At 68.3% G+C, this 55,527-nt stretch carries 52 protein-coding genes and 1 tRNA gene (2 of these 53 only partly in view); 27 read left to right on the top strand and 26 right to left on the bottom strand.

The genetic code is table 11. The features are described 5' to 3' along the window. From ACWPMZ_RS04095 to ACWPMZ_RS04125, 7 genes are all read right to left on the bottom strand, one after another. On the bottom strand, positions 1-103 hold the beginning of the coding sequence (locus ACWPMZ_RS04095) for a heme-dependent oxidative N-demethylase family protein (RefSeq protein WP_455702737.1). It extends 695 nt beyond the left edge of the window; only the first 103 of its 798 coding nucleotides appear in the window; its start codon is at positions 101-103; its stop codon lies off the left edge, out of view. Then, the gene (locus ACWPMZ_RS04100) at positions 100-936 is read right to left on the bottom strand and encodes an HAD-IIA family hydrolase (protein ID WP_455702738.1); all 837 of its coding nucleotides are present in this window, start codon (positions 934-936) and stop codon (positions 100-102) included. The genes ACWPMZ_RS04095 and ACWPMZ_RS04100 overlap by 4 nt, the downstream gene beginning before the upstream one ends. After that, entirely contained in the window at positions 933-2,393 is a 1,461-nt protein-coding gene (locus ACWPMZ_RS04105) for a biotin carboxyl carrier protein (protein ID WP_455702739.1), read from the bottom strand. The genes ACWPMZ_RS04100 and ACWPMZ_RS04105 overlap by 4 nt, the downstream gene beginning before the upstream one ends. Position 2,394: 1 nt before the next feature. Further along, a complete protein-coding gene (locus ACWPMZ_RS04110; RefSeq protein ID WP_455702740.1) occupies positions 2,395-2,865 on the bottom strand; it encodes an acetyl-CoA carboxylase biotin carboxyl carrier protein in 471 nt (156 codons plus the stop codon). Beyond that, entirely contained in the window at positions 2,862-3,902 is a 1,041-nt protein-coding gene (locus ACWPMZ_RS04115) for a PEP/pyruvate-binding domain-containing protein (protein WP_455702741.1), read from the bottom strand. Before ACWPMZ_RS04115 ends, ACWPMZ_RS04110 begins: the two co-directional genes overlap by 4 nt. A 4-nt stretch (positions 3,903-3,906) precedes the next feature. Continuing rightward, positions 3,907-5,760 (bottom strand): PEP-utilizing enzyme, encoded by a 1,854-nt coding sequence (locus ACWPMZ_RS04120; protein WP_455702742.1) that lies wholly within the window; start codon positions 5,758-5,760, stop codon positions 3,907-3,909. 154 nt (positions 5,761-5,914) lie between these two features. After that, positions 5,915-6,886 carry a helix-turn-helix domain-containing protein gene (locus tag ACWPMZ_RS04125; RefSeq protein ID WP_455702743.1) on the bottom strand — a complete coding sequence of 324 codons (972 nt, stop codon included), beginning with the start codon at positions 6,884-6,886 and terminating at the stop codon, positions 5,915-5,917. A 102-nt stretch (positions 6,887-6,988) separates the two neighbouring features. Between ACWPMZ_RS04125 and ACWPMZ_RS04130 the strand changes: the two genes are divergently transcribed. The 3 genes from ACWPMZ_RS04130 to ACWPMZ_RS04140 are packed head-to-tail and all read left to right on the top strand — an operon-like array spanning position 6,989 to position 10,917. After that, positions 6,989-7,966, top strand: coding sequence for an ABC transporter substrate-binding protein (locus ACWPMZ_RS04130; protein ID WP_455702744.1), 978 nt, complete (start codon positions 6,989-6,991; stop codon positions 7,964-7,966). Further along, positions 7,963-9,855, top strand: coding sequence for a nuclear transport factor 2 family protein (locus tag ACWPMZ_RS04135; RefSeq protein WP_455702745.1), 1,893 nt, complete (start codon positions 7,963-7,965; stop codon positions 9,853-9,855). The genes ACWPMZ_RS04130 and ACWPMZ_RS04135 overlap by 4 nt, the downstream gene beginning before the upstream one ends. 24 nt (positions 9,856-9,879) lie before the next feature. Continuing rightward, the gene (locus tag ACWPMZ_RS04140; RefSeq protein WP_455702746.1) at positions 9,880-10,917 is read left to right on the top strand and encodes an amidohydrolase family protein; all 1,038 of its coding nucleotides are present in this window, start codon (positions 9,880-9,882) and stop codon (positions 10,915-10,917) included. 29 nt (positions 10,918-10,946) lie between these two features. Here the strand turns inward: ACWPMZ_RS04140 and ACWPMZ_RS04145 are convergent, their stop codons facing one another. The 6 genes from ACWPMZ_RS04145 to ACWPMZ_RS04170 all read right to left on the bottom strand — a co-directional run bounded on the left by ACWPMZ_RS04145 (position 10,947) and on the right by ACWPMZ_RS04170 (position 15,808). Beyond that, positions 10,947-11,300, bottom strand: a complete 354-nt coding sequence (locus ACWPMZ_RS04145; RefSeq protein WP_455702747.1) for a hypothetical protein — start codon at positions 11,298-11,300, stop codon at positions 10,947-10,949. 78 nt (positions 11,301-11,378) lie between these two features. After that, positions 11,379-12,401: a hypothetical protein gene (locus ACWPMZ_RS04150; RefSeq protein WP_455702748.1), complete on the bottom strand. Its 1,023-nt coding sequence runs from the start codon at positions 12,399-12,401 to the stop codon at positions 11,379-11,381. Positions 12,402-12,477: 76 nt separating this feature from the next. Beyond that, positions 12,478-13,083, bottom strand: coding sequence for a phosphatase PAP2 family protein (locus ACWPMZ_RS04155; RefSeq protein ID WP_455702749.1), 606 nt, complete (start codon positions 13,081-13,083; stop codon positions 12,478-12,480). 46 nt (positions 13,084-13,129) lie between these two features. Further along, positions 13,130-13,396, bottom strand: a complete 267-nt coding sequence (locus ACWPMZ_RS04160) for a hypothetical protein (RefSeq protein ID WP_455702750.1) — start codon at positions 13,394-13,396, stop codon at positions 13,130-13,132. A gap of 8 nt (positions 13,397-13,404) precedes the next feature. Beyond that, positions 13,405-15,357 (bottom strand): acetate--CoA ligase, encoded by a 1,953-nt coding sequence (gene acs / locus ACWPMZ_RS04165; protein ID WP_455702751.1) that lies wholly within the window; start codon positions 15,355-15,357, stop codon positions 13,405-13,407. Between the two features lie 40 nt (positions 15,358-15,397). After that, a complete protein-coding gene (locus tag ACWPMZ_RS04170; protein ID WP_455702752.1) occupies positions 15,398-15,808 on the bottom strand; it encodes a MarR family winged helix-turn-helix transcriptional regulator in 411 nt (136 codons plus the stop codon). Positions 15,809-15,900: 92 nt separating this feature from the next. Between ACWPMZ_RS04170 and ACWPMZ_RS04175 the strand changes: the two genes are divergently transcribed. From ACWPMZ_RS04175 to ACWPMZ_RS04185, 3 genes are all read left to right on the top strand, one after another. Further along, entirely contained in the window at positions 15,901-16,761 is an 861-nt protein-coding gene (locus ACWPMZ_RS04175) for a p-hydroxycinnamoyl CoA hydratase/lyase (protein ID WP_455702753.1), read from the top strand. A gap of 151 nt (positions 16,762-16,912) precedes the next feature. Further along, positions 16,913-19,036, top strand: coding sequence for an acetate--CoA ligase family protein (locus ACWPMZ_RS04180; protein ID WP_455702754.1), 2,124 nt, complete (start codon positions 16,913-16,915; stop codon positions 19,034-19,036). A gap of 46 nt (positions 19,037-19,082) precedes the next feature. Further along, complete coding sequence (locus ACWPMZ_RS04185) at positions 19,083-20,006, top strand: aldo/keto reductase (protein ID WP_455702755.1); 924 nt, start codon at positions 19,083-19,085, stop codon at positions 20,004-20,006. A gap of 13 nt (positions 20,007-20,019) precedes the next feature. Here the strand turns inward: ACWPMZ_RS04185 and ACWPMZ_RS04190 are convergent, their stop codons facing one another. The 7 genes from ACWPMZ_RS04190 to tsaD form a co-directional block, all read right to left on the bottom strand. Continuing rightward, positions 20,020-20,790 carry a hypothetical protein gene (locus tag ACWPMZ_RS04190; protein WP_455702756.1) on the bottom strand — a complete coding sequence of 257 codons (771 nt, stop codon included), beginning with the start codon at positions 20,788-20,790 and terminating at the stop codon, positions 20,020-20,022. A 44-nt stretch (positions 20,791-20,834) separates the two neighbouring features. Next, entirely contained in the window at positions 20,835-21,926 is a 1,092-nt protein-coding gene (locus ACWPMZ_RS04195; RefSeq protein ID WP_455702757.1) for a serine hydrolase domain-containing protein, read from the bottom strand. A gap of 40 nt (positions 21,927-21,966) precedes the next feature. Beyond that, entirely contained in the window at positions 21,967-22,341 is a 375-nt protein-coding gene (locus tag ACWPMZ_RS04200; RefSeq protein WP_455702758.1) for a response regulator, read from the bottom strand. Positions 22,342-22,458: 117 nt separating this feature from the next. Next, positions 22,459-22,950 carry a hypothetical protein gene (locus ACWPMZ_RS04205; protein WP_455702759.1) on the bottom strand — a complete coding sequence of 164 codons (492 nt, stop codon included), beginning with the start codon at positions 22,948-22,950 and terminating at the stop codon, positions 22,459-22,461. A 9-nt stretch (positions 22,951-22,959) separates the two neighbouring features. Then, positions 22,960-24,459, bottom strand: a complete 1,500-nt coding sequence (locus ACWPMZ_RS04210) for a lipopolysaccharide biosynthesis protein (protein ID WP_455702760.1) — start codon at positions 24,457-24,459, stop codon at positions 22,960-22,962. After that, entirely contained in the window at positions 24,456-25,454 is a 999-nt protein-coding gene (locus ACWPMZ_RS04215) for an NAD(P)H-dependent glycerol-3-phosphate dehydrogenase (protein ID WP_455702761.1), read from the bottom strand. The genes ACWPMZ_RS04210 and ACWPMZ_RS04215 overlap by 4 nt, the downstream gene beginning before the upstream one ends. After that, on the bottom strand, positions 25,451-26,479 hold the full coding sequence (gene tsaD / locus ACWPMZ_RS04220; RefSeq protein ID WP_455702762.1) for a tRNA (adenosine(37)-N6)-threonylcarbamoyltransferase complex transferase subunit TsaD: 1,029 nt from the start codon (positions 26,477-26,479) through the stop codon (positions 25,451-25,453). Before tsaD ends, ACWPMZ_RS04215 begins: the two co-directional genes overlap by 4 nt. Positions 26,480-26,525: 46 nt before the next feature. Here tsaD and hemC point away from each other — a divergent pair, with 46 nt between their 5' ends. The 3 genes from hemC to ACWPMZ_RS04235 are packed head-to-tail and all read left to right on the top strand — an operon-like array spanning position 26,526 to position 29,080. Beyond that, positions 26,526-27,455, top strand: a complete 930-nt coding sequence (gene hemC / locus ACWPMZ_RS04225; RefSeq protein ID WP_455702763.1) for a hydroxymethylbilane synthase — start codon at positions 26,526-26,528, stop codon at positions 27,453-27,455. After that, positions 27,452-28,144: a uroporphyrinogen-III synthase gene (locus ACWPMZ_RS04230; protein ID WP_455702764.1), complete on the top strand. Its 693-nt coding sequence runs from the start codon at positions 27,452-27,454 to the stop codon at positions 28,142-28,144. The genes hemC and ACWPMZ_RS04230 overlap by 4 nt, the downstream gene beginning before the upstream one ends. Positions 28,145-28,186: 42 nt before the next feature. Further along, the gene (locus tag ACWPMZ_RS04235) at positions 28,187-29,080 is read left to right on the top strand and encodes a hypothetical protein (RefSeq protein WP_455702765.1); all 894 of its coding nucleotides are present in this window, start codon (positions 28,187-28,189) and stop codon (positions 29,078-29,080) included. On the opposite strand, the gene ACWPMZ_RS04240 is transcribed toward ACWPMZ_RS04235, so the two are convergent. Beyond that, complete coding sequence (locus ACWPMZ_RS04240) at positions 29,077-30,303, bottom strand: FAD-dependent monooxygenase (RefSeq protein ID WP_455702766.1); 1,227 nt, start codon at positions 30,301-30,303, stop codon at positions 29,077-29,079. The genes ACWPMZ_RS04235 and ACWPMZ_RS04240 overlap by 4 nt on opposite strands. 43 nt (positions 30,304-30,346) lie before the next feature. Between ACWPMZ_RS04240 and ACWPMZ_RS04245 the strand changes: the two genes are divergently transcribed. Then, positions 30,347-32,374: a protein-disulfide reductase DsbD family protein gene (locus tag ACWPMZ_RS04245; RefSeq protein ID WP_455702767.1), complete on the top strand. Its 2,028-nt coding sequence runs from the start codon at positions 30,347-30,349 to the stop codon at positions 32,372-32,374. 217 nt (positions 32,375-32,591) lie between these two features. On the opposite strand, the gene ACWPMZ_RS04250 is transcribed toward ACWPMZ_RS04245, so the two are convergent. Continuing rightward, complete coding sequence (locus ACWPMZ_RS04250) at positions 32,592-33,176, bottom strand: hypothetical protein (protein ID WP_455702768.1); 585 nt, start codon at positions 33,174-33,176, stop codon at positions 32,592-32,594. Between the two features lie 83 nt (positions 33,177-33,259). Next, the gene (gene uvrB / locus ACWPMZ_RS04255; RefSeq protein ID WP_455702769.1) at positions 33,260-35,446 is read right to left on the bottom strand and encodes an excinuclease ABC subunit UvrB; all 2,187 of its coding nucleotides are present in this window, start codon (positions 35,444-35,446) and stop codon (positions 33,260-33,262) included. 103 nt (positions 35,447-35,549) lie between these two features. Between uvrB and ACWPMZ_RS04260 the strand changes: the two genes are divergently transcribed. The 8 genes from ACWPMZ_RS04260 to ACWPMZ_RS04295 all read left to right on the top strand — a co-directional run bounded on the left by ACWPMZ_RS04260 (position 35,550) and on the right by ACWPMZ_RS04295 (position 42,430). After that, the gene (locus ACWPMZ_RS04260) at positions 35,550-36,089 is read left to right on the top strand and encodes a DUF3617 domain-containing protein (RefSeq protein ID WP_455702770.1); all 540 of its coding nucleotides are present in this window, start codon (positions 35,550-35,552) and stop codon (positions 36,087-36,089) included. Then, positions 36,077-36,598: a DUF3617 family protein gene (locus ACWPMZ_RS04265; protein WP_455702771.1), complete on the top strand. Its 522-nt coding sequence runs from the start codon at positions 36,077-36,079 to the stop codon at positions 36,596-36,598. Before ACWPMZ_RS04260 ends, ACWPMZ_RS04265 begins: the two co-directional genes overlap by 13 nt. A gap of 49 nt (positions 36,599-36,647) precedes the next feature. Then, positions 36,648-37,427: an esterase/lipase family protein gene (locus ACWPMZ_RS04270; RefSeq protein ID WP_455702772.1), complete on the top strand. Its 780-nt coding sequence runs from the start codon at positions 36,648-36,650 to the stop codon at positions 37,425-37,427. A gap of 66 nt (positions 37,428-37,493) precedes the next feature. After that, complete coding sequence (locus ACWPMZ_RS04275; RefSeq protein WP_455702773.1) at positions 37,494-38,924, top strand: circularly permuted type 2 ATP-grasp protein; 1,431 nt, start codon at positions 37,494-37,496, stop codon at positions 38,922-38,924. Positions 38,925-38,940: 16 nt separating this feature from the next. Further along, a complete protein-coding gene (locus ACWPMZ_RS04280; protein WP_455702774.1) occupies positions 38,941-39,885 on the top strand; it encodes an alpha-E domain-containing protein in 945 nt (314 codons plus the stop codon). Between the two features lie 4 nt (positions 39,886-39,889). Next, entirely contained in the window at positions 39,890-40,705 is an 816-nt protein-coding gene (locus ACWPMZ_RS04285; protein WP_455702775.1) for a transglutaminase family protein, read from the top strand. A 33-nt stretch (positions 40,706-40,738) separates the two neighbouring features. Beyond that, entirely contained in the window at positions 40,739-41,494 is a 756-nt protein-coding gene (locus ACWPMZ_RS04290) for a peptidase (protein ID WP_455702776.1), read from the top strand. Positions 41,495-41,683: 189 nt separating this feature from the next. After that, the gene (locus ACWPMZ_RS04295) at positions 41,684-42,430 is read left to right on the top strand and encodes a response regulator transcription factor (RefSeq protein WP_455702777.1); all 747 of its coding nucleotides are present in this window, start codon (positions 41,684-41,686) and stop codon (positions 42,428-42,430) included. 15 nt (positions 42,431-42,445) lie between these two features. Here ACWPMZ_RS04295 and ACWPMZ_RS04300 read toward each other — a convergent pair whose 3' ends face one another. Further along, entirely contained in the window at positions 42,446-43,132 is a 687-nt protein-coding gene (locus ACWPMZ_RS04300; RefSeq protein WP_455702778.1) for an extensin family protein, read from the bottom strand. Between the two features lie 183 nt (positions 43,133-43,315). On the opposite strand from ACWPMZ_RS04300, the gene ACWPMZ_RS04305 reads away from it, so the two are divergent. The 7 genes from ACWPMZ_RS04305 (at position 43,316) to ACWPMZ_RS04335 (ending at position 52,851) form a co-directional block, all read left to right on the top strand. Beyond that, the gene (locus ACWPMZ_RS04305) at positions 43,316-44,476 is read left to right on the top strand and encodes a phosphoserine transaminase (RefSeq protein WP_455702779.1); all 1,161 of its coding nucleotides are present in this window, start codon (positions 43,316-43,318) and stop codon (positions 44,474-44,476) included. Positions 44,477-44,559: 83 nt separating this feature from the next. Beyond that, positions 44,560-46,158 carry a phosphoglycerate dehydrogenase gene (gene serA / locus ACWPMZ_RS04310; RefSeq protein WP_455702780.1) on the top strand — a complete coding sequence of 533 codons (1,599 nt, stop codon included), beginning with the start codon at positions 44,560-44,562 and terminating at the stop codon, positions 46,156-46,158. A gap of 25 nt (positions 46,159-46,183) precedes the next feature. Then, positions 46,184-47,311, top strand: a complete 1,128-nt coding sequence (locus ACWPMZ_RS04315; RefSeq protein WP_455702781.1) for an ATP phosphoribosyltransferase regulatory subunit — start codon at positions 46,184-46,186, stop codon at positions 47,309-47,311. Between the two features lie 11 nt (positions 47,312-47,322). Next, positions 47,323-48,849, top strand: a complete 1,527-nt coding sequence (locus ACWPMZ_RS04320) for an MBL fold metallo-hydrolase (protein ID WP_455702782.1) — start codon at positions 47,323-47,325, stop codon at positions 48,847-48,849. A 250-nt stretch (positions 48,850-49,099) separates the two neighbouring features. After that, a complete protein-coding gene (locus ACWPMZ_RS04325; RefSeq protein WP_455702783.1) occupies positions 49,100-49,993 on the top strand; it encodes an OmpA family protein in 894 nt (297 codons plus the stop codon). A 492-nt stretch (positions 49,994-50,485) separates the two neighbouring features. Further along, positions 50,486-51,775, top strand: coding sequence for an adenylosuccinate synthase (locus tag ACWPMZ_RS04330; RefSeq protein WP_455702784.1), 1,290 nt, complete (start codon positions 50,486-50,488; stop codon positions 51,773-51,775). Between the two features lie 62 nt (positions 51,776-51,837). Further along, positions 51,838-52,851, top strand: coding sequence for a winged helix DNA-binding protein (locus ACWPMZ_RS04335; protein WP_455702785.1), 1,014 nt, complete (start codon positions 51,838-51,840; stop codon positions 52,849-52,851). Here the strand turns inward: ACWPMZ_RS04335 and ACWPMZ_RS04340 are convergent. Next, positions 52,814-53,794, bottom strand: coding sequence for an asparaginase (locus tag ACWPMZ_RS04340; RefSeq protein ID WP_455702786.1), 981 nt, complete (start codon positions 53,792-53,794; stop codon positions 52,814-52,816). The two genes, ACWPMZ_RS04335 and ACWPMZ_RS04340, sit on opposite strands and share 38 nt — an antisense overlap. A 62-nt stretch (positions 53,795-53,856) precedes the next feature. Here ACWPMZ_RS04340 and ACWPMZ_RS04345 point away from each other — a divergent pair. Beyond that, a tRNA-Val gene (locus tag ACWPMZ_RS04345) sits at positions 53,857-53,932 on the top strand. Between the two features lie 73 nt (positions 53,933-54,005). After that, positions 54,006-54,911, top strand: coding sequence for an SDR family NAD(P)-dependent oxidoreductase (locus tag ACWPMZ_RS04350; protein WP_455702787.1), 906 nt, complete (start codon positions 54,006-54,008; stop codon positions 54,909-54,911). Positions 54,912-54,958: 47 nt separating this feature from the next. On the opposite strand, the gene ACWPMZ_RS04355 is transcribed toward ACWPMZ_RS04350, so the two are convergent. Then, positions 54,959-55,527, bottom strand: partial view of an intradiol ring-cleavage dioxygenase gene (locus tag ACWPMZ_RS04355; protein WP_455702788.1) — the 3' portion only. It continues 211 nt past the right edge of the window; only the last 569 of its 780 coding nucleotides appear in the window; its start codon lies beyond the right edge, outside the window; the stop codon is at positions 54,959-54,961.

Here is a 55,527-nt window from a genome sequence, read left to right on the forward strand (position 1 = left end):
ATTCCTCGTCGCTCAGGCGGACGAGCCCCATCTTGAGCAGTCCGCCGCCGCGCGCCTTGGGCAAAAGCGCGTCGACCGAAAAGCCGAGGCGGGGTGTCGTCAATCCAGCCAGCCGCCGCCGAGCAGTTCGGCGACGCTGGAGATGACGTAATCCGGCGCCCTTTCAGGTGTTTGGGCGGCCCAGTTGGCGCGATCTGTCGTGCCGCTGGTGACGCCCACCCCGATCGCGCCGCCGCCACGGGCCATTTCGGTCTCGACCTTCGGATCGTCGCCCACCACCGCGATGTCCGCCGGTGCAAGGCCGAGCCGGGCGGCGACGAAGGCCATCGCCAACTGGCTGGGTTTGCCGGTGACCTGCGGCTCAACGCCGGTGACCCGCGCCACCGCGCCGTTGATCGCGCACGAATAGCCGAAGGCCGGGCCGTCCTTGGTGGCGAAGAAGGGCACGTCGCTGGCGGTGTAGAAGGGCGCGCCGGCCATGACCCGCCCGGCGGCGGCATGGATATCGTCCATCGTGCAGTCCGGATGCCATGCGGAGTAGACCGCATCGGCCGAGTTCGCTGCCTCGCTGCCCGGGCGGCAACAGGCGATGCCCTCCATCTCCAGCGCATCGACCACGCCGTCGGTGCCCAGCACCAGCACGCGCTCGTGGCCATTGTCGGCAAAGATCTTCGCGGCGACCGAGTTGGGCGTGAACAGCCGCTCGTCGGCGATCGGCAGGCCCACCGCGCGCAGCTTGGGCCCCTGGACGCTGGCCGGATAGGCGCTGCCGTTGGTCAGGGCGAGGAAGGGCACACCGCGCCGTTCGAGCTCGTTCAGCAGCTCCACGGCGCCGGGGATGACGGTGTAGCCGCCGAGCTTGCGGTCGCTGAGGATCAGCGTCCCGTCCAGATCGAACATGAAGCCCCGCGGCGGGGTGGCGGGTGCGGCGCTCATGCTTCCAGTTCCAGCCTGAAATCCTCTTTCTCGATGGTCAGCCCGTCGACATCGGTGCGGGCGAGCAGGCTGCGCAGCAGGTTCATTACCGGCACGCTCGTGGGGTCGTAGTGCTGTTCGGCCGGGCCCTTGGCCCGCATGGCATCGACGAGGTTGGCGGGCATGGTCGCGCGCAGCAGGAATTCCTCGTCCGACAGGTTGGCGCCGACGCGCTTTCGCAGGTCGGACAGTTCCGCCATCCCCGGCTCGGCCTGCAGTTCCTTCGTGCGCGGATTGGCCATGATGCGGTCCATCACGGCGTCGGCGATCGGCAGGTTGGGGCGGCCGAAGCGGCCGAGGGCGTAGCGGATAATCTCGTCGGGGATGACGGCGTAGCGCTCCTTGCCCGTCACGTTGAGCATGGCCTGGGTCTGCAGCATCTGCGCGAAGGGCGTCATCACGATGGGCCAGCCGAGCTCTTCGCGCACCGTGCCCATCTCGTCGATCACGCGGGCTTCGAGCTCGGGCACGCCGTGGTCGGCCAGGTGGCGGCGCATCGTGCCGACCATGCCGCCGGGGAGCTGGTGGCGCAGATAGGCCGCGTCGAAGTGCATCGGGCGCCCGGTCGGCAGGCCCTCGGCCTCGGCCAGCGCGGTGAAGTATTCGGCCACTTCGCGGGCCGCGTCTTCGTCGATCGCCACGGTGTGGCCCATGGCCTTGAGGTTGGCGATCATGCGGGTGATCGGCGGATTGCTCGTCCCGTCGGCCGCGCCGCCGCTGGCGCATTGCACCGCCGACACGCCGAGATCGGCTGCCTCGAGGCAGGTCGGTTCGGCCAGGCCGGTGGTGCAGTGGTTGTGCAGCTCGAGCGGCTTGTCGCCGATCTCGGCCAGGATCGCCGGGATCAGCGTGCGGGCCCGCGCCGCCGAGAGCAGCCCGCCCGGATCCTTGATGTAGAGCGAGCCGATGTCGGGGCTGGCCGCCATCGTGCGGGCGGCGGCGGCATAGTGCGCATCGTCGTGGATCGGACTGAGCGTGAACACCAGCGCGCCGACCACCTGCTCGCCGCCCGCGCGCTTGACCAGCCTGGCCACCTCGACGTTGCTGTCGGCGTCGTTGTTCGGGTCGGCCAGGGCGAAGCGGCGGATGCCGTTGGTCGCCAGCGTGCGGAACGCCAGCTCCATGAATTCGGGGCTGGCGGTCTCCCAGGCGATGAAGCGGAAGCCGGTGGAAAGGAACTGCAGCGGCGTGTCCTTGCAGATCGCCGCCATCCCGCGGATCCGCTCCCACGGGTCTTCCTGTTTGTAGCGGACCGCCACGCCCATGTGGGTGCTGGTGGTGAAGTCGATCGCGCGATAGCCGGCCCGCTCCATCGCCGGGGCGATGGTCAGCGTCTTGGCGGTGTCGATGCCCAGCGCGCCCCACAGGCACTGGTTTCCGTCGCGCAGCGATGTCTCGACGATCTGGAGGTCTGCCATGTCAGCCCACCTTCACGCGCAAGAGCGGTTGGCCCTGTTCGACCGCGCTTCCGTTCTCGGCCAGGATCGCCACGACGGTGCCGGAAACGCCTGCGCGGATCGGGTTCATCAGCTTCATGACCTCGATGATGGCGATGGTGGTGTCTTCCTTCACCCGGTCGCCGGGCTCGACGAAGGGCGGGTCGCCGGGGCGGGGCGAGGAGTAGAAGTTGCCGAGCAGCGGCGCCGGCACGTCGACCTCGCCCGCGCGCGCCGCGCCGGCTTCCTGCGAGAGCGGCGGGGCAGGGGCCTGCGCGGCAGCGGGCGCCGCCTGCGCTCCCTCGTCGGGCTGCTCGTCGGCAATAGGCGCCCAGCCGCGGCCGTCGCGGCGGATCCTGAGCTTGAACGTGCCCATCTCGAGCGTCAGGCTGGAAAACCTGGATTCGTCGAGCAGGCGGGCGATTTCGGCGACGTCCGCCGCGGTCAGGCTCATTTGCGCGGGCCCGAATTGAAGATGCCCAGGACGTGGCTCAGCGGATTGGCCTGCGGCGCCGCGACGGGCTTGGAGGCATCCTTCATCGCCCAGACCGTCTCCGGCCGCGACTGCAGCAGCAGCAGTTCGCCCGACTGGTCGAACGCCCATTCGATGTCCTGCGCTTTGCCGTAGTGTTTCTCCACCCGGCGGCCGATGTCGCGTAGTTTCTGCAGTTCCTCGTCGGACAGGCAGGGGCCGGTGCGCAGGTCGCCTTCGTTCGCGATCTCCATGATCCCGCCGCCCGGCGCCATGACCTGCCGTGCGAGCTTGTCCGAAATGTCGCGCACGCTGATCTCGCCGGTGATCTTGCCCATGACCCAGCGGTCGGGCGTCACCTCGCCCGAGACCACCGCGCTGCCCAGGCCCGGAGCGCCTTCGATCGTGATGACCGACTTGTCGCCGCTGGTGGGCGAACGGGTGAACATCACCCCGGCGCAGCGCGCGTCGACCATCGTCTGGACCACGACGGCCATCGCCACGCCGTGTTCGGGCAGGCCCTGCTTGCGGCGGTAGGTCATCGATTCGACCGAATAGAGGCTGCCCCAGCACTCGCGCACCCTGGCCACCATGTCCGCCGCGCTCAGAACCCACAGGAACGTGTCCTGCAGCCCGGCGAAGCTGGCGTCTTCGGCATCCTCGGTCGTCGCGCTCGAACGGACGGCCACCGCCTCGGCACCGAGCTCGGCGTGGGCCGCGAGCAGCGCCTGCTCGACGTCGGCCGGCATCGGCTCGCCCTCCACCCGGCGGCGGAGCGTTTCGCTGAGCCTGGTCGCCGCGCCCATGTCGGACGGATCGAGCGCCTCGACCTGCGGCCGGATCGGCTCACGCGCCTCGAGCGCGGCGAGGAACCGCTCGAACGCCGCGGTCGTGACCACGAAGCCCGGCGGCACCGGGATGCCCGCGCCGTCCAGCTCGCCGAGCGAGCCTCCCTTGCCGCCAACGGTCGGGCGGTCGGCGATGCCGACGTCCCGGAACCACGCCACTGCGTCGGTCATCGGATCAGGCGTCCTCCAGCACCGGCTTTTCGTCGATGCCGGCATCGTCGAGGATCGTGACCGTGCCGCGCCCACCGTCGACGCGGATGCGCTGGCCGTCCTTGATCATCGTCGTCGCCTTGCCGGTTCCGACCACGGCGGGCAGGCCGTATTCGCGCGCCACGATGGCCATGTGGCTCATGCTGCCGCCGATGTCGCTGACCGCCGCGCCGATCTTCTGGAAGATGGGGCTCCAGGTGGGATTGGTCACCTGGCAGACGAGAATGTCGCCCTGCTGGATGCGACCGATCTCGGCGACCGACCTGACGACCCGCGCGGTGCCTTCGACCACGCCCGAGCAGGCCGCGAACCCGCTCAGCTCGCGGTCGTTCTCGCTGCCGTCGTCGAGCCACTTGTCGAGGTTCTCGCGGGTGATGCCCCACAGCATATTGATCGCCGGATCGTCGATCGCATCGGGCACCGCGCCCAGCGCCGGCGGACAGGTATGCTTGTCCCATTCGGCGATCGCCGCCTTGCGCTCCGCCACGATCGGCGGCCAGTGCTTGACCCCGCGCGGCACCGTGCCGACGCCCCAAGCCAGCATGAGGTCGATGATCGCGCTCTCGACCTCGTACTGGGTCAGGTGGAAGATGTCCCCCTCGCGCCCATCGGGACCGAAGAAATCGTATTTGGCAAGAAGCCGGCCGAACTCCCTGATCTTGTTGAAGAACAGGTTGGTGTACCAGTGCTCGCAGTAGAACTTGTGCCCCTCGACATAGGGGAACACGCGGTGGGCCAGGCCGATCAGCTGGTCGTAGGTCGCGCGGTCCTCGTCGGTTTCCAGCAGCTCGCGGTAATCGGCCACCAGCTGCTCGCGCTCCTCGATCAACTGGGCGGTCGGACGCTCGATATTGGTGCCGGCCTTGATCTTCTCGATATAGCCGGGAAGCGCCGCGAACGGCAGGCTGAGATCGTCGTTCCAGCTTCGGTGATAGTGGTAGAACCCGTCGCCGCTGCTGACATTGAACCACGGGTTGCGGCTGGTCTCCAGCTCGGCGAGCCATTCCTTGCCCGCGCCGACCTTGTCCAGGTCGGCCAGCACGTCGTCGATGTTCATGTTGTCGATCAGGTGGTGATCCACGCCCAGTTCAACTGCGCGGCGCGCCAGGCGCTTCACCTCCTCGTCGGGACGGAAAATCTCCGCTTCCATGCCGGCAACCATGCGGCTGATCGCCTGGTCGGAAATCTCCGGGAAGGCCTTCTTGCAGAAATCGAAAAAGGTCATGTAGGCGCCGTAGCCCAGCAGCAGGAATTCGAAGTGGTGGTGCCACATCCGGTGGTACCCTTCGATCTGCTGCTGGTAGATCTTCAGCAGGTCGTGGCTCTTGGGGACCGCATTGCCTTCCTTGAAGGTCGCGAGCGGCTCGTAGTCCGGCAGTTCCGGGCTGGGCAGCGCCTGGGCGTCCGCGATCAGCGCCTTCATCTTGTCCTTCCACCGATCGTACAGATCGTCCCAGTGTTCGTAGTACCAGAAGGCCCGCTGCTGGAACTCGTTCACCCGCTCTGCGATCTCGTCGGGATCGGTCACCACCACGCCGCCGATATAGACGCGCCCGTTGATGATCCGGTGGTCCACGCCCTTCGCCGTCGGCAGCACGTGCATCCGGGTGTTCATCGCGCCCATCGCGACATAGGCGGCCTCGGCCGTGATCATGTCGAAATGATGCATCGGCTCGGGGAAGTGCATCGAGTTGTAGAACCAGAACTTGGCGTCGTCCTCCGGCTCGAACTGGGTGTAGTAGGGGAAGCCCGCCTGGGCAGCCTCGGTGCCCGGCACGACCTCGATTGAACTGGGAAGGGGAAACGATTTCTCGGACATGGAAGACAGCCTCTCGTTCGGGAACCCGCGCGCCGTTGTCGGCGTCTGCCGGAAACATCCTCAGTACCCGCAGCCTAGGCCAGTCGCGGCGCCTGCGCCAAGGATTCATGCGCAAGTGCAATAGGACAAAAGCGCAGGTTGTTTTGTCTGATTGTCAGCTTTGCGGGGCGTGGCCCGCGCGCCACTCGCGCGGGGTGATGCCGAACCGCTTGCGGAACAGGCGGGCGAAGTACCCAGCGTCCAGAAAGCCGCAGCGATAGGCGATCTCGGCCACCGGCAGCCCGGCGGCGCGCTGGTCGGCCAGCAGGTCGCTCGCGCGGTCGAGCCGGGCGGCGTTCAGTTCCTGCACGAAGCTGGTCCCGCTGCCCGCCAGCAGCGCCTGGAGATAGCGTTTGGAGATGCTCAGCGCATGGGCGACCGATTCCGGCGAAAGCTCGGGATCGGCGAAATCGCTTTCGATCCGCCGCAGGATCTGCCGGGCGAGCTGGCCCCGATGGCGGGTCCCGCCCGCCGCATCGGGGAAGCCGGTCGCGAGGCCCAGCAGGTGGCCGACCTGCTCGGCGATCAGGGGGCGGGGCAGGGGTGCGCGGTCGAGGTCGGTCAGCATGGTGTCGAGCAGCGCGCCGAGCGGGGCGCCCCAGCCTTCGTGTGCGGGCAGCGGGCGGCCGAGCAGCACGCCTGGATCGGGTAGGTACTTCTCGAGCCAGCCCTGCGGCATCATCAGGTCGACCACCTCGTGCTCGGTATCCATCTCCATCTGGTAGAAACGCGTGTTGTCGAGCAGGACGAACTGCCCGGCCTCGAGCGTGAAGCGGCGCCCCTCCATCGAGGTCTTGGACGCCCCGCTGATGTTGTAGACCAGCTGGATCGAAGGGGCCGCGCGCCCGCTCGACCCTTCCGCCCCGGTATGCGTCACCCGCTGGGCCGGTGCGTGGAGGTGGAGTAGGCGCAACTGGCCGACCCCGTGGCTGACCCAGCGCGCGGCGAAGCTCTCCTGGTCGAACACGGTGACCTCGATCGGGGCGATCGTGCTCGCCGCCCACTCGCGCCATTCCTTCAGCGCTTCGCGCTTGCCCAGACCCGCACTGGTCCAGCTGGCGTCTTCCGGGGGCGGCGCTTGCGGCATGCGCGCGACGATAGGGCGCCTTGCGGCGCTAACAACTGATTTTAGCGCCCGGCCATTGCCGGACCTAGGCGAGGCGCTAGGTTGGCGGCGGGAGAAGATTCGATGCGCTTTCCAGTCGCCCTGGTGCTCGCCTTCGCGCTCGGCGCCTGCGCCACGACGCCGCCGGCGGACCCGCCTTCGCTCGCCATCTACGGCAACCGGCAGACGATCGAACTGGCGCCGGTGCTCCTCGCAGCGGCGGATCATTACCGCTCCGGCGCCACGGTCGTGATGGGCGGCGTGCCCAATCTGGTCGGCGCGACGGGCGCCCAGGGCTTCAGCGATCCGGGTGAGGCCGACCTGGCGACGAATGCCGAGACGCAGCTGCTGCGCTATTCGGTTGACCATCCGGAGTTGCGGATCGTCGCGGGGGTGAGCGAAGGGCTCTATCGCATCGTCGCCCGCCGCTCCGCCGGGATCGCGCGGGTGGCGGACCTCAAGGGCAAGCGGGTGGCGACCTTTGGGCAAACCAGCGCCGGCTACTTCCTCCAGATGATGCTCGAGCGCGCAGGGCTCGGCTTCGGCGACATCGTGGAGAAGCCCATCATGCCGCTGGCGGGCATGACCGCCGCGCTCGCCAACCGCGAGGTCGACGCGGTGGTGATCTGGGAGCCCGAGGCGCACCGCTCCGCCGAGGTGCTGGGCGAGGACCTGATCGAGTTTTCCGGCGAGGGGTTCTACCGCGAGCTGTTCAACCTCAACTCGACGGCGGACAAGCTCGCCGATCCGGCCAAGCGGCGGCAGATCGTGGCTTTCGTCGCGGGGCTGATGGATGCGGCCGATGCGCTGCACGCCGATCCCGCCCGGGCGCAGGCGCTGGTCGTCGAGGCGGGGGGCTTCGCACCCGCCGACGTCGCGCAGTCGTGGAAGCACCATCGCTACGGGATCGCGCTGCCGCCCGATCTGCTTGACGTGATGGAAAAGGAAGAGACGTGGCTGGCGGCCAAGGCCGGGCGGCCGGCGCGTTCGCGGGCCGAATTGCAGCAGCTGATCGACCCGTCGGTCTACCGCGAGGCGATGGCGTTGAGGAACAGCCGATGATCCGATTGCTGATTGCCGCGATGCTGCTGGTCGCCGCCCCCGCTGCGGCACAGGACACCGCCCACGACACCGCCAAGGTCGAGGATCTGCGCGCGATCCGCGAGATCAAGCGGCTGCAGGCCGAATGGGGCTATCTCGCCTTCGCCGGCGACTGGAAGGGAATGGCGGCGCTCGGCACCGAGGACGTTTCGATCCTGCTGCCGAACGGCAGGCCGACCGGCCGCGCCGCTTTCGCGCAGGCCCTTCGCGAGAGGATGGGCGGCGGGGCCGACGGAATGCCGGCCGGCAGGCTCAACGCCCGCATCTTCACCAGCCCGGTCATCACCCTGTCGGAAACGGGCGACCGGGCCACGGCGCGCTGGCGGCACCTGGCGCTGACCGGCGAGGCGGGCAAGTCGGCCGACTGGCGCCAGACGACCGACGTGATCGAGTATCGCAAGACCGCCGAGGGCTGGCGGATCGCGTTCATCCGACCCTACTTCCAGTTCGCCGGGCCCTATGCGACCGGCTTCACCCACACGGCCGAAACGTTGCAGCGGGCGCCGTTCCACTACACGCCCGAGCAGGCGGGGCAGGTCGTCACGGGGCGCGCCGCCGCGACACCGCGCGGCGCGGACGAGATCCTGGCCGAGGCGACGCTGCTCTATTTCCAGAGCCGCGCGCAGAACCTGGCCAACGCCTTCGGCTTCTATCTCGACCGCGGGATGTACGACGACGTGGTCGACCTGTTCGCGCCCGACGCGACGATCGATGTCGCCGGGCAGGGCGTGTGGAAGGGGCCCGAAGGCGTGCGCAAGTTCCTTGGTCGGTTCGGCGCGCCGGGTCTCGATGAGGGCGAGCTCAACGAGCACGCGCAGCTCATGCCGCTGGTCTCCGTCGCGGCAGACGGCTCCGCGGCGCTGGTGCGGGTGGTCGAGCTGGGCCAGACCGGGCAGCACGGGGGCGAGGGGCAGTGGTCGCTGGCGATCAACACCTTCCTGCTGCAGCCCAACGAGATGGGCCGCTGGCGCATCGCCATGCTGCACCGCCGGCCGCTGATGCGCGCCGACTACAGGCGGGGCTGGGCCGATCCGCTGCCGGCCGCCGAACCGATCGGCGAGGCGCTGTGGCCGTCGGGCCCGCCGCAGCAAGTCGACACCAGCTATCCGGCGCACCCCTTCGCGATGCAGGGGCTGGGCTCGGGCGTGGTGTTCGCCCCGCGCGGCACCCCCGGCAAGCTGCGCACCGTGCCCGACGCGCTGGCCCGGGTCGAGGCGTTCGACGCGACCGAGAACGTGATCGACTCCTACGGCGGCTACATCGACGAGCTCAAGTACGTCGAGATGACCGAGCTCTTCGCGCCCGACGGCTGGCGCGAGCAGCCGATGGTCGGCGCGGTCAGCGGGCGCGAGGCGATCTTCGCGGCGGCGACGCTGGCCCGGGGCGGCACCGTGGTCCCGGCGTCGAGCGCGTTCCTGCCCCTGCATGCCATCACCCAGCCCTACATCACCCCGCTGGCCGAGGGCGTGCCGACGCAGACCCAGGCGCGCAGCCGGCTGATGCAGTGGAATTCCGCCGCGTCGGGCGGCGGCGCGGGCGGCTGGATCTCGGGCGTCTACGAATGGCAGGTCAAGAAGGTCGGCGACACCTGGCGGATCGCCGGGATGGACCTCGATTACACCTGGCTGGCCAATTACAAGGACGGCTGGACCGGCGCTTCGGCCACGGGCGGCGGCCTCGTCCCCTCGCCCGAACTGCGCGCGCGCTACAAGCTCGACGCGCCGCTGCGCGGGGCCGAAGGGTTTCCCTATCCGCGGATCGAGACGGTCGGCTTTCACTATGCCAACCCGGTCAGCGACCGGGCCCCGCCGCGGCCCATCCCGTGGACCGAGATCGAGCCTGCGAAATGACTGTCGACAAGGGAGAGAAGCCCGATGGGTAGCAAGTGCCGTCTGATCGCCTGCGAGGAAGCTTGGTCGATCCCCGAGGTCGCCGCCGAACTGCAGAAAGTCTCGCGCAGCCCCAGCCAGAGCCTCGACAAGCTGCTGGTGGGCGGGATCTACAACGCGAAGCCGGGCGACGACGGCTATGCCCGGCACGACTTCCTGAGCGGCCTGCTTGATGCCGAGGGCGAGCGGCTGCGGCAGATGGATGCCTACGGGGTCGACATGCACCTGCTCACGCTGACCGCGCCGGGCGTGCAGATGTTCGACGCCGACACCGCGACCGATCTTGCCGCGCTGGCCAACGATCGCATGGCGGAGATCATCGCCCGCCATCCTGGGCGCTTCGCCGGCCTCGGCAGCTTCGCCCCGCACAGCCCGAAGCGCGCGGCCCGGGAGATCGAGCGCTGCATGACGGAGCTGGGGCTCAACGGCCTGGTGGTCAACAGTCACACCAACGGCGATTATCTCGACGACTACCGCTTCTGGCCGATCCTCGAGGCGGCCGAAGCGCTCGACGCGACGATCTACATCCACCCGCGCGCGCCCAGCGACACGCTCAAGGGCCCGCTGCAGGACTACGCGATGGACAGCGCGATGTGGGGCTACGGTGTGGAGGTCGGCACGCACATGATCCGCATGATGGCCGGCGGCGTGTTCGACCACTTCCCCAAGCTGCGCATCTGCGTGGGCCACATGGGCGAGATGGTGCCGTTCTTCATCTGGCGGATCAATTTCATGAACAGCCGGGCGCAGACCGTGGGCCGCGCGCCGAAGACCCAGCGGAGCATGGCGGAATACTTCCAGGACAACTTCGTCTTCACCACCAGCGGCGTCGAGGATCCCCTGGCGCTGCGTTATGCGATCGACCGGATGGGCATCGCCAACGTCATCTGGGCGATCGATTATCCCTACCAGCCGATGGAGCCGGCGGTGAAGTTCATCGAGGACTTCGCCTGCAGCGACGCCGAGCGCCACGCGCTCTGCCACGGCAACGCGGAGCGGGTGTTCCACATCGCGGCGGAATGACGCCTTCGCTCAGAACCTGAACGGGGCGCTCAGAGCCTGAACGGCACCACGTTGTCGGCCGACTGCTCGGCGCACAGGGTGGCGACGGCCTCTTCGCTCAGCGCGGTATCGAACCGCACGCCAAGCGAGCCGCCCTTGTTCCACTTGAGCGTGGCGCGGACCGGGTCGCACCCGGCGAAGGTCAGGACCAGCGGTTCGGAGCGCAGGACGCCCACCGCGGCGGTATGCATCCGGCACCCGCCGGTGTTGAGGTCGGTGACCAGCACCTGCTCCTCCGCCCGGTCGCCGATGCTGCAGGCGGCCGCAATGGCGACCTGCTCGCGCGTGGAATTGCGGTCACGCGAACTTGTCGGCCGCAGCGGCGCTCGTTTCCCCCTGGTCATCCTGCGACACTGGGCGCCTTGGGTTAAGATGCTGCCCCAAGGCAGAGTTAACGGGCAGACAATCGTGCGCGGCGCGGCCTAGCGCACGTCGTGGATTTCCTCGCTCCGGCACTGCTCGTGGGTGCTCCAGCCCGAACACATGCCATAGGGGCCGCGGATGAAGATCGCCTCGATCCGCCGGAACTTGCCGTTCTCGACCTTGAACAGCTCGCCCAGTTGCCAGGTCCAGTTGATCGTCCGGTGATCGAAGAAGGCGAAGGCGAAGACCAGCCCGCGCTCCACGTCGACGGCCACCGCGCGCCGGTCGCGGATCCCGGTCACGGCGCCGATGAGGCTTTTTTCGAGCTGTTCGCGGCAGCCCTGCACCGGTTGCCCGTTGCGCGTCGTTCCCGGCGGGCCGACGATGGTCATGCCGTTCTCGATCCGCAGGCAATCGTCGGTGAAGGGGTAGTAGTCCTTGCCCGTGTTGCGCTCGACCGCCTCGAAATAGGCGTTGGCCATCTCGACCAGCTCGGCGCGGGTGTGGCGGTCCTTTTCCGGCACGGCGCGCAGGTATCCATCCCACGGCTTGCCGAGCGCTTCGACGGCAGCGCCGGTGGCCGCGAAGGGCCCGGCGGGGGCGGCGGCCCCGGCGCCCAGCGGGCGCTCGGGACGGGCGGCGATCTGCTCGACTTCGCTGATCCTGCCCTGGCGGTCGATCCGCAGGCGCAGGCTGATGCCGACCGCCTCGGGCTGGCGCGCAGGCCCGGTGGCGCTGCTCGTCGCCTGTTCCTTGACCGTCACCAGCGCGGCAACCTGCCCGGTCACCGCGTCGGCCACGATCAGGCGATAGCCCTGCGGCGAAACGGTGGTGGCCCACAGGCCTTCGTTGCCCAGCGGCAGCTCGATGCCGTTTTCGGTGAAGCGCACGTTGCGGGCGAACAGATCGTCGGACACGACGCCGTCGGACATCGCCTGGAGATAGGCTTCGACCTTGCCCTCAAGACAGGCGCGGTCGCAGGTGTTGGGCTCCATCTCCAGCGGAATGCCGGCGACCTGTGCGGCGGCCGGGCCTGCCGCGGCCGCAAGCGCGATTGCGGCCAGACCGTTGACGAGCTTCATCCGCCTTCTCCCCCTGCAAGACCCGGTCACAATAGCGCGCCCCGGTTGGAGCGCAATCGGCCTGGGGGAGGGCCGGTCAGCCCTCGCGCCTGCGCCGCCAGCCCGCGAAGAGCAGTGCGGCAAGCGCGCCGATGGCAAGGTCGCTGACCTTGCCGATGGCGAGGCCGGCGCCCACGTCGGTCGGGTAGTGCTTGCAGCGGGGAATCTGCGCCAGCGCGACCGCGCCGGCAGCCGCCAGCGCCTTGCCGCGATGTTCGGGATAGACCGCGCCCAGCGCGCTCGCCACGGCCAGCGAGCCGGCGCTGTGACCGGACGGGAAGCTGGTCTTGTCGTGCGAGGTGTGGCGGCCCTTGCTCGGCTTGTGCCCATCCTTCCCGGTGGCGGCGTGGGGCCGATCGCGGTCCACCCGGCGCTTGACGAAATTCTTGGCTACGGTCGCCAGTTCGTGGCTCAGCAGCATGCGCGTGCCCGCCGCGATCATCCGCGGGTCGCGGCGGAAAAGCCCGGCCACCAGGATCCCGCCCGAAAGCAGGCGCAGCTGCGGCTGGTCGCCCGCTTCGCCCAGCACGTCGAACACCTTGCCGCTCGCCCCGCCCCTGTGCCGGAGCGAGGCCTTGCGTGCCTTGTCGTCGGCGTCGAGCAGCTTGCGCTTGGCTTTGGCGGCGGTCTTCGTAGCTGTCATGGCGCACCAACTGCCGTGGTGGCGGAAAGTGCCGCCCGGGCCCGCGTCATTCCTCCGGCGGCGCGCTGCCGGCGAGAAGGTCCATGAGGTTGCGCGCGGCTTCGCGGTCTTCCTCGGCCTTGAAGGCGACGTCCAGATCGGGCGCTTCGCCCAGCATGTAGAGAACGGCCCACAGGGCGAACTTGCGGGCCCGGTCCTTCTCCAGGCCGAAATCGACCCGCAGCCGGTCGACCCCGGCTTCACGCATCGCGGGCGATGCTTGCGCAAGGTCGCTGGTGCCGAAATAGCGGTCGAGGATGTCGTCGAACTGCATGGCGGGCCTCAGGCCGGGCGGTTGGCCAGCAGGTCGTCGACCACGCCGGGGTCGGCGAGCGTGCTGGTGTCGCCCAGGTTGCCGGTGTCGTTCTCGGCGATCTTGCGCAGGATGCGGCGCATGATCTTGCCGCTGCGGGTCTTGGGCAGGGCGGGGGCGAACTGGATCACGTCGGGCGCGGCGATCGGGCCGATCTCCTTGCGCACCCAGCGGACCAGTTCCTGGCGCAGCTCCTCGCTGTCCTCGGTCCCGGCCACCGTGGTGACGTAGGCATAGATGCCCTGGCCCTTGATGTCGTGCGGCATCCCGACGACGGCCGCCTCGGCCACCTTGTCGTGCTCGACCAGCGCGCTCTCGACCTCGGCGGTGCCCATGCGGTGGCCGCTGACGTTGATCACGTCGTCGATCCGCCCGGTGATCCAGTAATAGCCGTCCTCGTCGCGGCGACAGCCGTCGCCGGTGAAATACTTGCCGGGGTACTGGCTGAAGTAGGTCTGGATGAAACGCTCGTGGTCGCCGTAGACGGTGCGCATCTGGCCGGGCCAGCTGTCGAGGATGACGAGCGCGCCCTCCGTTGCGCCCTCGCGGACCGCGCCGCTTTCCGGGTCGACCACCGCGGGCTGGACGCCGAACATGGGGAAGCTGGCGCTGCCGGGCTTGAGCGCGTGGGCGCCGGGCAGGGGGGTGATCATGTGCCCACCGGTCTCGGTCTGCCACCAGGTGTCGACGATTGGGCAGCGCCCGTCGCCCACCACTTTGTGGTACCATTCCCATGCTTCCGGGTTGATCGGTTCGCCGACCGAACCCAGCAATCGCAGCGACTTGCGGCTGGTTCTTGCAACCCATTCGTCGCCTTCGCGCATCAGCGCGCGCAGGGCGGTGGGGGCGGCGTAGAAGGTCGCCACCTGGTACTTGTCGACCACCTGCCAGAAGCGGCTGAAGTCCGGATAGTTGGGCACCCCTTCGAACATCAGCGTCACCGCGCCGTTCATCAGCGGGCCGTAGACGACGTAGCTGTGCCCGGTGACCCAGCCGATGTCGGCAGCGCACCAGTAGACCTCGGCCTCGCCGTTTTCGCGGTGGCGGTAATCGAACGTGTATTCGTGGGTCATCGACACCCAGACTGCGTAGCCGCCGGTCGTGTGCAGCACGCCCTTGGGCTTGCCGGTGCTGCCGCTGGTATAGAGGATGAACAGCGGGTCCTCCGCTCCCATCTCCTCGGGCTCGCACTCGGCGGGCTGGCCGTCGGCGAAGGCGCACCATTCGATGTCGCGCCCTTCGACCAGCGGAACGTCGCTGCCGGTATGGCGCAGCATGACCACGCGGCGGACCGCCACTTTCTCCAGCGCGGCGTCGACATTGGCTTTCAGCGGCACCGTGCGGCCCCCGCGCATCCCTTCGTCGGCAGTCAGGACGATGTCGCTCGCGCAGTCGGCAATCCGCCCGGCCAGCGCGTCGGGGCTGAAACCGGCAAAGACGATCGAATGCACCGCGCCGATCCGCGCGCAGGCGAGCATGGCGACGGCCGCCTCGGGCACCATGGGCAGATAGATCGTCACCCGGTCGCCCTTCTTCACCCCGTCGGCGCGCAGCGCGTTCGCGAAGCGGCACACGGCGGCGTGGAGTTCGCGGTAGGTAATCGTCCGGCCCTGCTGCGCCGGATCGTCGGGTTCCCACAGGATCGCCGTCTGGTCGGCCCGGGCGGGCAGGTGCCGGTCGAGGCAGTTCACGCTGAGATTCAGCGTTCCGTCGGCAAACCAGCGGATGCGGAAGTCGGTCGTGTCGAAACTGACGTCCTTTACGGTGCTGAATTTCGTCATCCAGTCGACCCGCATCGCCTCGCCGCGCCAGAAATTCTCCGGATCCTCGATCGAGGCGCGGTACTTCACCCCGTATTCCTCGGGTCCGATCAGCGCGTTGCGGAAGCTTTCGGGGACGGGGTAGGCGGCGTGCTCGCTCATCGTGGCTCCTCTTCCGCCCGAGCCTAACGGGCCGCGCCTGTCAGCGCCAGAGAGCGTTGAGCGCCGGCAGCAGGTGGTCGCGGTGCTCCTCCGGCACGCGGGCGAGAAGCTCGCCTTCGAACCCCTCCACCACCGCCTTGGCGCCGGCCAGCTTGCGCCGTCCCGCGGCGGTCAGGCTGAGGCCCTGGCTCTTGCCGTCGATCGCCTCGCGCCCGATCAGCCCGGCATCCTCGAGCCGCTTGAGGATCGGCACCATGTTCGCCCGCTGGATATCGAGCGCGCGCCCGATCGCACTGGCCGTCGCGCCCGGGTTCTGCGCCACCAGCATCAGGAGCGAGGCGTCGACCTGGCGCAGGTCGAGAGCGGCCAGGCGCGCGGAGAGTTCCGCCGCGGTGGCGTTGGCGGCCCGGCGCAAGGCATAGCCGGGAAATTGGATCAGCGGATCGTCCATCAGAATTGCTATTGCTCATAACAAAGGCTATCGTTATCGGCAATAGCAATCGAACCACATGTCCGTGATTCGCCAACGAGAGGAATTTCGCCATGGCAATGCCGAGCCAACCCGATCCCCGTCCGCAGGAAGACACCGTCAAGGTCGACATCGTCGACGGCGTCGCCTGGGTTTCTTTCAACCGTCCCGACAAGCGCAACTGCATGAGCCCCAAGCTCAACCGGCAGATGCTCAAGGTGATCGAGGAGCTCGAGTTCAACGACGAGGTCCAGGTCCTCGTCCTGACGGGTGAAGGCAGCGCGTGGTCGGCCGGCATGGACCTGCTCGAATACTTCCGCATGGCGGAGCAGGAAGGCCTCCACGCCATCCGCTCCAACCAGCGCGAAGCCTACTCGTGGTGGGAGCGCCTGCGCTGGTACGAGAAGCCGACCGTGGCGATGATCAACGGCTGGTGCTTCGGCGGCGCTTACGGACCGCTGTTCGCCTGCGACCTGGCCTATTGCTCCGACGACGCGCAGTTCGGCCTGTCCGAGATCAACTGGGCGATCCTTCCCGGTGGCGGCGCGAGCAAGGTCGCGGCCGAGCTGCTGGGTTTCCGCGATGCGATGTACCACGCCATGATGGGCGAGAACCTGACGGGGCGCGAAGCGGCCGCCAAGGGGATGGTCAACGAATCGCTCCCGGCCGACAAGCTCAAGGCGCGGGTGCAGGAAGTGGTCGACGTCCTGAAGAAGAAGGACAGCCAGGCCCTGCGCGCCACCAAGTGGGCCGTGCGCCGCGTGCGCGAGATGACCTACGACAACGCCGAGGATTACCTGATCCGCGCGCAGGAAGCGCTCAACCAGTTCGGCGGCATTGCCGCGCGTAAGGAAGCGACCCGCCAGTTCCTCGACGCCAAGACCTTCAAGCCGGGCCTCGGCGCGTTCGACAAGACGCAGGTCAAGGAAGACTGATAGCGCGCCCTCCCGCTTGCGGGAGGGGTCGGGGGTGGGCCAAAGAACCATTGCGGCCGCAAGGCCCACCCCCGCGGCGACCACGCTTGCCCGCGGCCCGAGAATTACCCCTCTTCCCGCAAGCGGAAGGGCGGGCGATGGAGAGAACCCGATGTCCGATACCCGCCGCTTCACCAACGCCCAGATCGACCGCCTCCTGCGGCCCAAGTCCGTCGCGGTGGTCGGCGCGTCGGATCGCCACGGTGCGCTCGGCGCGACCCTGCTCAACAACCTCGTGCAATACGAGTTCAAGGGCGAGGTCTACCCGGTCAACCCGAAGCGCGACGAGTTGCAGGGCCTCAAGGTCTACAAGGACGTCGGCGAGCTTCCCGACGGCGTCGATTGCGCCGTGCTGGCGATCCCGCGGGCCTTCGTCGTCGACACCGTCAGGCAACTCGCCGCCAAGGATTGCGGCGCGGTGGTGATCTACGCGGCCGGCTTTTCCGAAGCGGGCGAGGAAGGCGCGAAGGACCAGGCCGAACTGGCGCGCATCGCGCAGGAGTATGGTATCGTGATCGAAGGGCCCAACTGCCTGGGCTGCACCAACTACGTCGAGCGTATTCCGCTGACCTTCGTCGAAACCAACATGCGCACCCCGCCCGCGGGCCACCGCGCCGTGGGCATCGCCAGCCAGTCGGGCGCGCTTGCGGCGGTGCTGGCGACGACGCTGCATCCGCGCGGCTGCTACGTCAGCACCTCGGTCTCGACCGGCAACGAAGCGGCCAGCGGGGTCGAGGATTACGTCGAATGGCTGGTCGACGATCCGTCGACCCACGTGATCGCGATGTATGTCGAGAACCTGCGCCGTCCCAAGGCCTTCATCGCCGCCGCCCGCCGCGCGCGCGAGGCTGGAAAGCCGATCGTGATTCTGCACCCGGGCAAGAGCAGCAAGGCGGCCGAAAGCGCCGCCACGCACACCGGCGCCATGGCCGGCGATCACGCCCTGATGAAGGCCAAGCTGACGCGCGAGGGCATCATCTTCGCCGACAGCCTGGAAGAACTGGCTGACATCTCGACCATCGCCGTCACCTGCCCAAGCCTGCCCGGCGCCAACATGGCCGTGCTGGGCGAAAGCGGCGCATTGCGAGGCCTGGCCTTCGATCTTGCAGAGGATGTCGGGCTCGACCTGGTCGATCTCAACGACGCGAACAGCCCCAACATCCGCGCGGTGCTGCCCGATTTCGTGCCGGTGTCCAACCCGACCGACATCACGGCGATCGGCTTGTCCGAGCCAGTCATCTACACCAACCTGCTCAAGGCCCTGCTCGACGATGACCGGATCGGCAGCGTCGTCGCCTCGATCATCCAGTCCGACCCGATCACGTCCAAGATCAAGTTCCCGCCGATCCAGGCCGCCATCGACGGCGGCGACCCGGGCAAGCCGCTGGTCTTCGCCGGGGTGGACGAAGGCGCCAACGTGCCGCGCGAATATATCGAGGACCTGCAGGCCGCGGGCATTCCCTGGTTCCCCAGCACCGAGCGCGCCTATCGCGCGATCGCTCGCCTCGCGGACCTTGCGAAGCGCGACCTGACCAACCGGACGCAGGCGCCGCTGACGATTCAGGGCATGGAGACCGTTGCCGGGGTGGTGCCTGAGTACAAAGCGAAGGCGCTGCTGAAGCCGCTCGGCATCGCCTTTCCCGACAGCGAGTTCGCCGCCGATGCCGAGGCTGCCGTCGCCGCTGCCGAGTCCATCGGCTATCCCGTGGTGATGAAGGCGCAGGCTGCCGCGCTCGGCCACAAGTCCGATGCCGGCGGAGTGATCCTGAACCTCAAGTCCGCCAACGAGGTGCGCGAGGCATTCACGCGGATGTACGCCAATGTCGCGGCATACGATGCGTCGATCGCGCTCGACGGCGTGCTGATCGAGAAGATGGGCAAGATGGGCACCGAGATGATCGTCGGCGCCAAGCACGATCCGCAATGGGGTCCGGTCGTTCTCGCCGGTTTTGGCGGGGTAACCGCGGAAATCCTGAAGGACGTGAAGCTGTTCACCACCGATCTCGGCGTCGAGCAGGTCAGGGACGGGCTCCTCACGCTCAAGCAGGCGCCGATCCTCAAGGGCTGGCGCGGTGCTCGCGCGCTCGACGTCGATGCCCTGGCCGAACTGATCGTCCAGATCGGGCGCGTCATGGAAGGCAATCCGCGCATTCGCGAAATCGACCTCAACCCGGTGATCATTCACCCGGCGGGGGAAGGCGTCGCCGCGCTCGACGCGCTGATGCTGGTCGACTGAGGCCGGGCGGGCGATGGAGCGCGTCCGCCTGGGCCGAACGGAGGCTATGGTCTCCGCCGTCGGCCTCGGCTGCGGCGGTCACAGCCGTCTGGGCATGGCGCACGGCGCCACGACCGACGCGGCGGCCGATCTCGTTCGCCGGGCGATCGACTTGGGCATCGACTTCATCGACACCGCCCGGATTTACGGAACCGAGGAAGCGGTCGGGCGCGGGATCGCCGGGCACGACCGAGTAAAGCTTTTCCTCTCCACGAAGTCCTGGGTCGGCAAGGGTCCGCCAGGGGCGCGGGGGGACCACCTGACGGCCAAGGAATTTGCCGCCAACCTCGACGCTAGCCTGCGCGCCCTGGGCACCGATTACGTCGATCTGTTCCATCTCCACGGCGTCGATCCCGCGCAGCTCGATCATGCGATGGACGTGCTGCTGCCGGAGATCCACCGCCAGCGCGATGCCGGCAAGGTGCGCTTCGTCGGCATCACCGAAGTCTTCCGCACCGACACGCGGCACGAGATGCTGGCGAGGGCGCTTCCCACGGGTGCATTCGACGTGGCGATGGTCGGCTTCAACATGCTGAACCAGAGCGCGCGGCGGTCGGTCTTTCCGCTGACCATCGAGCATGATGTCGGCACGCTGATCATGTTTGCGGTGCGCCGGGCGCTGAACTCGGCGGCCAACGCGGCGCAGGTCGTGGCCGAACTGATCGACCGGGGGGAGATCGACCCGGAGCAGGTCAACCCAGCCGACCCGTTCGATTTCCTGGTCGCCGCTCCTGGCGTCCGGAGCCAGGTGGAGGCGGCCTACCGGTTTTGCCGCCACGAGCCGGGCGCCCACGTGGTCCTTACCGGCACGGGAAACCCCGCGCACCTGGAGGAGAACGTCGCGTCGATCCTCGCACCGCCGCTGCCGCAGCAGGTGCTCGACCGGTTGGATGCGGTCTTCGGCACGATCGTCAGCGCGTCGGGCGAGTAACCCCGCGCGGGGCTCAGTATTCGAACCTGTTGCGCACGAGGCTGTATTCGATCCGGATGCGCACCCATTCCCCGACCTGATACTTGCCGCCGATCATCGGCGGGCGGACGCGGAACTGCCAGGCGGCGGCGAGGACTGCGCGCGCCATGTCGGACCCGGCGGGAAACTCGCCTTCCGCCACGCAATCGTCGACCCGCCAGTCGGCCACGGTGCGGCAGTTAATGATCGCCCAGCCCGGCTGCGCCGTCGACAGGTAGCCCCGCAGCTCGCTGTCGTTCGGGCGGCGGAACCAGGCCGCGGCATAAAGCGGCTGGCCGTTGGGCGCGGTTCCGACGCGCCGGGAATCCGGCTGGCGCGCGGGCACCTGGGGGCCATAGTTGCTCGCGCCCGGCGGTACCGGCTGGATCGGGCGCGGGGCGGTGGCCGGGGCGGGAGTGGTTGGAGACGGCGAGGGCGGGGGCGCGGGCGTCGGCGCGACGGGAATGATCGCGGCCGGGGTTGGGGTCGGCATGGGCGGCGGCGGGGGTGGAGTCAGCGGCGATGGTCGCGGGGCGCTCTCGATCGACGGCTCGGGCATGTCTGGGTCGGGCGGAGTAGGCTCCGAAAAATCGCGCGCGTCGAAGGTCGTGACGTCCTGCACCGGGACCGATGGCGGCTTGATCCCCTGCCCGAGCGTGAGGAGCGCAAGCAGAATAATCAGTTCGAGCAGCAGCGTGACGACCACTGCGGTCACGCGCCGACCGCGCTCGGTCTCGAATGGTTGGGTCAGGCGATCGGGAAGCACGCAGCGCCCATACCCAAGCACGGCAGCCGGCGCGAGGGGTCGGTTCAGGCGGTGAACAAATCGGCGAGCTGGGCGGCGGGGCCGAGGACGTCTCCCGGCAAGGTCATGCAATTGCTGCCAAGCGCGATCGACAAGCCCTCTGCCGGATAGACGACCAGCACCGCTCTCCCTCCCGGTGTCGCCCCGGCATGGTGCCACCGCAGGCGGCCGGAGCTGTCGTGATCGATCCTCCACCCCAGGCCCAGCGGGGGGCTCGCGTCGGTTTTCTCGGTGACCGGGGTGAACAACACCGTGCGCTCTGCGGCAGTCAGGAGGCTGGTCGGCCCTTCGATCAGCGCAGCGCCGAACCGGGCGATGTCCGGCATGCTGGCGAGGTAACCCGCGCCCGCCCAACAGTAGGCCGGATTGATCGGCGGCGCGTTCGTCCATCCTTCGTCTGCCGCTTCTAGGGCGGCATCAGGGAACTGCGCCAGCATCATCTTCCGCTCGCTCGCCGGGACGTAGCCGCGCACCCGCCCCGCAATCAGTTGCGCCGGCCGGTCGGGACAGAGCGTGGGAAGGTCGAACACCCGCACGACTTCGTGATCAATTAGTTCGAGGAAGGGCCGACCGGCTGCGGCCGCCATGACCAGCGAGGCGAGCGAGTAGCCCCACGATGAATAGCTGACCCGCGTGCCCGGTACGGCAACCAGATCGTCGTCGATGAACGCTGTCAGGATATCCTGGTCGGACCACCGAGTACGGTTGAAGATCGGGCCGCCGGGTTGGTCGGGCGCGAGGTCCTTGCCAGTGTAGTGCCGCACGCCGCCGCGATGGGTCAGCAACTGTCTAAGCGTCGTCTGGCGATGGTGTTGCGAAAGGCCAGGCAGATAGTCGGAAATGGGCGCTTGGAGGTCTAGCATTCCGCGCACAGCAAGGCGGGCGGCTGCGGTCGCGGTGATGATCTTGCTTACCGAGCCGATGCGAAACAGATGCCCATCATGCGCCGGGGAGCCGAGTTCCATGTCGGCAATCCCGGACGCGCTGGACCACACTTCGCCGCCCGGCTTCGCCACGGCGACCGCAAAAGCCGGTGCGCCCGAAGACGCAAGCAACGCGTCGGCCCATGATTTGAGGAATGCTTGGTGTGTTGGCACTGCAATACACTATGCAATGCCCGGCGTGCTTACAAGCGAGCTAGTGGGCGGCTTCGCGCGCGGCCTCTCCCAGAACCTCGATCAACTGGCTGGGTGGGCAGGGCTTCGAACAGGCCCACGCATCCGGATAACGAGCCGATATTTCGGGCGGAGAGACATGCCCGGAATGAAAGATGATCGGTACGCCGGCCTGACTCAGCGCGTCGGCCAGCGGATAGACCTCACCATCGGCGGTGTTGATGTCCAGGATCGCGAAGTCCGGCATTGTCCGGTCGATCGCGCAGAAGGCGTTGCGCGTATCCGCATAGGGGCCGTCCACCTCGTAACCAAGGTCGCGGACGGTTTCCGAAAGGTCGAGTGCGACGATGAATTCGTCCTCCACCACCAGGACGGTGGGTCGTTCAACCTGGCTCATGACAGCATTTCCGTTCCTGTAGCACACCCGTGCCGATCAGCGGCATTAACCAACGATAGGCTGGAGATTCGGTTCCAGCGGTCTGGCCGTTGTTTTGCGGACCGGAAGCGCGCGGGGCTAGAGTTTTCCGAACGTCGCCTGGTAACCGGCGAGGTCGGCGTTCGCCAGTAACCTGGCCTGCGCGCGCCAGTCGTCGCGGCGGATGCGGCCGGAAAACCGCCCCAGCGCCGCGTCGATCCGGTCGACATCGGCTTCGGTCCATTCGGCGATCTGGGCGTAAGTCGTCACACCCATCTCGTGCAGCAGCGCTTCGACCTTGGGACCGAGCCCCTTGATGCGCTTGAGATCGTCGCCGCGCTGCGCCGGATCGGCGGCCGCCGCCACGGCCGCGCCGACGCCGGCGAGCCCGTCCGGCGTGGCGGGTGGTAAAGCGGCCGCGGGCGCGGCGTCGATCAGCGCCTGGTTGCGCCGGGCGGGACCGTCTTCGGCAGGCCTTGGTTCGCGGGTGATCGCCGTCTTGCGATTGGCCGCAATGAGCCACCAGGCGACGAGAATCGCCACGACCAGCGCCAGTACCGCGACGATCCAGTTCTCGGTTAGGACTTGCATCGTGCTTTCCTAGCCGTCCTGCCCCGCGTCCGTCGAGGGGTCGGCTTGCTTGCGGAACAGTACGCGGTCCTCCGGCCCGAAGCCGCGTCGCCAGATGATCCAGCCATAGGCCCCAAGGATGGCCGGAACGCCGAACACGAGCTCGGCCCATTCGGGCAGGAGGATCGCCACCTGCCCAACAAGGACGGCCGCGGCGGCTGCCCAGACCAGCGCCCAGCGCCAGTTGTTGATCGGCCGCTGCAGGATGCGCGAGAGCATGACCGCCTTGATCAGCGACGACACGCCCAGCGCGATCATCAACGAGGCAGCGGCGGCGCCGCCCAGCCAGGAGTCGGGCAGGCCTTGTGCCTGGATGATAAGCATGGCGGCGATGGTCAGCCCGGCCTGCAGCGCGATGGTCGCCACGCTGACCGCCAGGTTCCTCATGCGCGCGACGTAGATCAGCGCGGCTTCCGCCACGACGGCGGTTGCAGCGACGACCTCTGCCGCCAGCAGGAAGCCCAGTGCCGCCGTTCCGCCGACGAAATTGGGGCCGACGAGGCCCATGATCGCCTCGCCCGGGATGCCCAGTGCAAGGGCGACGCCGCCCTGCACGGCGGTGATCCAGAAACCCACCTGGCAGACCTGCTTGGCGATCGCGGCGAAGTCCTTCACCTTAAGCGCGCGCGTGATCACCGGGCCGAGGATCGGCTCGAAGCTGGTCTTCAGCTTCTGTGGCAGGCTCGCCACCTGCTGGGCGACGTAATAGATACCGACCGTTGCCGGGGTGGCGAACAGGCCCAGGATGAAGATGTCGAGCCGGCGCGTTCCCCATTCGATGGCGTCGGCCGTCGCCAGCGGCAGCGCTCGCATCGTCAGGCGGCCCATCGCGGCAGGTTTCGGCCGCCAGCCCTTCGGCGCCCCGTAGGTGCGCATGAACGACCACAGGCCGGTCGCCAGCCCGGTGTAGATCGACGCGAGATAAGCCATCGACAGCCCGGATTCCGGGATCAGGAAATAGAACACCCCGGCGCCGATCGACAGCGTCCACGGGAGGACGATCGAGCGGGCCCGCACGCTCGTGGCGATGTCGAAGCGGTAGGCCTGCGCGGCAAGGACGATCTCGGTCAGCGCATATCCGGGGATCGCCAGCACGATGAGGCGGTCGAGTTGGGTGTACTCGCCGCTCGGGAACAGCGGTGCCGGGACGAACCAGAAGAAGACCGCCGCGGCGAGCCCGGCCAGGGTGGCGACGAGCATCCCATCGTACACGACATTGGCCGGATGGGTGTCGGGCTCCTCGGTCAATCGCTGCGCGAGGCCCCGCTTTTCGCCCATCGAGCATACGAGGCCGACGATCTCGACCACTACCAGCGCGGAGGCGTAGCGCCCGAGCGCCGCGGCCCCGTAAAGGCGCCCCGCGATGAACAGGAACGGCAACATCCCCACCAGCCGCAAGAGGAAGCCGACGAAGTTCTGCTGCCCGCCCTTGGCCAGCGCGGCGATGTCGCCGGATTGCTTGTCGTTCAAGCCGCGGGGCCTTCCGAAGTCAGCGGCCGGGCGAGCAGGTCGGACACGACGTCGCGAGCCGAAGCGCCGCCCAGCAGCCGGTGGACGGCGCCGGTAAGGGGCATGACGACGCCGTGGCGCGCGGCCAGTTCGACCAGTACGGGGGCAGTGTGCGCGCCTTCGGCAACAGTGCGCCGGTCGGCCATCAGGGTCTCGACCGAGTGCCCTTCTCCCAGCGCCTTGCCGAGCGAGAAATTCCGGCTCGAGGTGGATGAGCAGGTAAGCACCAGGTCGCCCAACCCGCACAGGCCGGCAAGCGTGTCGCGCTCCGCGCCAAGCGCCTCGCCGAAGCGGAGCATCTCGGCGTAACCGCGAGCGATCAGCGCGGCGCGGGCGTTCTGGCCAAGACCAAGGCCGTCGACCACGCCGCAGGCGATGGCGAGGACGTTCTTGACCGCCCCGCCGATCTCCGCCCCGGTGACGTCGTCGGAGTAATAGGGGCGGAAGCTCGCCCGCGCGACGACCGGGCTAAGCCGATCCCATTGCTCGCGCCCGCCGCCGCAAGCCAGCGTCACCGCCGTCGGCAAGCCGGCGGCGACTTCATGCGCGAAGGTCGGGCCGGACAGGACGGCGACGTCGCTGTGCGGAGCCGCGGCACGGGCGACGTCGTTCATCAGCCGCCCGGTGCCCGCCTCGATCCCCTTGGAGCACAGGACCAGGTCGCGCGGATGACGCGCCATGGTGCCCAGGACCGCGCCCAGGTGCTGCGCCGGCGTCACCACCAGCAGTACTTCGCATCCGGCCATGTCGCCGGTATCGCCCGTCGCTCGGATGCTCTGCGCCAATCTGGCCGAGGGGAGGAACAGCGAGTTGGTATGCGCGGCGTTGATTTCCGCTACCAGTTCGGGCTCGCGCGCCCAGATCAGGACCTCGCGCCCGTCGCTGGCGAGCATCTGGGCGAGGGCCGTGCCCCAGGCACCCGCGCCCAGGACGCCGACGGATCCACCCGGTGTCATGCCTTGACCCCCGCCCCGCGAACCGGCTCCGCGTCGGGATCGAGCGGCCAGCGCGGCCGTGCGACGAAATCGAGCGGATCACTCTGGCCGAGCCGTTCGATCCCGGCCCAAGCGATCATCGCGGCATTGTCCGTGCACAGCGCCGGGGGCGGGGCGACGAAGCGCAGGCCGTGGCCACGCGCGATGCTTTCGAGCGAGGCGCGGATCCGCGCGTTGGCCGCGACGCCGCCGGCGACGACCAAGGCGGTGACCTCGTCCATGCGCGCCAGCGAGCGTCGCAGGCGATCCTCGATGCTCTCGATCGCAGCCTGCTGAAAACTTGCGGCAATGTCGGCGGCGGAATGGATGCCGCTTTGATGCGCGCGCAGGACCGCGCTCTTGAGCCCGGCGAATGAGAAGTTCGGATCCCGGCTGCCCTTGAGCGGGCGCGGCAGAGGCACGGCATGCGGATTGCCGCTCTGCGCCAGCCGCTCGACCGCCGGGCCGCCGGGATAACCCAGGCCGAGGATTTTCGCGGTCTTATCGAACGCTTCGCCAAGAGCATCGTCGATCGTAGTAGCGAGCCGCTGGTATTGCCCGACCCCGGCCACCCGCAGGATCTGGCAGTGGCCGCCCGAAACCAGCAGCAGGGCGTAGGGAAAGGCGAGCGTAGGGTCGGCCAGGCGCGGGCTCAGCGCATGGCCTTCGAGGTGGTTGATCGCGATCAGCGGCCGGTCGCTGGCCATCGCCAGCGCCTTGGCCGTCACCAGCCCGACGATGACCCCGCCGATCAGCCCGGGCCCGGCGGTAGCGGCAATCGCGTCGCACTGCGCGAGCGAAACCCCCGCGTCGGCCAGCGTCGCCTCGATCAGCGGGGCGAGCCGTTCGGCGTGGGCGCGCGCGGCGATTTCCGGGACCACCCCGCCATAGGGGGCATGTTCCGCTTCCTGGCTGGCGATGCGCTGGGCAAGGATGCGCCGCTCGCCGTCGACCAGTGCGGCGGCGGTCTCGTCGCAACTGCTTTCGATGCCGAGGACCAGAGACATGGCGGGTTCCCCTGCCTGCAATCGCGCATTAGGGCAAGCGAACGCGATGGCTCCTTCTCCGCAAATCCGCCTCGGCACCCGGCGTTCTCCCCTTGCGATGGCGCAGGCCGAGGAGACCCGCGCCCGCCTGTGCGCGGCGCATGGGTGGGCCGAAGGCGACGTCGAGCTTGTCCCGGTCGTCGCCAGTGGCGACAGGGTGCAGGACCGGCCGCTGTCGGAGATCGGCGGCAAGGCGCTGTGGACGCGAGAGCTCGACCAGTGGCTAGGCGAGGGGCTGATCGATGCGGCGGTCCATTCGCTGAAGGACGTCGAGACGATCCGGCCGCCGGAACTGGTCATTGCCGCCGTCCTGCCCCGCGCCGACAAGCGGGACGTGCTGCTCGGCGCGGCGACCATTCGCGCTCTACCGCAAGGTGCCCTGGTCGGCACCGGCGCCCCGCGACGGACGGCGCAACTGCTCCATGCCCGGCCGGACTGCAAGGTCGTGTCGCTGCGCGGCAATGTCGCCACCCGCATGGCCAAGCTGGCCGCCGGCGAGGTGCAGGCGACTTTCCTTGCCGCCGCGGGGCTCCAGCGCCTCGGCGAACACGGCGTTGGCCATCCGCTGGAGGCGGAGGACTGGCTGCCGGCGCCGGCCCAGGCAGCCATCGGCATCGAATGCCGCGCCGACGATGCGCGGGCCCGCGATCTGCTCGCCGCCATCGACCATGCTCCGAGCCGGGCCGAGGTCGAGGCCGAACGGGCTCTCCTCGCCGCGCTCGGCGGATCGTGCCACAGCCCGATCGCGGTCCTGTGCGACCTTGCCGACGGGCATCTGCGCATGCGAGCCGCACTCTACAGCCCCGACGGGGCCGAGATCGTGAACGGCCAGGCGACCTTCCCGCTAGGCGACGGCGGAAGTCCGGCACGTCTCGCGGCCGACCTTCTCGCCCGCGCCACGCCCGGGATCGCGGCGCACTTTACCGGCGCACCGTGACCTTGCCGGTCATCGCCATCCGGCCGCAGCCCGGATGTCGCCAGACGGCCGCCGCCGCCGCGGAGCTTGGCCTCGCCGTTGCCTGCCATCCGCTGTTCGCCATCGGCGCCGTTGCGTGGACCATCCCTGAGGGGCCGTTCGACGGTTTGCTCGTCGGCAGCGCCAACGCGATGCGGCATGGCGGAGCCGGGCTCGATCGCCTGACCGGCCTGCCGGTGCACGCGGTAGGAGAGGCGACCGCCGCCGCAGCCCGGGAGCGAGGTTTCGCGACGCCGACGATCGGCAGCGGGGGCCTCCAGGGTGTGCTCGATGCGCTGGCCGGCCAACGCATGCGGCTGCTGCGTCTGGCCGGGGAGGAGCGAGTCCCGCTGGCGCCACCGGCGGGCATCGCGATTACCGAAGTCGTCGTCTACAGGTCCGAAGCCCTCGCCATCGATGGTAACCTGGACGCCATTCTGCGCTCCGGCGCGGTGATACTCCTGCATTCGGCAGCAGCCGCGACGCACTTTGCATCGGAATGCGACCGCCTGACAATCCCTCGCCGGGCGATCGGCCTGGCCACGCTTGGTCCGCGCATCTCTGACGCGGCGGGGCAGGGGTGGGGGGCAGTCGCCACGTCCGCCGAGCCCAGCGATGCCGCACTGTTGGCTTTGGCCCGTAAGTTGTGCCATGACCCGTTCCCGGGGTGAGACGAGCGCCAAACGGCGCCGAATGGGTCGCGAAGGAACGCAATGGACGCCAACCACGGCAGCATAGCGCGCGCACAGGCGCAACGAACCGGCAAGCGGGGCCTGGGGCTCGGCATGATCGGCGTGGCGCTCGCGCTCATCCTGGCGGTGCTCGCCGTGATATGGTGGCGGGGATATGGCACCGGCGATCTGGTCCGGATCGTAGACGAAGCGCCCGCTGCGGTTGCAATACAGCCGTCCCCTCCGATGCCCAGCGCCAGCACTACTGCCCGGCAGGACGCGGCCCAGGTCGCGCGGGTCGTAGAGCAGCAAGGCGGGCTCGACAGCCGGGTCGCAGCCATGGAGCAGCGGATCGCCAATCTCGACCTGCAGACGCAGGCCGCCGCCGGGAACGCCGCCCGGGCCGAGGGTCTGCTGATTACGTTCGCCGCCCGCCGGGCTGTCGATCGCGGTCAGCCGCTCGGCTATCTCGGCGACCAGCTACGCCTCCGGTTCGGCGACGCCCGGCCCAATGCCGTGAACACGGTCCTCGATGCCTCGGAGCAGCCGGTCACGCTCGACCAGCTTGTCGCCAAGCTCGACGGGCTTGCCCCGGCGCTTGCCACTGCGACGCCCCGCAACGGCATGATGAGCTGGCTCGGCAACGAACTTTCGAGCCTGTTCGTCGTTCGCCGCGAGGATACGCCTTCGCCGCAACCGCAGCGGCGGCTGGAGCGAGCCCGGATGTTCCTGCAAAGCTCGCGGGTCGAGGCGGCCATGGCCGAAGTGCGCAACCTGCCCAACGCCGCCAGCGCGCGCGAGTGGCTGGCGGAAGCCGACCGCTATGCCCGTGTCCAAAGGGCGCTCGACCTGCTGGAAACGACGGCGATCCTGGAATCGCGCGGCTTGAAGGATGGCGCGGGCAACCCGGTCGAACAGCTGAGCCCGGCGACCTAGCCTTTCAGCAATTCCGGCATCTCGCCGCTCATTCCCCTGGCCTCGTCCATGAACCAGCGCTTGAGCGCGGGGGTGCGCTGGACCGCGCCCATGCCGAGCCGGCGGACCGCGCTGGGCAGCTTTCCCGGAATGCCGAACAGCCAGGTGAGGCCGTCGGTCGCCAGCGAGACCGAGAAGGCATCGAGCGAGCGCCACTTCTCGTAGCGCGCCAGCACCTGCGCGTCGCCCGGATCGAGCCCAAGCCGCATCCCGTCGGCAATGACCTGGACCAGCGCGCCCACGTCGCGCAGTCCGAGGTTGAGACCTTGGCCCGCGATCGGGTGAATGCCGTGCGCCGCGTCGCCGACCAAAGCCAGGCGGCGCTCCACGATGCGGGCCGTGTGCTGGAAGCTCAGCGGGTAGGAGGATCGGGGGCCGTTCACCGCGACCGCCCCGAAGATGCCGTGCATGCGCTTTGCCGCTTCGGCGACGAAGGCGCGGTCGGACAGGGCCAGGATGCCGGCGGCGTCCTTCTCGGCGACCGTCCAGACCAGCGCGCTGCGATGTTCGCCGCCCGGCTCGTCGCGCAGGGGCAGCAGGGCGAAGGGACCGGCAGGATAGAAGATCTCCCACGCAACCCCGTCATGCGGTTTTTCGTGGGTCAGGCCGGCGATGATCGCGCGGTGCCTGTAATCCCATTTGGCCAGCTTGAGGCCGGCCTCTTCGCGCGTTGGGGAGAAGCGGCCTTCGGCTGCGACCATCAGGCTGGCGGACAGAACCTCGCCGCTGGAGAGCGTGGCGGAGACGCCGTGTTCGCCGCGCTCGCGCGAGACGACCGTCGCACCGGAGTGCCAGGCGATCAGTGGCTCGTCCTTCGCCGCCTCGAACAGCGCGAGGCGGAGATCGCGGTTGGCGAACATGCGCCCCAGGGTGCCCTCGTGCGGCTCGGGCGTGAAATCGATCCGGCCCGGCTTCATGCCGTCGGTCACCGCGATCGAGGCGATCGGACAGCCGAGCGGTTCGAGGCGATCGGCCACGCCGATGTTGCCGAACAGGTTCCAGCTCGCGGTGGAAATCGCGCTGGCCCGCCCGTCGAAGCCTTCCGCCGTCAGCTCGGCCGGATCGGCCCGGTCGACGACATGGCTGGCGATCCCCTTCCTCGCCGCCGCAAGGGCCAGGGTCATGCCCACCAGACCGCCGCCGAGGATCAGGAGTTCGCGCCGGGGATTGGACTTGTCGCTCATCGTCGCCAGCCGTAGAGCGTGCGCCACCATGCACGCAAGACGAATGCTCGCAATCGTAGCCCTGATCTGGGCCGCGCTGTGGTCGGCCGGGGCCCTGGCCCAGACCAATCACATGAAGGCCGAACTTCTCGCCGAAGGGCCGGTCCAGCCGGGCCGCACCCTCACGCTGGCATTGCACTTCACGCCCGAGCCGACGTGGCACGGTTACTGGCAAAACCCCGGCGACGCGGGACTGGGCATGGAGCTGGAATGGTCCCTGCCGCCGGGCTGGAAGGCGGGTCAGCCGCAATATCCCGTGCCGCACAAGCTGGTCATCGCCGGGCTGATGAACCACGTCTACGAAGGCGATTACGCGGTGCTCGTGCCGATCGAGGTCCCGGCGGGTGCTGCTGTCGGCAACCTCGCGCCGATCGGGCTCAAGGCCGATCTGCTGGTCTGCACCGACAAGATCTGCGTCCCCGAGACCAAGGAGCTGACGCTCGACCTGTCGACCGTGACCGGGCGCAATACCCTGTTCGACGGGTGGCGCGCCGCCATCCCGGCTGAGCTCGACCAGAAGGGTGCATTCGAGGCCGGGGGCGATGTGCTGCGCCTGGCGATCCCGCTGCCCGCCTCGCTCGGTCTGGGGCAGCCGCACGTGTTCCTCGATCAGCCGCAGACCATCGACTACGTCGCGGCGCAGGCGTTCTACCGTGACGGCGATACGCTGGTGGTCGAGATCCCGCGCAAGGGCATTGCCGAGAGCCCTGGGGCGCTGTCCGGCATTCTCGATTTCGGCCAGGCAGGCTCCGGCGCGGGGCAGGGCATCCGCTTCGCTGCGGCGCCAGGCGAGGTGCCGACCGGCGGCACGCCCATCGGCGGGGGGAGCGCCGGTGCGTTCGGTTCGATCTGGCTGCTGCTGGGCGCGGCGCTGCTCGGCGGGCTGATCCTCAACGTCATGCCCTGCGTCTTCCCGATCCTCAGCCTCAAGGCGCTGAGCCTTGCTCGCGCGGGCGAAAGCGAGGCGGACGCCCGGTCGGAAGGGCTGGCCTACACGGCCGGGGTCATCCTCGCGGTCCTGGCGCTCGGCGTCGTCCTGCTGGCGCTGCGCGCGGCGGGGGAGCAGGTCGGCTGGGCCTTCCAGCTGCAGGAGCCGGGCGTCGTGGTTGCGCTGCTCGTGCTGGCGACGGCGATCACCGCCAACCTGGCGGGCATGTTCGAATTGCCTTCGCTGTCGATCACCCAGAGCGGCGGCAAGTCGAGCGCGTTCGCCACCGGGCTTCTGGCGGCCTTCGTCGCCACGCCGTGCACCGGCCCGTTCATGGCTGCGGCGATGGGTGCGGCGCTGCTGCTGCCGTGGTGGCAGGGACTGCTGCTCTTCGCCGCGCTCGGCCTGGGTCTGGCGCTGCCGTTCCTGCTGCTCGGGTTCGTTCCACCCTTGCGCAGGATGCTGCCGAGGCCCGGCGCGTGGATGGACACCTTCAAGAAGGTCATGGCGGTACCGATGGGCCTGACCGCGCTGGCACTGGCCTGGCTGTGCTGGCAGATCGGCGGCGCAACCTTTGCGTTGGTGGCGCTTGCCGTCGCGCTCGCCGCCGTTGTCCTGCTGGTCAGGGTCGGGCGCCAACAACGCGGCGGCAAGGCCGGGTGGCAGCTCGCCGGGGCCGGCATGGGCGCCTTGCTGCTGGTTGCCGTGCTGGCCGTGCCGCGCACTGCCGAGCAGCCGACGCCGAGCGGCGCAGCCGAAGGGCTGATCGCCGCACAGCCGTTCAGCGAGGCCGCGCTGGCCGAGGCGCGGGCTTCCGGCAAGCCGGTGTTCGTCTGGTTCACCGCCGACTGGTGCCTGACCTGCAAGGTCAACGAAGGCGTCGCCATCGAGCGCGAGGCCACAAAGGCTGCCTTCGAAAAGGCAGGTGTGGTCCCCCTGGTCGGCGACTGGACGGTGCGCGACCCGGCGATCACCCGCTTCCTCACCGCGCAGGGCGTCGCCGGAGTGCCGCTGTATCTCTGGTATCCGGCCGACGGCGAGGCGCAGCAACTGCCGCAGGTGCTCACCCCCGATACGCTGGTCGAACTCGCGGCGGCTGGCTGATCCAACCGCCCGCCCTGCGTATTGCCGATGGCGGGCAGAACCACGCTTCGCGCGGCGGAAGGTGACACGAAGTATACACCCGAACCCAACAGGAACAACGCAAGGCAAGCGACGGAAAAGGCAGGATAAAGCTGCGCAGACGACATGCCTTGTACCAAGCACGCCAGGCACTCTGTAGGAAAGTGAATTCGGCCCGAGTGGTCGCGATGCGCCGGGTCTAGCCTTCGACTCCGCCCGTCGCTTCCAGCGCTTCTGCTTCCACCGGCCGTTCCACATCGCCGCCCTTGCGGCACCAGTCGACGAACTGGCCGGGCAGGCGGCTGCCGGCGATCATCAGGCTGCCAGCGCCGGGCAGGGTCGCCTCGATCTCGCGCGGGCCGGTGAAGACCTCGAGCAGGGCGTCGTCGGCCGGCACCTCGCCCTCCCACCGCCATTCGCCGTCGGCGAGCCTGGCGTCGACCTTGAAGCGCGAGATCGTGCCATTGCCGAGCACCGGGAACAGTGCCTTCTGCCCCGGCCGCACGGTCACGTGGCGGATGATCCGCATGGTCGGCGGCTTGGCCCGCACCTGGCAGGCCAGCGAGAGCCAGGGTTTGCTCCCAGGTTTGCCGAAGTCGATCGACTGGCCGTTTGCCGCCACCGTCCATTCGGCCCCCGTCGTGTCGGGTGAATCGAGCGGTTTGTCGCCCGGCCCGGCATCGCCGAGCACGATCCGCTGGGCTTTGGCGGGCGCCTGCTGCGCGCGATCGCACCCCGCGAGAAGCGATGAAATCGTCAACGCAAGAAAGAACGACCGGAGCATGGCCAGCCCCTAGCGGGCCGCCGCACGCCGGGTAAAGCACGCGCGAGGTTTATTCACGGGGTCCGGCGCGGCGGTGCGCCCCGTCAACGCCCCCACTTGCGCTGCGTCTTGCCGAAACGCGTCTTGCGGGTGCCGGGCTTGCCTTCGTTGCTGCGGCCGACCAGCGGCGCCTTCTTCTCGCTGTCCGGCAGGCCGAGCTCGTCGGCTTCCAGGCGGCGAATTTCGTCGCGCAGCCGCCCGGCCTCCTCGAACTCCAGGTCGGCGGCGGCAGTGCGCATCCGCTTTTCCAGGTCCTCGATGTAGGCGCGCAGGTTGTGACCGACGAGGTTGTTGCGCTCCGGATCGCCGGTGTCGATCAGCACCCCGTCGCGGCTCGCGGTGTGGGCCACGATGTCCTGAATGCCGCGGATGATCGTGGTCGGGGTGATCCCGTGCTCGGCGTTGTACTCTTCCTGCTTCGACCTCCGGCGCTCGGTCTCGGCCATGGCGCGTTCCATGCTGCCGGTGATGCGGTCGGCATAGAGGATGACCTTGGAATCCACGTTGCGCGCGGCGCGCCCGATGGTCTGGATCAGCGAGGTCTCGGACCGCAGGAAACCTTCCTTGTCGGCGTCGAGAATGCACACCAGACCGCATTCCGGAATGTCGAGCCCTTCGCGCAGCAGGTTGATGCCGATCAGCACGTCGTAAACCCCGAGCCGAAGGTCGCGGATCAGCTCGATGCGTTCGAGCGTCTCGACGTCGGAGTGCATGTATCGCACGCGCACGCCCTGTTCGTGCATGAACTCGGTCAGGTCCTCCGCCATGCGCTTGGTCAGGGTGGTGACGAGCGTGCGATAGCCCTTCTGCGCGGTCGCCTTGCACTCCGCGATGCAGTCCTGCACCTGGTCCTCGACCGGACGGATCTCGACCGGCGGGTCGATCAGGCCGGTGGGCCGGATGACCTGTTCGGCGAAGACGCCGCCGGTCTGCTCCATCTCCCAGCTACCCGGCGTGGCGCTGACGGCGAAGGTCTGCGGGCGCATCGCGTCCCATTCGTTGAAGCGCAGCGGGCGGTTGTCGATGCAGCTCGGCAGGCGGAAACCGTATTCGGCCAAGGTCAGCTTGCGGCGGTGGTCGCCCTTGGCCATCGCGCCGATCTGCGGGACCGTCTGATGGCTTTCGTCGACGAACAGCAGCGCGTTGTCGGGCAGGTATTCGAACAGGGTCGGCGGCGGTTCGCCCGGCAGGCGCCCGGTCAGGAAGCGGCTGTAATTCTCGATCCCGTTGCAGCTGCCGGTGGCGGCGATCATCTCCAGATCGAAATTGGTCCGCTGTTCCAGCCGCTGGGCTTCGAGCAAGCGGCCTTCGGCGTGCAGTTCCTTCAGCCGTTCCTCCAGCTCGAACTTGATGGCCGCGCTGGCCTGTTTCATCGTCGGCCCGGGTGTGACGTAGTGGCTGTTGGCGTAGACGCGCACGCTGGCAAGACTGGCGCCCTTCACGCCGGTGAGCGGATCGAACTCGCTGATCTCCTCGATCTCGTCGCCGAAGAAGCTGATCCGCCACGCGGTGTCTTCCAGGTGGCTGGGAAACAGCTCGAGACTGTCGCCGCGCACGCGGAAGTTGCCGCGCTGGAAGGCGGCATCGTTGCGCTTGTACTGCAACGCCACCAGCTTGCGAATGATCTCGCGCTGGTCCTCGCTCGACCCCTTCTTCAGATCGAAGATCATGGCCGAGTAGGTCTCGACCGAGCCGATGCCGTAAAGGCAGCTGACCGATGCCACGATGATCACGTCGTCGCGTTCGAGCAGCGCGCGGGTGGCCGAATGGCGCATCCGATCGATCGCCTCGTTCACCGAGCTTTCCTTCTCGATGTAGGTGTCCGAGCGCGGGACGTAGGCTTCCGGCTGATAGTAGTCGTAGTAGCTGACGAAATATTCGACCGCGTTGTTCGGGAAGAAGCTCTTGAACTCGCCATAGAGCTGCGCGGCGAGAATCTTGTTGGGCGCGAGCACGAGGGCGGGGCGTTGCAGTTCCTCGATCACCTTGGCCATGGTGAAGGTCTTGCCGCTGCCGGTCACGCCCAGCAGCACCTGGGTCTGTTCCCCGTCGCGCGCACTGGCGGTCAGCTCGGCGATCGCGCCGGGCTGGTCCCCGCTGGGGCTGTAGTCCGAGACCAGCTCGAACCTGCGCCCGCCCATGCTCTTGTCGGGCCGCGCCGGCTTGTGGGGGACGAATTTTTCGGAAGTGTCGGGCTCTTCCAGCCCTCTGCGGATGACGAGTTCGGCCATGCCCGGCATATGGGGCGGTGAAAGTCCGGGTGCAATGCGTTGGCAGCCGCGCCCGGGGTCGTTACCCTGTCGGCCCAAGACACCCGGCGTCCAGGAGACTTCCATGCATCGCCTCGCCCTCCTCGCCGCCCTGCCGGTGGCGCTGGCCGCCTGTTCGGACGGCGGCGCGGACTCCGATGCCGACGGCCGGATCACCCAGGGGGAGGCGACCGCCGAAATGGAACAAGGCCCCGACATCGCCCTGCAGCCCGGACAATGGGAGCAGTCGGTCTCGTTCACCGAGATCGAGATGCCCGGCGCGCCCGAGGCGCTCAAGCAGATGATGCAGCAGAGCATGACCGCCACGATCACTTCCGACACCTGCCTTGCGCCCGGCGACGTCGAGCGCCCGGGCGCCGGCTTCTTCGCGGGCGAGGGCAACGGGGAATGCACGTACGAGGAGTTCGATCGGACCGGCAATCACCTGAAGATGCGCATGACCTGCGCCGAGGGCGATGCGAGCAACACGATCGCCATGGAAGGCGACATCGGCGAGGCCGAATATGCCTTCGATCTCACCACCACGGTCAACGGCGCGCCGCAGGGGCCGATGACGATGAAGGGCAAGATTGCCGCAAGACGGGTGGGCGAATGCGCCAGCTGATCGTCCTGGCCGCGGCCGCGGGGCTCTCCGGCTGCGGGTCCGGCCCCGACGATGCACAGGTCCTGGCCGAAGCCGGACGGCTGGCCGAGCCGCTGCCCGGGCTCTACCGGTCGACGACGACGCTCGAGAGCTATGAAATGCCGGGCGCCGCGATGGACCAGGCGCAGATTGCCCGCCGCAGGATGGAGATCGAACCCCAGGTGCGCGAGTACTGCCTGACGCCGGAAGAGGCGGCGGGCGGCTTCCGCCGGATGCTGGCGGACATGCAGGACGGCGATTGCGCGATCGAACGGTTCGAGACGCTCGACGGCCGCCTGAGCGCCGCGATGCGCTGCGCGGGCGAGAATGCCATCGTGTCGCATATCGCCATGAGCGGGGAGGCCGATCCCGAACGCTCGAACATGACGCTTGCCATCGAGCAGCAGGGCGATGCGCTGCCGGGCGGGTCGGTGCGGATGCGCATGAACGTGCGGAACGAGCGGACCGGCGATTGTCCCCCGGCGCGCTAGCGGGAACTGGGGGGCGGCGACGAAGGTTCATCGCAGCACCATGCCGCCCATGCTACAACCTTCCGTGATGCTGCAGGAACCCTCCACCTTGCGCGCCAAGATCCTGCGCCGCTACGAACTCATCCGCGCTCCCATTCCGCCCGGCGCGCGCCGTCCTGCCTTGCGGCGGCTGCTGGGAGAGCTGGGCGAAATCGCCGAGCCCCTGCGGCGGATCGGTAAGCCCGGCATGGACGTGTCGCCCGCCGCGGACCCCAAGGTCGTGATCCTGCTGCCCGGGTTCGGCACCCATCCGATCCGCATGCGCTACATGGCGCGCCAACTCGAACGCGCCGGGCACAAGGTCAAGCGCTGGGGGCTGGGGTTCAACCTTGGCGCGAGCGAGGAACTGTTCGCCCACCTGTCGCAGCGGGTCGAAGGGGTTCACCAGCGTTACGGCAAGCCCGTCACGCTGGTCGGCTGGAGCCTTGGCGGGGTCTACGCCCGCGAGCTGGCCAAGCTCCATCCGGAGATCGTCAGCAAGGTCGTCACGATGGGCAGCCCGTTCTCCGGCTCGCCCTACGACAACAATGCCTGGCGGATCTATCACCTCGTCGCCGGGCATTCGGTGGAACGGCCGCCGGTGGTGGTCGATGTCGCGGCCAAGCCGCCAGTCGAAACGGTCGCGATCTGGAGCCCGGCCGACGGCATCGTGGCGCCGCGCGCGTCGCGCGGGCTTCCGGGCGAGCGCGACCGCGAGGTCTCGGTACGCTGCAACCATGTGGGCTTTCCCAATTCCTACGACTGCATTCGCGCGGTGCTGCGGGAACTCGATTCTGCGCCGAACCTTTAACCCGTTGAAAGCGGCTCTTGGCGGGGCGATGTGGACGTGTCATGCTGCATCGCAGCAAGGGGTGAGATGAGCGGCATCGGCGACGGGATTTTCGATGAGATGCGCGGACCGGACGGGTCGGTGCGCGAAGCCTATGTCGCTTACTGCGAATGGCTGGGCGAACAGGACGACCAGGCTCTGCGGCGCAAGAGTTTCGAGGCCGAAAGCTCGTTCCGCCGCACCGGCATCACGTTCAACGTCTATGGCGATAGCGACGCCGAGGAACGGCTGATCCCGTTCGACATGGTGCCCCGCATCGTGACGGCGGCGGAATGGCGCAAGCTCACCCGCGGCATCGAGCAGCGCGTCCGCGCGCTCAATGCCTTCATGCACGATCTCTACCACCGGCAGGAGATCATCAGGTCGGGCCGCCTGCCCGAGCGCCTGTTCCGCAACAACGCCGCGTGGCTGCCGCAGATGGTCGGCTTCACGCCCCCCGGCGGGGTCTATACGCACATCGTCGGCATCGACCTGGTGCGCACGGGCTCCGACGAGTTCCTGGTCCTCGAGGACAATGCCCGCACGCCCAGCGGCGTCTCGTACATGCTCGAGAACCGCGAGACGATGATGGCGATGTTCCCCGAGCTGTTCACCCGCATCGCGGTGGCGCCGGTCAGCAACTATCCGCGCCAGCTCGCCAAGAGCCTCGCGGCGTGCGCGCCGCAGTGCGCCAGCGCGAACCCGACCGTGGCGGTGCTCACGCCGGGCATCTACAATTCGGCCTACTACGAGCATGCCTTCCTGGCCGACCAGATGGGTGCCGAACTGGTCGAGGGCAGCGACCTGCGCGTGGTCGACGGCCGGGTGCAGATGCGCACCACCTCGGGCTACCAGCCGCTCGACGTGCTCTATCGCCGGGTAGACGATGACTATCTCGATCCCGTGACCTTCAAGCCCGACAGCGTGCTGGGGATACCGGGAATCTTCGACGTCTACCGCGCCGGCGGCATAACCATCGCCAACGCGCCGGGGACCGGGGTGGCCGACGACAAGGCGATCTATTCCTTTATGCCCGAGATCGTCCAGTTCTACACGGGCGAGGCGCCGCTGCTGAACAACGTCGACACCTGGCGCTGCGCCGATCCGGATTCGCTCAAGTACGTGCTCGATAACCTCCACGAACTGGTGGTGAAGGAAGTCCACGGCTCCGGCGGGTACGGGATGCTCATCGGCCCGACCTCGTCGAAGAAGGAGATCGCCCAGTTTCGCCAGAAACTGCTGGCGCGGCCCGCCAACTACATCGCCCAGCCGACGCTTGCGCTGTCGACCTGCCCGGTGTTCACCCGCAAGGGCCTCGCGCCGCGCCACGTCGATCTCAGGCCCTTCGTCCTCGTCTCGCCCGACGGGATCGACATCACGCCCGGGGGCCTGACGCGGGTCGCGCTCAAGAAGGGATCGCTGGTCGTCAATTCGAGCCAGGGCGGCGGCACCAAGGACAGCTGGGTTCTGCAGGACTGATGGGCGGACACTTCCCATGCTAGGCCGGACCGCCAACGACGTGTTCTGGATGTTCCGCTATCTCGAGCGGGCGGAAAACACCGCGCGCCTGCTCAGCGCGGGGCATCGCATGGCCCTGACCCGGGGCGGGGACGCGGCGACGTCCGAATGGAAGTCGGTCGTCGCCACGCTCGGGCTCAAGGGGTCCTACGAGGCGTCGGGCGGCGACTACAACGGCGCCAGCGTGTGCGACTTCGTGCTGCGCGCCAGGGACAATCCCGAAAGCGTGCTGGCGATGATGGAGAAGGCGCGTACCAGCGCGCGGCGCTGCCGCACGTCGCTGACCGCCGAAGTGTGGGAAGCGATCAACGAGGGTTGGATGGCCCTGCGCGACCTGATGGCGCGCCCGATCCGCGAGAGCAATCTGGGGCTTAGCCTCAATGCCATCCGCCGCGAATCGACGCTGGCGCGCGGCGCCACCCACGGTTCGATGCTGCGCAACGAGATCTACAGCTTCGTGCGCGCCGGCACGTTCATCGAGCGGGCCGACAACACCGCGCGCATTGTCGACATGAAATACTACGTCCTGCTTCCTTCCGTTTCCTATGTCGGCACCACGCTCGACACAGGGCAGTGGGAACACGTGCTGCGCTCGCTGGCAGGGGACAGGGCCTATCGCTGGCTGAACGCCGGGCGCATGGATGCGCGTTCGATCGCCGAGTTCCTGTTGCTCGATGCGCGCTTTCCGCGCAGCCTGACCTTCTGTTACGATGCGCTGCGCGAAAACCTGGCGGCGCTGGCCAAGCTGCATGGATCGGAAGGGGAGGCTCACGCCCTGCTGCGCGCGGCCGACCAGGATCTTACGGGCAAGACGGTGGAGCAGATTTTCGATTACGGATTGCACCAGTTCCTGCTCGGCTTCATCGCCAAGAACCGGGAGATCGCCGACGCGATCGCCCGCGACTACAAGTTCGTGAGTTGACCTGATGCGCCTCGCGATCCGCCACACCACACGCTACGAGTTCCAGGGCCCGATCGCGCACGGACTGCAGCGCCTGCGCCTGACGCCCAAGGAAACGCAGGGGCAGAAGATCCTCGACTGGACGATGACCTACGAAGGCGCGCGCGAGGAATTGACTTACGACGACCAGAACCACAACCACGTGACGCTCGTGTCCGTAGTGGAGGGCGCGCGGCAGGTCGTGGTGACGTGTCGCGGCGCGGTCGAGACGCAGGACCAGGCCGGCGTCATGGGCCATCACGCCGGTCACCTGCCGCTCTGGGCGTTCCTGTCCGAAACGCCGCTAACCAAGGCGGGGCCCAAGCTTCGTGCCCTGATCGCGACCGTGGAGCGCAGCGGGGAGGGCATGGTCGGCACGCTGCACAACCTGTCCAACGCGATCCGCGAAGCGGTGAACTACGAGACCGGCCGGACCGACGTGACGACGACCGCCGAGCAGGCCGTGGTCGCAGGCCACGGCGTGTGCCAGGACCACGCCCACATCTTCATCGCCGCTGCCCGCGCGCTGGAAATCCCCGCGCGCTATGTCAGCGGCTACCTGATGATGAACGACCGCATCCAGCAGGAAGCGACCCACGCCTGGGCCGAGGCATACATCCAGAACCTCGGCTGGGTCGGGTTCGACATCTCCAACGGCATCAGCCCCGATCCTCGCTATGTCCGCGTGGCCACGGGACGGGATTACCGCGATGCGGCGCCGATCACCGGGATAAGCTTCGGCGCGGCTACGGAAAACCTCACCGTAGACCTTGAAGTCGAACAGCAGACACAGGAACAATAGCCCCATACGGTTGCCGCGGGGCGAGAGGATTCGATGACCTATTGCGTGGGAATGGTGCTCGATCGCGGGCTCGTGCTGATGAGCGACACGAGGACCAACTCGGGCGTCGACAACATCTCGGTCTTCCGGAAGATGTTCCACTGGATCGTGCCGGGTGAACGGATCGTCTCGCTGATGACGGCTGGCAACTTGGCCACAACCCAGGCGGTGATCAGCAAGCTGGAGGAACGCGGCAAGACGCCCGACGACCGGCAGAACTCGCTGCTCGAAATCCCGACGATGTTCCAGGTCGCCATCGAGATCGGCAAGCTCCTGCGCGAAACCGTGCAGGAAACCCAGAGCGACAACGGCGAGCACGGCAAGGGCCGCTTCACCGCCTCGATCATCCTTGCAGGGCAGATCAAGGGGATGGAGCCGCGCCTGTTCATGATCTACCCCGAAGGCAACTTCATCGAAGCGAGCTTCGACACGCCGTTCTTCCAGATCGGCGAGACCAAGTACGGCCGGCCGATCCTGATCCGCGGCTACGACCGGCAGATGAGCTTCGAGGATGCGGTCAAATTGCTGATGGTCAGCTTCGATTCCACTCTCAAGGCGAACCTGTCCGTGGGCCTGCCGCTCGACCTCATGGTGGTCGAGCGCGACACCTTCCAGCCCGCGCACGAGCAGCGGATCGAAGCGTCGGACAGCTACTTCCAGGCCGTTTCGCACGGCTGGAGCGACGCGCTGCGCAACGCGTTCCACTCGCTGCCCGACTACAGCTTCTATCGCGACCAGGAAGACGAGTAAGGGCAAGTCCCTAGGTGTGAACCCGATAGGGTAATCGGCCGACCGGGCATCTACGCATATTGCCTCCAGAACGGAGGAAAATATGGGCCGCGCTTCTATCCGTATCGGACTTTCGGATGTGGTGTTCCCGCTCCGATCCGGTGTCAACTGCGCGCGCCAAAGGCCGCCCGGCGCAGCATGATTGCGTCCATGGAACAGCGCATCACACTGCACATCGTCGACGGGGAAATGCGATCGCGGGCCGAGCAAGCCCGCACGGCCTTCGCCCTGGGTCACCACGCGGAAGTTTACGACGACCTGGACGAGCTGCTCGGCCGCCCGCCGCTCACCGGCATCATCCTGGTGCGCCAGCGCACGCTCGATGTTTCGCTCGCCGACCTCTTCGACCGGATGGGCGAATACGGTTTGTGGTTGCCGGTCATCGTCTGCGCGGTGGAACCGGTGATCGACCGGGTGGTCGGCGCAATCAAGCAGGGCGCGCTGGACTATCTGCAATTGCCGCTCGAGCCCAACGTGCTGGCCCGCTCGCTGGCGGCGGTTACTCGCGAGGCACGGGCGCATGGCGCGGCCCGCCGCCGCCTCAATTATGCGCGAAGCCGCATCGAAACGCTGAGCAGGCGCGAGCGCGAAGTGCTGGAATGGCTGGCCGACGGCAGTTCCAACAAGGTCATCGCCCGCGAACTCGAAATCAGCCCGCGCACGGTGGAGATCCACCGCGCCAACATGATGACCAAGCTGAGCGCGCGCCACGCGGCGGAGGCCGTGCGACTATGGCTGGAATCGGGCCTGGCGGGCACGATCGCCGCGCCCGTGCCGGCGGCGCCCGATGACGCCGGGCTGCGCGAAAACACGCGGCGCCTGGGGAGCCATCTGCGCCCGGTGCGCATCTTCGACGAAGATGACGACGGGACTGCCCGGCGCGCGCGCCCGGCCTGATTTGCCGGCTGCGCGTCAGCGGCAATAGGATTTGCCGGCGATCACCTTCTCGACGTGGAAGTGGTTTTCGTGGGCGCGGTTGTAATCCGGACCCAGCACCGTGCCGAAGCGCTTGCACGCGCTCTGGTGGACCAGACGCAGGAACTCACGCTCCTGCGGCGTGCCTCGGCTCCAGTCGTCCAGCACGCTGATCCGCCGTCCGTCCTCCAGCAGGAAGGCGGCGACATCGATCGCGTCACCGGTGCTGTGCGCCGACATGCGATCGCTCCCGGCGACCTTGCGACACGAATAGCTGCCCATCGTCTCGATCCGCGCGATCGGGCTGCCGAGCACCTGGCGCGCCGCGCGGTCCACGCCGTAGCGGGCCCAGCCGGCAAAGGTTTCCGCCACTGTGCAGGTGACGGGGCCCATGTTGGCCAGCGCGATCGTCGCCGCGTCGGAGCGCAGCGAGGCGAGCTTGACCGTACCCACCGTGCTGCATCCGCCGCCGTAGTACTGGTCGGGCAGGGCGTCGAAGCGCGCCTCGGTCACGCCCAGGCTCTTGAGGCACTGGCCGGTCGCCGGGGCTCGGGAGAATGTGGGCTGGGCACTCGATACCCGGTCCTGCCGCGGCGTCGGCGAACGATCCGGCAGAACGGAGCAGCCCGCCAGGGCCATCAGCGCGGCAGGCAATGCGAGGATGCGGGCGGCGGCGCGGGACATGGGCGAAGGATGCCGCCTGCATGGTTAACAAAGTCCTAATCTCCATCCCGCGTCGCGGCGCGATTGGCCCACCGGTATCCTGCGCAACCTTATCTTCGCTTGACTCGCCCCGGCGCATCTCTAGGGCCCGCTGCGGGCCACGCGGTCCCAACGCCGCGCGAGCTCTCTGCAAGGAGAGAATACATGACTGCACAGCCGACCCTCCGTCCGGAGCGTCCTTTCTTTTCGTCCGGACCCACCTGCAAGCCGCCGGGCTGGTCGCTCGACAAGCTGAACACCAAGTCGCTCGGCCGGTCGCATCGCGCCGCCTATCCCAAGAGCCGGCTGAAATACGCGATCGACCTGAGCAAGGAACTGCTGGGCGTGCCCGAGGACTACCTCGTGGGCATCATGCCGGGTTCCGACACCGGCGCGCTCGAATGCGCGATGTGGACCATGCTCGGCTCGCGCCCGGCGACGGTCGCCGCGTGGGAAAGCTTCGGCAACGTGTGGATCCAGGACGCGGTCAAGCAGCTCAAGCTGCAGGGCCTGACCACGCTCGACGCCGATTACGGCGACATTCCGGACCTCGCATCCATCCCGCAGGACAACGACGTCGTCTTCACCTGGAACGGCACCACCAGCGGCGCCAAGATCCCGAACACCGACTGGCTTGCTCCAGGCCGCGCCGGCGTGGCCATCAACGATGCTACCAGCGCCGTCTTCGCCATGGAGATGGACTGGGCAAAGCTCGATGCCACGACCTATTCGTGGCAGAAGGTCATGGGCTCCGAAGCGCAGCACGGCATGCTGATCCTCAGCCCCAAGGCGGTCGAGCGGATCGAAAGCTACGATCCGGCCTGGCCGCTGCCCAAGCTGTTCCGCATCAAGAAGGGCGGCAAGGTCGATCGCTCGATCTTCGAAGGCGCGACGATCAACACCCCGTCGATGCTCGCCACCGAAGACTACATCATGGCCCTCGAATGGGCGCAGTCGATCGGCGGCCGGCAGGCGATGTTCGAGCGGGCCGACCGCAACGCGCAGACCGTGTTCGACTGGATCGAGGCGACGCCGTGGATCCGCAACATGGTGGCCGACCCGGCCAAGCGGACCAACACCGGCGTGTGCATGGTCTTCCAGGGCGACTGGTACGAAAGCCTCTCCGCCGAGGAACAGGCCAACGTGCCCAAGAAGATCGCCGGCACGCTCGAGAAGATGGACATCGGCTACGATTTCAACGGCTACCGCGATGCTCCGCCCTCGCTGCGCATCTGGTGCGGCGGGAGCCTCGAGCAGGAGGATATCGCCCGCCTGCTGCCGTGGATCGAATGGGCCTACAACGAGCTCAAGGACGGCCGGCTGTAAGGCCGCGCCCGCAATCACACCCCCATTGCTGACCCAGTTTCCGCCCGACGCGCGGAATCCGTCATGATTTTCAGGAAATCGAAATGACCACTGCCACCCAGAAGCCCCGTGTCCTCATCTCCGACAAGATGGACCCCAACGCCGAGCGGATCCTGCGCGAGCGCGGCTGCGACGTCGACGTCATCACCGGCAAGACGCCCGACGAGCTCAAGGCGATCATCGGCCAGTACGATGGCCTCGCCATCCGCTCCTCGACCAAGGTGACCAAGGAGATCCTCGACGCCGCGACGAACCTCAAGGTCGTCGGGCGCGCCGGCATCGGCGTCGACAACGTCGACATTCCCTACGCCTCGTCGAAGGGGGTGGTGGTGATGAACACACCGTTCGGCAACTCGATCACCACCGCCGAACACGCGATCGCGCTGATCTTCGCGCTCGCCCGGCAGATCCCAGAGGCGGACGAGCAGACTCAGGAAGGCAAGTGGCCCAAGAACGCCTTCATGGGCGTCGAGGTGACCGGCAAGACGCTGGGCCTGATCGGCGCGGGCAACATCGGCTCGATCGTCGCCTCGCGCGCGTTGGGCCTGCGGATGAAGGTCGTCGCCTACGATCCCTTCCTGACCGAGGAGCGGGCGATCGAGATGGGCGTCGAGAAGGTCGACCTCGACGGCCTGGTCACCCGCGCGGACTTCATCACGCTGCACACGCCGCTGACCGACGAGACGCGCAACATCCTCAGCCGCGAGCGGCTGGAGAAGACCAAGCCGGGCGTGCGCATCGTCAATTGCGCGCGGGGCGGCCTGATCGACGAGGCGGCGCTCAAGGACCTGCTCGACAGCGGCCACATCGCCGGCGCCGCGCTCGACGTGTTCGCCGTGGAGCCGCCGCCGGCCGATCACCCGCTGTTCGGCACCCGCAACTTCATCTGCACGCCGCACCTCGGTGCCTCGACCAGCGAGGCGCAGGTCAACGTCGCGCTGCAGGTGGCCGAACAGATCGCCGACTACCTGGTGACCGGCGGCGTGACCAACGCGCTCAACGTGCCGTCGCTCAGCGCCGAGGAAGCGCCCAAGCTGCGCCCATACATGAAGCTCGCCGAGAAGCTCGGCAGCCTGGTCGGCCAGCTCGCCCACGGCAACCTGCCCAAGATCAGCATCGAGGTGGAGGGCGCCGCCGCGCAGCTCAACCAGAAGCCGATCACCGCGGCCGTGCTGAGCGGGCTGATGGCCAACTATTCGCAGAGCGTGAACATGGTCAACGCGCCGTTCCTCGCCAAAGAGCGGGGCATGGAAGTGCGCGAGGTGCGCAACGAGCGCGAAGGCGTCTACCACACGCTGGTGCGCGTCACCGTGGCGACGAGCCAGGGCGATCGCAGCGTGGCGGGCACCTTGTTCGGCACCGAAGTGCCGCGGCTGGTGGAGATTTTCGGCATCGGCATCGAGGCCGACCTCGACGGATACATGCTCTATATCGTCAACGAGGACGCGCCGGGCTTCATCGGGCGCATCGGCAGCCTGCTGGGCGAAGCGGGAATCAACATCGGCACTTTCCACCTCGGCCGCCGCGAGGCCGGGGGCGAGGCGGTGCTGCTGCTCAGCGTCGACCAGCCCATCCCCCAGCAGGTGATCGACGCGGCCTGCGACCTGCAGGGCGTGAAGGTGGTCAAGGCGCTGGCCTTCTGACCGCCCGCAACGCTAGGACGGCAGGATGACCGACCCGACCCGCGACCTTCTGCCCGAAGGGCTCGAGGACCGGCTGCCGCAAAGCGCGGCGGCCGCGACGCGGATCGAACGGGCGGCGCTCGGCGCGATGGACGCATGGGGTTACGACCGCGTGCGTCCGCCGCTGATCGAATTCGTGGCGTCGATGGCCCACCGGGTCGCGGGCGGCAAGGACGGCGGGTACGCGACCAACCGAATGTTCCGCTTCGTCGACCCGCGCAGCCTGCGCACGCTGGCGCTGCGCAGCGACATGACCGTGCAGGTCGGGCGCATCGCGGCGACCGGACTGGCCGGCTGGGCCCGGCCCCTGCGGCTTTGCTATGCCGGAATGGTCGCGCGGATCGCCGGCGACCAGCTCGACCCGCGGCGCGAGGCGCTGCAACTGGGTGCCGAGCTGATCGGCAGCGACACCGCGGCAGCCGTGGGCGAGATCGTGGAGCTAGCGGTCGAGACACTGGAGGCAATGGGCGCATCCGGCATCTCGGTCGATTTCACGCTGCCCGACCTCGTCGACACGTTGGCGCGGGGCGACTTCCCGCTGGCGCCCGACCAGGTCGAGGGGGTGCGGCGCGAACTCGATGCCAAGGATGCCGGCGCGCTGAAAGCGGCGGGCGGCGAGGCTTACCTGCCGCTGCTCTATGCCGCCGGCCCGTTCGAGGAAGCGGTGGCCAAGCTGGCACGGATCGACGCGGCCGGCGTGCTCGCCAGCCGCATCGAAGGGCTGAAGGAAGTCGCGGCGCGCGTCGCCGGGCGCGCCCGCATCACGCTCGACCCGAGCGAACGACACGGCTTCGGATACCAGTCGTGGATCGGCTTCACGATCTATGCCGAGGGCGTGCGCGGCACGCTGGGTCGGGGCGGCACCTACCGCATCGCCGGAAGCGACGAGCCGGCGACCGGCTTCTCGCTCTATCCCGAAGATTTGGTGGACTCGGTCAAGGCCGACGAGCCCAGGCGGCAGGCGGTGTTCCTGCCGCTCGGCCATGATCGCGCCGCCGCCACTGCGCTGCGCGCCCAGGGTTGGCGCACGGTCGCCGCGCTTGGCCCGGCGGACGATGCCGCAGCAATGGGCTGCACCCACACGCTGAAGGATGGTAAACCCGCCCCGCTCTAGGGGAGGGAATCATGAAAGCATCCACGTTCCGGCTGGCCGCATGCCTGCTGGCGCTCGCCACCGCGTCCGCCGCGGCGGCCCAGGACGCCGAGCCGCGCAAGGTGCTCGAACAGGCCGCAGAAGCGATGGGCGGGCTCGGTAAGCTGCAAGCGCTCGACACCATGGTCTTCACCGGTTTCGGCCAGCGCATCTATTATGACGGCGGCGGCAATTCGACCGCGGATCCGAACGCGCCGCCCAAGTGGATCGCGGTGGCCGATGCTCAGCGGACCTTCGACCTCAAGGGCGAACGCGCGCTCAACCAGGAACGGCGCAGCATGGAGTTCCCCTTTGCCGGGTTCTTCGGGCTCGATTTCAAGCGCAACTCCACCGTGCAGACCGGCAACGCCCTGCTCGACCACCCGCTGCCCGCGCTGCTCGAGGCGCTCGACGACGGGACCCGGCTCGGTCCGGTCTCGATCGAGAACGGCGACATCGTCGTCCAGTTCACCCCCGAAGGGTCGAGAAGCCCGGCGTGGATCGGGCTCGATGCGCGCACGCACCTGCCCAAGTTCTCGCGCTGGATCGCCCCCAGCGTGAACCTGGGCGACGTGACCACCACCGCCTGGTTCACCGGCTATCTGCCCTTCGCCGGGGTCCAACTGCCGATGGGGCTGCTCAACCGTGCCGACTGGCGCGACCAGGTGACGCTGATGTTCCAGGTCGATTCCTACCGCGTGAATGCCCCCGCAGCGCAGTTGCCGCCGTTTCCCGCGGCAGCGCCTACCACGACGCCACCATCTCCCCCGGTAGCCAAGGTGGCGAAGCTGGCGAACGGCGTGTGGGACGTGCGCACCGGGACGACCGGCGGCCCGGTGATCGAGTTTGCCGACCGGCTGGTCATGTTCGAAGCCTATGGCGGCGAGCCGCAGACCCTGGCCCGCATCGACGCGGCCAACGCACTGGTGCCGGGCAAGAAGGTCGAGGCCGTGATCGTCAGCCACCATCATTTCGACCATACCGGCGGCCTGCGCGCGGCGCTCTCGCGCGGGCTCGAAGTCATCAGCCATCGCGGCAACGAGCAGATCGTGCGCGAAATGGGCATGCGCCCGGCGGTCTATTATCCCGACGCGCTGGCGAGGAACCCGCAGGAGGTGAAGTTCACGCCGGTGGACGAGAAGCTGGTGCTGGAGGACAGGACCCGGCGGCTGGAAATCTATCACACTCTCGATCACAGCCACATGGCCCAAGGCGTCTTCGCCTATCTCCCCAAGGAGCGCATCATGATGGAGGGCGATTTCGGCGACGAGGCCTGGCAGCTGCACTTTTGGGGCGGCGCGCTGAAGGCCAACATCGCGCACTACGGGATCGACCCGCTGACCGAAGTCCCCGTTCACGGCAACGGTCCGCTCAGCGTGGCGGAAAAGCTGGCCAACGACGCGAAGCAGATTGCCGCCTCGGTCGAATGGTGCAGGACCACCCAGGACGGCGGCCGGTTCCACCTGGGCTGCCCCGTGCAGCACGACAACGACGGTCCGGTGGCGCTTTCCCCGCGTTAGCGCGCGGGGCGATTCAACCGTTCGTCGCACGACTCAAACCGGCCGCCGGCCGGAATCGCCTCTACGCGCCCGGCGTTAATCTGGCGGACAGGCTGGGCCACACACCCGGTTCGCCGCGCAATCCTGCCGCGGCCCATCGCCGCACTGTTATTGGAAATTTGAGGGGGCTTGATTGCCGGGTTCGCTGCCGGGGAAGGCAGCACCGCCTGCATGCGCGCAGGTGCCCGGCGCGATTGAAGGAGTATCGTTTATGCGTTCCGTAAGCACTTTCGCCAGGCCCGGTGCCTTCGTTCTTGCCGCCCTTCTGGCCATGCCTGCCGCGACCGGCGCATTCGCCCAGCAGCTTCCGGCCTATCCCGAAGTCGACGAATCGCGGATCACCGTGGTCGGCACAGTCCCGGCCGACATCTCCGAATTTCCCGAAGGTCCCGACGTCGACGGCTTCATCTCGGCCCGCAAGGGCGACCGCTTCCAGGTGACCAGCGCCGAGGGCGCCAGCACTGTGGTGGGCATCAGCCAGGGCACGCAGGTTCGATCGAAGAGCGGGCTGTTCGGCCTGACCAAGACCAAGCTCGATTCGGGCGCGCTGCTCAACGGCCTGCCGGTGACGGTGAAGACCGTGCAGTGGAACGGCGGCCTGGTGGCCCGGGAAGTCCAGTTCAAGAACGGCGACTTCAAGACCGCGGCCATGATCCAGCGCGGCACCGCCCAGGGCTTTGCCGAACAGACTGCCGCGACCGACGCGCTGCGCAGCCGCGTGGCCGATATCGACAACTACCTGATCAAGGGCACCACCAACGTCAATTTCGACACCGGCCAGGCTATCATTTCGCCCCAGGCGAAGGCCGACCTGTGTGCTGCCGCCGAACAGGCCAAAGCGACCGAGAACGCCATGCTGCTCGTCGTCGGCTATACCGATTCGACCGGTAGCTGGGAGGTCAACCAGGACCTGAGCGAAAAGCGCGCCAGCCGCGTCGTGGCCTATCTGCAGCAGCAGTGCGGCTGGGAGCCGCAGCGCATGCTGACCCCGGCCGGGATGGCGACGTCCGACCCGCTGGCCGACAACAGCACCGAATTCGGCAAGGCGCAGAACCGCCGCGTGGCGGTCAACATCCTCGTCAGCAAGGCCGTCGAAGGCATCTGATCGAGACAGGCGAGGGGCGGGCCCAGGCTCGCCCCTTCGCTCGTCTGCTTGCCGGATGGGCGTGCTGGCGTGTCTTAGCTGACGGTCGCTGGTCCGTTCGGCAAACCGTTTTCCTGCACGCATGGCGCTCGATATGAGTCCTGATTCGCCGTTTGCGATCGGAGACCACAAGATGTTGCCCCGCTTTTCTGGACCCACTTCAGGCCCAACCAGCGGGGCCGGCCAGCCGCGAAATGCGGCCAGTTCGGGTGTATACTTCGTGTCACCTTTGGCGCTGTTTCCGATCTCCGGCGAGATCGATGCTGCCGCACTCGCGATCTCGTCCCGGACCCCGTTCGACGAATTTCATCCTCCCCGTGAAGCGCGCCACCGCCTTGACTTGGCGCCCGCCCAGCCGATAGGGCGCGCCGCGTATCGACGGCCCCTCCCTCACGCCGAGTCCCTGTCGAAGGGCGTGCGCGGAGCAACCCTGGCAGGTGGAGAGCCGTAAGCATGGCCAACGTCACCGTGATCGGCGCCCAGTGGGGCGACGAGGGCAAGGGCAAGATCGTGGACTGGCTCGCCAGCCGGGCCGACGTGGTCGTCCGCTTCCAGGGCGGCCACAACGCGGGCCACACCCTCGTGGTCGGCAACACCACCTACAAGCTCAGCCTGCTGCCGAGCGGGATCGTCACCGGCACGCTGAGCCTGATCGGCAACGGCGTCGTGCTCGACCCCTGGGCGCTGCGGAGCGAGATCGAGCGGCTCGAAGGGCAGGGCGTCGCCGTCAACCCGGCGAATTTCGGCATCGCCGACAACTGCCCGCTGATCCTGCCGCTCCACCGCGACCTCGACGGATTGCGCGAAGCGGCCGCGGGCAAGGGCAAGATCGGGACCACCGGGCGCGGCATCGGCCCGGCTTATGAAGACAAGGTCGGCCGCCGCGCCATCCGCGTGTGCGACCTGGCGCACCTGCACGAGCTCGAGCCGCAACTCGACCGCCTCTGCGCCCATCACGACGCCTTGCGCGCCGGGTTCGGCCAGCCGCCGGTCGACCGGGCGGCGCTGCTCGATGAACTGCGCGCGATCGCGCCCTTCGTGCAGCAGTTCGCCCAGCCGGTGTGGCGGCGGCTGACACAGGAAAAGAAGGCCGGCAGCCGCATCCTGTTCGAAGGCGCGCAGGGCGTGCTGCTCGACATCGACCACGGGACCTACCCCTTCGTCACCAGCTCCAACACCGTCAGCGGCACGGTGGCGAGCGGCAGCGGGCTGGGGCCCAACGCGGCGGGTTTCGTGCTGGGCATCGTCAAGGCCTACACCACGCGCGTGGGCAGCGGGCCCTTCCCGACCGAACTGGAGGACGAGGCCGGCCGCCGCCTGGGCGAGCGCGGGCACGAGTTCGGCACCGTTACCGGGCGCCAGCGGCGCTGCGGCTGGTTCGATGCGGTGCTGGTCCGCCAGTCGTGCGCGATCTCCGGGGTGACCGGCATCGCACTGACCAAGCTCGACGTGCTCGACGGGTTCGCCAAGCTGAAGATCTGCACCGGTTATCGCCTCGGCGGGGAGGTGGTCGACTACCTGCCGTCGAACGCCGCCGACCAGGCCGCCTGCGAACCCGTCTACGAGGAGATGGACGGCTGGAGCGAATCGACCGCCGGGGCGCGCAGCTGGGCCGAGCTGCCGGCGCAGGCGATCAAGTACATCCGGCGCATCGAGGAGCTGATCGAGTGCCCGGTCGCCAGCGTCTCGACCAGCCCTGAGCGCGACGACACGATCCTGGTGCGCGATCCCTTTGCTGACTGAGTACTTGACCTGATCGCTCTTTGTTCTCACCTTGTTCGCTCGCGAATCAGGGGAGACAACCGATGGCTCAAGCCGATTTTGCCTATCGCCCGGCCAACGACGCTCAGTCGGCGCTGACGGTCTCGATCTACGCCGAGGCCGATGCACTGCGGGCCGAAATGGCCGAGGACGTGGCGGACGCGGGCCTGATCCTGCGTGAGGCGGGGGCGCTTTCGTCCCTGCAATCGGGTGACGTGCGGGCCCTTGGCGAAGTCGTCCTGGTCGATTGCCCGGTAGTCGGGGCGGCCGATTGCGCCGCGTTGTCGCGGCTCGATGATCGGGCGGGGCGCTCGGGCGCTCATCTGGTGATTTCCACCGGTGTGGCCTCGCTCGAAGCCGTGTTTGCCTGCTGCGACCGTTCCAACCCGCAGATCCTGGTCGACGCCAACCGGGCGGAGCGTGTTCTGGCGCTGGGCAGGGTGCTGGCGAAGGTGCCGAACCTGCGGCTGCGCGAACTTTCGGGCGACGACCGCCTGACGCTGCTCCGGTTGACGGAGCAGGTGGGCGAGATCGCCTCGCGGCTCGAACGCATGAATGCACGCGGCCTGTCAGCCGATGGCGGTGCGTTCCGCTTCGAGAGCCCCGCGCCGGCCTTTCACGGCGAGGCGGACGATCGCACCCTGATCCGCACGCCGCGCCCCGCGCTGCCCGATCCGCGGCTGGTCCGCCGGATCATCCGCCAGCGCCAGCTGCGCGCGAGGTTCCTCGATGGCGAGTTGTTCGCCGATCCCGCATGGGACATCCTGCTCGACCTGACCGCCGCACGGGCCGAACACGCCCGCGTCTCGGTCACCAGCCTGTGCCTGGCGAGCGAAGTTCCCGCCACCACCGCGCTGCGCTGGATCGGCCAGCTGACCGAAGCGGGCCTGCTCGAACGCGTGGAGGACGAGGCGGACCGCCGGCGTGCCTTCATCGCCCTGACGGACAAGGCGGCCGATGCCATGGCGCGCTACTTCGCGGAATTGGGCAAGACCGCGGCGCAGGCCGTCCGAGCAACCGTCAGTCGAACGCCTGCTGCTGGGCGGCGGGATCGCTGATCCCGCTTGCCAGGAGTAACTGCAGCAGGATCCGCGCCTTCTGCGGATTGAGTGCGCGCGCCGCCACGAAGCCGCAGCCATCGTCGTCGACCTCGACGTTGCGGTCGACCAGCCCCTGATCGACGCGGCTCGAGCGGACCACGGCCACGCCCCGGGCCGCCGCGTCGGCCAAGGCTTCGATCACCGGCTGTGGGGCGTTGCCCTGACCCATCCCGGCGAGCACGATGCCCTCGGCTCCCGCCGCCATTGCCGCATCGACTGTCGAACGATCCATCCCGGCATGCGCATGGACCACCGCGACCCGTGGCAACGCGCCCGGCCAGGCGAACTGCGCGGCCTGTCCGCTGCGGGCAGGCGGCCCGAACCATTCGAGCGTTGCGGGCGAGACGGCCCCGACCGGGCCGCGCGGATAACCGCGGAAGGCCGCGGCGCCCTGCGTCGCGCTCTTGCGCACGTCGCGGGCGGCGAAAATCTCGTCGCTCATCACGACCATCACGCCGCGTCCCTCGGCCTCGGCATCGCCCGCCACGCGCAGGGCGTTGGCAAGGTTTCGCATGCCGTCGGTGCCCAGTGCATCGGCGGGCCGCATCGCGCCGGTCAGCACCACCGGCTTGCCCGCGGTCACGGTCAGGTCGAGCAGGAAGGCGGTCTCCTCCGCCGTATCCGTGCCGTGGGTGACGATGACACCGCACACCGCGTCGTCCGCCATAGCCGCGGCGATTTCGGAATGCAGCGTGTCCCACTCGGACCAGCCAATGTCCTGCGAGCCGATGGCCGCGATCTCGCGCGCCTCGCACGGCAGGTTCACCCCCAGTGCCTGGGCCTCGGCCAGCAGGGCCTCGATCCTTAACTGACCGGGCCGGTACCCCTGGCCCGTAGCCGAGCCGGCGGTCCCGGCGATCGTGCCGCCGGTTGCGAGAATGCGGATACAGCCCTGTCGCACCGCTGCCCCCTAGCCGTGCCTTGCGCGCCCGCCAAGCGCGGCCTAGAGGCGCAACCTGCGTGGGGCGCTTAGCTCAGTTGGTAGAGCATCTCGTTTACACCGAGAGGGTCGGCGGTTCGAGCCCGTCAGCGCCCACCACGCGTCCCGGGCCACTCCCATTTCCTTTCCGCCTCTGGCGGTTTAGTCTGCGCTTCAACCAGGAGGCCGGGTGATGCGCAGCCTATTTGCCACGATGATCGCGGCGGTGCTCGCCGTCCTCGCCCCCGCCTGCCAGGCACAGGAGGCCGCACCCTTGCCCCACGCCGGAAAGATCGCGCTCGTCACCGGGTCGACCGATGGGCTGGGCCGCGAAGTTGCCCGCGCGCTGGCGGCGGAAGGGGCGCATGTCATCGTCCACGGCCGGAATGCCGAACGCGGGGAAGCCCTGGTTCGCGAGATCGAGGCCAGTGGAACCGGATCGGCCAGCTTCTACGCCGCGGACTTCGCCTCGATGGAGGCGGTGCGCACCTTCGCCGACAAGGTCGCCGCCGACTATCCCCGTCTCGACCTGCTGGTGAACAATGCCGGAATAGCCCGCATGCGCGAGGGGCGCCTGGTGAGCCCTGACGGGCACGAACTGCATTTCGCCGTCAATTATCTCGCCGGATGGATTCTCGCCAATCGGCTGCGCGCGAGCTTGGCCGCTGCGGCGCCCTCGCGCGTGATCAATGTGGCGTCGGGCTCCGCCCAACCGATCGATTTCGAGGACGTCATGATGGCGCGGCCGGGCGCGCCGAGCGATTACTACGGGCAGAGCAAGCTGGCACAGGTGACCATGACGCGCGCACTGGCCCCGGCGTTTCTGAGCGACGGGATAAAAATGATCTCGCTTCACCCGGCCACCTTGATGAACACCGCGATGGTGACGCAGGATCTCGCCATGCAACCCCGCACTTCGGTCGATGAGGGGCGCGAGCATGTGATGGGCCTGATCCGTTCGCCGGACCTCGTGGCGGGCGAGTTCTATGTCGCCGGCAAGGTGGCGAAGCCTCGGTTCGATCAGGCGTTCGATCCGGCTGCCCAGGCCCGGCTCGTGGCCATCAGCGGCGAATTGACCGGCGTCCCGCTCTCTCGCTAGCCAGGCGTCTCCGGCTCCCGAGCACCGTCCATCGGCCGGGCTTCGGCTCAGCCGTTCACGTTGACCCGGGCCCGTCCCGTCAATCCGGTTCGCGGATCGCCATCGAGCGCGATCGTCTGTAAGACCAGCATCTCTTCGTCGGCATCGCCGAAGACGAAATCGCGCACCGCGGGCCAGCGCCCCAGGTTGGCCAGGCTGTCGCCATAGCGTTCGTCGGCGGCATAGACGGCGCGGCAGACGTCTTCCGGGAAGGCGAACTGCGAGGCCAGCACGTGCGGCTCGCCGCTGATCGCGGCTTGCGCGCTCGAAAAGACCTCGAAATGCACGTGCGGCGCGCGCCCGCCATAGCATCCGGGCAGGATCGTGCGGAAGGTCAGCGAACCGGTGTCGCCGCTCTGCTGCAACCCGCGCAGGTAGTTTGCCTGCGGCAGGTCGTAAAGCGAGTACTTCCCCGCCGCATCGTTCTGCCACAGGTAGAGGCCCCAACCGGCCAGTGGCCCGCAGCCGCCCGCCGCGCCGATCAGGTCGATCGTCAGTTCGAGCGGCACGCCCGCCGCCACGCCCGAAAGTCCGGCGAAACTGCTGCGGATGTCGCTGCGTTCGATCCCCTCGGCCT

The sequence above is a fragment of the Tsuneonella sp. HG222 genome (assembly GCF_053819185.1).

Bases quoted from the DNA above. Each gene is read 5' to 3' on its own strand.
- ACWPMZ_RS04100 (WP_455702738.1), bottom strand. From the start codon at position 936: ATGAGCGCCGCACCCGCCACCCCGCCGCGGGGCTTCATGTTCGATCTG.
- ACWPMZ_RS04105 (WP_455702739.1), bottom strand. From the start codon at position 2,393: ATGGCAGACCTCCAGATCGTCGAGACATCGCTGCGCGACGGAAACCAG.
- ACWPMZ_RS04110 (WP_455702740.1), bottom strand. From the start codon at position 2,865: ATGAGCCTGACCGCGGCGGACGTCGCCGAAATCGCCCGCCTGCTCGAC.
- ACWPMZ_RS04115 (WP_455702741.1), bottom strand. From the start codon at position 3,902: ATGACCGACGCAGTGGCGTGGTTCCGGGACGTCGGCATCGCCGACCGC.
- ACWPMZ_RS04120 (WP_455702742.1), bottom strand. From the start codon at position 5,760: ATGTCCGAGAAATCGTTTCCCCTTCCCAGTTCAATCGAGGTCGTGCCG.
- ACWPMZ_RS04125 (WP_455702743.1), bottom strand. From the start codon at position 6,886: ATGCCGCAAGCGCCGCCCCCGGAAGACGCCAGCTGGACCAGTGCGGGT.
- ACWPMZ_RS04130 (WP_455702744.1), top strand. From the start codon at position 6,989: ATGCGCTTTCCAGTCGCCCTGGTGCTCGCCTTCGCGCTCGGCGCCTGC.
- ACWPMZ_RS04135 (WP_455702745.1), top strand. From the start codon at position 7,963: ATGATCCGATTGCTGATTGCCGCGATGCTGCTGGTCGCCGCCCCCGCT.
- ACWPMZ_RS04140 (WP_455702746.1), top strand. From the start codon at position 9,880: ATGGGTAGCAAGTGCCGTCTGATCGCCTGCGAGGAAGCTTGGTCGATC.
- ACWPMZ_RS04145 (WP_455702747.1), bottom strand. From the start codon at position 11,300: ATGACCAGGGGGAAACGAGCGCCGCTGCGGCCGACAAGTTCGCGTGAC.
- ACWPMZ_RS04150 (WP_455702748.1), bottom strand. From the start codon at position 12,401: ATGAAGCTCGTCAACGGTCTGGCCGCAATCGCGCTTGCGGCCGCGGCA.
- ACWPMZ_RS04155 (WP_455702749.1), bottom strand. From the start codon at position 13,083: ATGACAGCTACGAAGACCGCCGCCAAAGCCAAGCGCAAGCTGCTCGAC.
- ACWPMZ_RS04160 (WP_455702750.1), bottom strand. From the start codon at position 13,396: ATGCAGTTCGACGACATCCTCGACCGCTATTTCGGCACCAGCGACCTT.
- acs (WP_455702751.1), bottom strand. From the start codon at position 15,357: ATGAGCGAGCACGCCGCCTACCCCGTCCCCGAAAGCTTCCGCAACGCG.
- ACWPMZ_RS04170 (WP_455702752.1), bottom strand. From the start codon at position 15,808: ATGGACGATCCGCTGATCCAATTTCCCGGCTATGCCTTGCGCCGGGCC.
- ACWPMZ_RS04175 (WP_455702753.1), top strand. From the start codon at position 15,901: ATGGCAATGCCGAGCCAACCCGATCCCCGTCCGCAGGAAGACACCGTC.
- ACWPMZ_RS04180 (WP_455702754.1), top strand. From the start codon at position 16,913: ATGTCCGATACCCGCCGCTTCACCAACGCCCAGATCGACCGCCTCCTG.
- ACWPMZ_RS04185 (WP_455702755.1), top strand. From the start codon at position 19,083: ATGGTCTCCGCCGTCGGCCTCGGCTGCGGCGGTCACAGCCGTCTGGGC.
- ACWPMZ_RS04200 (WP_455702758.1), bottom strand. From the start codon at position 22,341: ATGAGCCAGGTTGAACGACCCACCGTCCTGGTGGTGGAGGACGAATTC.
- ACWPMZ_RS04205 (WP_455702759.1), bottom strand. From the start codon at position 22,950: ATGCAAGTCCTAACCGAGAACTGGATCGTCGCGGTACTGGCGCTGGTC.
- ACWPMZ_RS04215 (WP_455702761.1), bottom strand. From the start codon at position 25,454: ATGACACCGGGTGGATCCGTCGGCGTCCTGGGCGCGGGTGCCTGGGGC.
- tsaD (WP_455702762.1), bottom strand. From the start codon at position 26,479: ATGTCTCTGGTCCTCGGCATCGAAAGCAGTTGCGACGAGACCGCCGCC.
- hemC (WP_455702763.1), top strand. From the start codon at position 26,526: ATGGCTCCTTCTCCGCAAATCCGCCTCGGCACCCGGCGTTCTCCCCTT.
- ACWPMZ_RS04235 (WP_455702765.1), top strand. From the start codon at position 28,187: ATGGACGCCAACCACGGCAGCATAGCGCGCGCACAGGCGCAACGAACC.
- ACWPMZ_RS04240 (WP_455702766.1), bottom strand. From the start codon at position 30,303: ATGAGCGACAAGTCCAATCCCCGGCGCGAACTCCTGATCCTCGGCGGC.
- ACWPMZ_RS04245 (WP_455702767.1), top strand. From the start codon at position 30,347: ATGCTCGCAATCGTAGCCCTGATCTGGGCCGCGCTGTGGTCGGCCGGG.
- ACWPMZ_RS04250 (WP_455702768.1), bottom strand. From the start codon at position 33,176: ATGCTCCGGTCGTTCTTTCTTGCGTTGACGATTTCATCGCTTCTCGCG.
- uvrB (WP_455702769.1), bottom strand. From the start codon at position 35,446: ATGGCCGAACTCGTCATCCGCAGAGGGCTGGAAGAGCCCGACACTTCC.
- ACWPMZ_RS04260 (WP_455702770.1), top strand. From the start codon at position 35,550: ATGCATCGCCTCGCCCTCCTCGCCGCCCTGCCGGTGGCGCTGGCCGCC.
- ACWPMZ_RS04265 (WP_455702771.1), top strand. From the start codon at position 36,077: ATGCGCCAGCTGATCGTCCTGGCCGCGGCCGCGGGGCTCTCCGGCTGC.
- ACWPMZ_RS04270 (WP_455702772.1), top strand. From the start codon at position 36,648: ATGCTACAACCTTCCGTGATGCTGCAGGAACCCTCCACCTTGCGCGCC.
- ACWPMZ_RS04275 (WP_455702773.1), top strand. From the start codon at position 37,494: ATGAGCGGCATCGGCGACGGGATTTTCGATGAGATGCGCGGACCGGAC.
- ACWPMZ_RS04280 (WP_455702774.1), top strand. From the start codon at position 38,941: ATGCTAGGCCGGACCGCCAACGACGTGTTCTGGATGTTCCGCTATCTC.
- ACWPMZ_RS04285 (WP_455702775.1), top strand. From the start codon at position 39,890: ATGCGCCTCGCGATCCGCCACACCACACGCTACGAGTTCCAGGGCCCG.
- ACWPMZ_RS04290 (WP_455702776.1), top strand. From the start codon at position 40,739: ATGACCTATTGCGTGGGAATGGTGCTCGATCGCGGGCTCGTGCTGATG.
- ACWPMZ_RS04295 (WP_455702777.1), top strand. From the start codon at position 41,684: ATGGAACAGCGCATCACACTGCACATCGTCGACGGGGAAATGCGATCG.
- ACWPMZ_RS04300 (WP_455702778.1), bottom strand. From the start codon at position 43,132: ATGTCCCGCGCCGCCGCCCGCATCCTCGCATTGCCTGCCGCGCTGATG.
- ACWPMZ_RS04305 (WP_455702779.1), top strand. From the start codon at position 43,316: ATGACTGCACAGCCGACCCTCCGTCCGGAGCGTCCTTTCTTTTCGTCC.
- serA (WP_455702780.1), top strand. From the start codon at position 44,560: ATGACCACTGCCACCCAGAAGCCCCGTGTCCTCATCTCCGACAAGATG.
- ACWPMZ_RS04315 (WP_455702781.1), top strand. From the start codon at position 46,184: ATGACCGACCCGACCCGCGACCTTCTGCCCGAAGGGCTCGAGGACCGG.
- ACWPMZ_RS04320 (WP_455702782.1), top strand. From the start codon at position 47,323: ATGAAAGCATCCACGTTCCGGCTGGCCGCATGCCTGCTGGCGCTCGCC.
- ACWPMZ_RS04325 (WP_455702783.1), top strand. From the start codon at position 49,100: ATGCGTTCCGTAAGCACTTTCGCCAGGCCCGGTGCCTTCGTTCTTGCC.
- ACWPMZ_RS04330 (WP_455702784.1), top strand. From the start codon at position 50,486: ATGGCCAACGTCACCGTGATCGGCGCCCAGTGGGGCGACGAGGGCAAG.
- ACWPMZ_RS04335 (WP_455702785.1), top strand. From the start codon at position 51,838: ATGGCTCAAGCCGATTTTGCCTATCGCCCGGCCAACGACGCTCAGTCG.
- ACWPMZ_RS04350 (WP_455702787.1), top strand. From the start codon at position 54,006: ATGCGCAGCCTATTTGCCACGATGATCGCGGCGGTGCTCGCCGTCCTC.